Here is a 42,428-nt window from a genome sequence, read left to right as displayed (position 1 = left end):
GCACTCAGTGCCCTTGCGGCTTCTGAAGATAAACCACTGGTCAGCACGGCTGACTATATTCAGGGGCAGATAAAAGGAATGCCTTTCCGGGGTTGGGTAGGTATGACCGACCTGAAAGTCGGTGATGACGTCGAACTCGTAGCGGAGTGGCAGGTGGATCATTACGAGGTCTACGCTATTGCGTTGCCACAGGAAAGAATTATTTCCGTATGCCCCCGGTGTGATATGGGTTCTTATGCCTATGGCATGTTAAGAACAAAATATATGTTTATAATAATTGCCTTACTCGTGGGATTTACGCTTTTTACTATGCCTTTCTTCGCAGGCGAAAGTTACTGGGAAGGATTGATAAGTGTTGTCGATCCAAGGGATAAAAGTAATCTCATCATGTGGGGGATTGGGCTTACTGTTTATTGCGGCATCGCAATTTCACTCGCTATTTCAGCCTATAAAGCCTATGCCCATACCACTTGTAAATTAGCCGAAGATATATTCAGAGTAATGGGCTGGCAAAATGTAGAACAAATCGATTTAAATCAAGCTACCGGTAAACATGAACGAAAGCTTAAACGTCAGGGGAAATGGTATTCCCCCAAACGAAAAGATAAACCTCTCCGCCCGACCAGCAAGTGGGCAGGCTCCTATGAATACTGGTATTACTATTAATACTCCATGAGAAATACTTCAATTCAACCAAGGATATAGGGAGAATGCCTTGCGAAATATTTTATTCGACTACACTGAAGACGATATTCAAAAAAAATCTAAAACCATTAAAAATGAACTCCTCCATAACATAATTAATGAAAACGAAAATTGCCTTTTGCTGTTAGATCCGACCTTGCGAAACATTAATCCTGAAAATCCTCTCTGGGATGCCCTTAAAGGAAAGGAAGTACAGATTGTTAAGTTTTCACATACAGAACTTTATGATGTTTTCGAGCTATTTTTAATTCCACTCAATCTGAATAACAGTTCTGACATAGAACTTTTTAATTTAAGCATTGATGCGACACTGCATGAAATTTCACCTAAGCACCTTGATGCGGGGGCGGGGAGAAGTGTTTATGGCTGGCTTATCACACCTCATTCCTGCGATTACGTTGCCAGGCACCTGTCTTCGACTGCAATTCAAACTATTTCCGGAGAAGGTGAGTTTTTATTACGTTTCTTTGATCCCTCAATAATCAATATCACGTTAAGCGTTTTAGACAACTGGCAGCAATCTCGATTATTAGGTTCTGTACAACGCTGGTATTACATTGACGGAGATGCACAAATAATCAATCAAGAGGGATATTACAATCACCAACGGCAAATGGATTTTTCATTATCAATAGATAACAATACATGGAGAAAAATACAGCACCTCTCTGTAATAAACGACATAATGAGATGTTACCGAAATGAATATCAATTTGAAGAACGCGTGAATGAATTGCTAGCACACCGATGGTTACTGGTAGCTCTGGAATCGATGTCCTACGCAAAATTTTTAGAGAATAGAGATGACTGCCGATTATTCGGCATTCATATACTTACCAAACATCCTTTGATATATCAGAGTAGAAGACTGCAAGAGATGATTGATTCCTCCGTTCATATGAAAGATACGAGTTACCGATTGCTGGTTAAAAACTTCAGCATTCAAGACTGGGAACAAATTATAAAGGAATGCAAGAGATCAGTGCAATAATAACCATTAGTTCTCATTGGTAACTTTTGAACAAAGGAATAATAAAAATATGATGGACCCTCTGTCATGGCCTATTCAGAAAATTCAAAGCGATAAAAAAATTAGTCGTGTAAATATGAAGGTCTGGATTACTCTATTTATTTCATTAACTACTATTGTTTTTGTCTTTTTTTACATTGCCAAATTATTGAATTTTAAAAGCGAAACTTATCAAGCTGGAGCTGCCGTCTCATTAGCTATGGTAGTTGTGTTACTTTTTCTATTTGCGTTACATTGCTACAAAACTGGAATTGAACAGGTCAATCATGAAGCATGGTTAGAAGAATCACTCGCCATAAAAAATCACTGGCGCAACTGGTGTAGCCAGCAGCTTCACATCATCGGCCATCAATTGCTACTTCCAGTGCAAAATGATAAAAATAAAATCATCAGCAAGTCGTCTCTGCCAGTAGTAAAAAATCAGCGAAATTTATTTAAAGAAAGCGACTTTGGTCTGGTGACCTATCAGAGTATTTTACAGGAATTACTTTTTTCATTGCGAGGGAAAATACAACGAATCAGTCTGCATTCTAACTTTGATGTAATTTTTATTAAAGAACCAGACCTCACATTATGGGATGAATTTTCCAATATATGGACTGCGATGGGTTTATCACACAACCTTTTATCCGGCCATATATTTTCTGATGACACCTACGCCACAATCACATCAAGATTATTAAACGAAAAATCAAAAAATATTACTATTATTATAAGCATTCAGTTGTTTGCAGAGAAAAAAACAAAAGACATTATGACTGAAAGTGGTTGTATTTTTCTCTTTGCTAACCATACTAAAGAATTAAATAAAGACATGCCTTGCTGTGGTTATTTATATAGACCTATGCTGTCCAATAAAGTTTCTATAGAAGATAACCTTATCGATATGAGTGAGTATCAATTTGAGTTTAAAAACGCCACATCGATATACTTGAGCGGAGTTAGCGAAGAGGTAAAAACACAGGCAACCACGGCACTAACACTATTAACCATCTCAGAAAAACTAAACAATCAGTATGAGATAACGGATTTAGACCTATTCCTCACATCTCCGGGCCCATGGGTTGCATTATCTTTAGCCACACTCACAGCAGAAAAAAATAAAAATACCAATCTAATCGCTTGTTGCGAACAGAAAAATATTATTTTTAATACCGTTCGTCCATATGTAATGAGCAAAGGAGAAAGAATGTGATCGGGAAAGGCAACGGATGGAGAATCTTCGGGCTACTCTTTTTTCTCATTATAATAGCTTGCGTTTCGGCAGGGTTTTGTTATTTCTATGCCGAAGGCTTTGGCTGGATTAATACCAAAGAAAAGATATATCTTTGGTTATATATCATGTTGGCAGCATTGATATTTATAACCTTATTATTTGCTGGGATATCATTCCAGCGGGGAGGTATAAAATTACTCTCTGGGGGAAATAATGGAAACTTTCCTGAATCTACCTCAGATGAGGTAAAACCATCTCAGTTTCATACCCAGCTCAAAACCCGACTGCGCCGCCGCTACGGCTTGTTCTGGCGTTATAAAGTCCGCCTGCTGATGGTCGCCGGAGAACCGGAACACATTGCTGCGCTGGCACCGACTCTGGCAGCTCAGGGCTGGCTGGAAGGTCAGCGTACGGTGCTTATTCACGGTGGGAGTTTGCATGGATCTGCAGACAATGCGCGTCTGCCGGAATGGCGGAAACTGCGACGTACCCGCCCGCTGGATGGCATCATCTGGGCGATTACCGCGTCTCAAAGCAAAACCGCACAGTGGATGGACGACGGCCTGCGTTCGCTTGAGAAAACCGGTGAAGCCCTACGTTATCAGCCGCCGGTGTATCTGTGGCAGGTTTGCGAAAGTGACTGGTCTCAAGACGAGCGCATTGAGCAACCCGTCGGGGTTATTTTCCCGGCAAATGCCACTGCGCAATCAGTTGAAAATCAACTTAAATCGCTGATCCCCCTTCTGCGCCAGCAGGGAATGCAGCAGATATTTATCCACCCGTCACACGATTTTCTGCTGCGTCTGGCACAGTCGCTCGGCGAAACCGCTGCTGTCCGCTGGCGTCAGTCCCTGACACCGTGGTTTGCCGATTATGCCGCACGCATTCCGCTGCGCGGTTTGATGTTCAGTTTGCCGCAGACCGCACCGGTGGCTGACGCTGTACATCATAAAACCTGGACACCGCCTGCCAACTGGCAAAGCGTGCTGGACGACTGCAGCTCCGCGCGCGGTCGCCGCGTCGGTCTGCCGTGGGAGCAAACGCTCTGTAACGGTGTGCTCGCACTGATCGTCCTATGGGGCATTGGCAGCGTAGTCTCGTTTGCTGTGAACCGACATCAGATGGTGTCTGCCGCTGAACAGGCACAATACCTGGCCAAACCGAAGCCAGTTTCCGATGAGCAACTGATTGCCTTACAGGCCCTGCGTAATGACATTGGCCGCCTTCAAGCTCGCGTAAGTCAGGGTGCGCCGTGGTATCAGCGTTTTGGAATGGATCACAACGTGCAATTGCTCACGACGCTTTTGCCGTGGTACGGCAGCGCAAGTAACCGTCTGATCCGCGATGCCGCGGCTGAGAGTTTGCAGCGTAGACTCAACGAACTGGCCAACCTGCCTGCCAACAGCCCGAAACGCGCGGCACTGGCAAAATCAGGTTATGACCAGCTGAAGGCATATCTGATGATGGCCAGACCGGAGAAAGCTGACGCTATATTTTACGCACAAGTGATGAAAACGACCGAACCGCAGCGGCCTGGCGTATCACCGGGATTATGGCAGAGCCTGGCTCCCGACTTATGGCAGTTCTATGCTGCCAATCTGCATACGCAGCCGGAATGGAAAATCAAACCGGATACCTCGCTGGTTTCTCAGTCACGGCAGGTTTTGCTGGGTGAGATCGGTCAGCGCAACGCCGAAAGCACACTGTATGAAAACATGCTGCTTTCGGTGCGCCGTAATTATGCAGACATGACGCTGCTAGATATGACGGGTGATACCGATGCACAACGTCTGTTCAGAACTGATGAAGTCGTTCCGGGTATGTTCACCCGTAAGGCGTGGGATGAACAAATCCAGGAAGCTATCAACAAAGCAGTTTCTTCCCGTCGCGAGGAAATTGACTGGGTACTGAGCGATAACCGTCGTTCGGTCTCCGATGACATTTCACCGGAAGCATTAAAAAAACGCCTGACCGAGCGCTATTTCACTGATTTTGCGGGTAGCTGGCTCAATTTCCTCAACAGCCTGCGCTGGAATGAGGCGAAGAACCTGTCTGATGTGATTGATCAGCTTACGCTGATGAGCGATGTCCGTCAGTCCCCGCTGATTGCGCTGATGAATACGCTGGCATGGCAGGGACAAACCGGGCAAAAGAACGAAGCATTGTCAGATTCTCTGGTGAAATCCGCCAAAGCGCTCATCAATAAAGATGCTCAGCCCGCTATTGACCAGCACGCCAGCGGACCGGTCGGACCGCTAGATGAGACCTTTGGTCCGTTGCTGGCCCTGATGGGCAAAGGCAGCGCTCAGAATATGATGTCGTCAGACAGTTCTCTCAGTTTGCAAACGTTGCTGACCCGCATAACCCGTGTGCGACTGAAACTTCAGCAGGTGGCGAATGCCTCTGATCCGCAGGAAATGACGCAGGTACTGGCACAGACCGTGTTCCAGGGTAAAAGTGTAGACCTGACCGACAGTCAGGAGTATGGCAGCCTGATTGCCGCGAGTCTCGGCGAGGAATGGAGCGGCTTCGGTCAGACTATGTTTGTCCAGCCGCTGACCCAGGCATGGGAAGCCGTATTACAGCCCTCTTCTGCCAGCCTGAACGACCAGTGGAAAAACGCCATCGTTAACAACTGGAAATCCGCTTTTGACGGACGCTATCCGTTTGCCGTCAGCAAAAGTGATGCTTCCCTGCCGATGCTGGCAGAATTTATCCGCAAGGACAGTGGCCGTATCGACAGTTTTCTGACCCGCGAACTGAGCGGCGTTCTGCATAAAGAAGGGACCCGCTGGGTGCCGGATAAAGTGAACAGCCAGGGGCTCACGTTTAACCCCGCATTCCTGGCAGCCATTAACCAGCTTAGTCAGATCTCCGACATCCTGTTCACCGACGGCAGTCAGGGAATGCGCTTTGAACTGCTGGCCCGTCCGGTTCCTGACGTTGTAGAAACCAACCTGTCGATCGATGGGCAAAAACTACGTTACTTCAATCAGATGGAAAGCTGGCAAAGTTTCCGCTGGCCGGGTGATACCTATAAGCCTGGCACCATGCTGACGTGGACCGCGTCTTCCGCCGGTGCTCGTTTGTACGGTGATTATCAGGGTACCTGGGGGCTTATCCGCTGGCTTGAGCAGGCTAAGCAACAAAAGCTGGATGAAGGTCGTTATCAGCTGACTTTCACCACATCAGACAAACAACAACTTCAGTGGATATTGCGTACTGAGCTGGGCAAAGGTCCGCTCGGACTGTTGCAGCTGCGTAACTTCACGTTACCAGCACAGATTTTCCTGATTCAGGCAACACCGCTATCTGAAGAACAACCTTTTGACCCTGATGCAATCGCTGAGGAGCCGTAATGGCCACATTAACCACGCTGCTCAATGCCTGCGCAGCAGAGCCTGAATCTCTTTTACCTCAGGCAGAAAAGCAGGTCTCTCTTTGGGATAAATGGCTACAACCCATAACACCGGCTCAACCCGCAGGCGAAGACCCTGGTTATGACGACGACTTCCAGCAAATGCGCGAAGAGGTCAACAAACTTTCCGGTGCAGATACGACCCTGACCTGCGAACTGGCAGAAAAGTTGCTCGCCAGTCAGTGCAAAGACGTTCGCGTTGCCACTTACTACATCTGGGCGCGCTTGCATCGTGATGGCGAAACCGGGCTTGCTGACGGACTTTCCCTGGTGGCAGGGCTGATTAACCGCTTTGGCGAAACGCTGCATCCGCTGCGTGCAAACAGCCGCAAGACGTCACTGGAATGGCTCGCAGGTTCCCGCGTGCTGGACAGCCTGTCACTGTATCCTGAAGTCGATAAAACGGATTTTGCGCGCATCATTGGCGCACTGGCGCTTATCGAACAGGGCCTCAGCACCTGGAGTGAATCTTCACGGCCTGAACTGGGTGCGCTTTATGCTGCACTGGAAAATCGCCTCGCTCAGTCTGGCGGAATGAATGCCGTTGTCCCGCAAACCAGCGCAACATCTTCCCAGTCAGAAAGTACGGGCATATCCCCTTCCCTGCGCGCGGTGCAATCAGGCCGGGACCTGCTTGATCAGGCAAAGATGCTGGCGAAATATCTGCGCGATCAGCCACAAGGCTGGCTCTCGGGGCATCATCTGATTAAGAGTGTACGCTGGGACACTGTTCACGAATTGCCGCCGCTTGATGCCAGTGGCCGCACCCGTCTGCTGCCGCCCCGCCCTGAATATCGTGCGCAGCTTAAACGTTTGTACCTGCAACAGAGTTGGGTAGAGCTGCTGGAGCAAGCGGAATCCATGTTTGGTGAAGGTGTTAATCATTTTTGGCTCGACGTGCAGTGGTATTTACATCAGTCGCTGATCAAGGCAGGCGCGCCATATGAAGGCTGGGCGACCTGCATCACACAGGATCTTGCGCTGTTTCTGACCCGGTTGCCGGGACTGGAAAGTTTGTCATGGAGTGACGGCACCCCATTTGCCGATGAAGTAACACAAGGCTGGATTAATCAACAGGTGCTGGAATCAGTTTCAGGCTGGGGAAATGAACCTGCGGCCTCCGTGACCTCCGGTGAAGATGACATCCTCCTTCTGGAACCTGAGGCGCTGGCACAGGCAGACAGTGACGGCGTGGAATCCGCCCTGACCTGGCTACAAACCAGACCAGGCATCAACACCGCCCGCCACCAGTGGCTGTTGCGTTTGGTGATGGCCCGCGTGTCGGAACAGTACGGTAAAAATGATATGGCGCTGCATCTGCTTAGCAGCCTTGACAGTGACAGCCTCTCACTCACGTTGCCTCAGTGGGAACCGGGGTTGGTGTTTGAAGTCAAAGCGCGCCGGCTGAAATTATTGAGGATGAAATCGCAACGTGGCGACGGGGATAAAAACCGGATGCTGAGTGACATGGAGAATCTGCTGAGTGGCCTTATCGTGCTTGATCCGGCCCGCGCCGCTGTGTTGTGCGGTTAATAAAAGTAACTCCTTATTCGATACATTCTACTACCTATTCTTCTGTCATTTTTCAACTCTATTGGCAAAGCGAACAAAAATTTATGGACGACTTAACCCTGCGTTACTTCGACGCTGAAATGCGTTATTTACGCGAGGCGGGCGAAGAATTTGCCCGCGCGCACCCTGACCGCGCTGCCGGATTGAATCTGGACAAAGCCGGTGCCCGCGATCCTTATGTAGAACGTCTGTTCGAAGGTTTTGCCTTCCTGATGGGACGCCTACGTGAAAAACTTGACGATGATCTGCCGGAGCTGACTGAAGGATTAGTCAGCCTGCTGTGGCCGCACTATCTGCGCACCATCCCTTCCCTTTCGATCGTGGAGTTCGCGCCAGACTGGCAGGGGATGAAAGAGCGGATGGTGATGGCAAAAGGTTTTGAAGTCCTGTCGCGCCCCATCGGTGAGCGGGCTACGCGCTGCCGCTATACCACAACACAGAACATCGAATTACTGCCACTTTCGCTGCAACGCGCCGTGCTGAATACCGAACCGGATGGCCGTTCAGTGATCCGCCTGCGGTTTAACTGCAGTGCGCTGGCTGACTGGAGCAAAATAAACCTAAGCCATCTTCCGCTCTATTTTGATGCGGATGCGCCACTGGCCTGCGCCCTGCATGAAGCCCTGACGCTCCATACCGCCAAACTGTGGGTCCGTTTACCGGGTCAGGCCGATCGTCAACCACTGGAAGGCTTTTTTGCCCCGCAGGGATTTGGGGAGCACGACACATTGTGGCCGAAAGGCGAAAGTGCATTCAGCGGTTATCAGTTGCTGCTTGAATATTTCACTTTTCGTGAAAAATTCATGTTTGCGAGCCTTAAAGGGTTTAATACGGTTGAATTACCGGCTGAGCTTGGCTGGTTTGAAATCGATGTGGTGCTTGAGAAACGCTGGGAGCACGACTTCTCGTTCTCAGAGAAAAACCTGCGACTGAACTGCGTTCCGGTCATTAACCTGTTCCCGCTGGAATCCGACCCGCTGACGCTTTCGTCATTGCAGACAGAATATCTGCTGCGCCCGATGCGCGTTCAGGACGGTTATACCGAAATCTATTCTGTCGATTCGGTGATTTCATCCAAACATTCCGGCCATCAGGTGTATGTACCCTTCACCAGCTTTCGCCATAAGGGCGGGATGTTACGCCACGATGCACCTGAATATTATTACCATACCCGTGTGAGACGCGGCCCTTCAGGCCTGCACGATACATGGCTGGTTCTGGGAGGCGAAGCCTTTGATAATCATACGGTACCCGAGAATGAAAACCTGTCTCTTAGCCTGACCGGCACCAACGGCCAGTTACCGCGTAAATCACTGCAAAGCACCGTGCTGGATACCGCTGTCAAATCCACCAGCGCAAATGTCCGCGTGCGCAATCTGTCCGCACCGACCATGCCATGTTATCCGCCTAATCGTGACCGTTTCCACTGGCGCGTACTCAGCCATTTAGGCAGCAGTTTTCTGTGGATGATGGACAACGCCGAAGTCTTGCGCGGAACGTTGGCGCTGTACGACTGGACAGAAAGTGAGATGAACCGCCGTCGTCTCGAAGCTATTGCTGATGTCCGACACAGTGAAATTGAAAGGTTTGAACGCGGCTATCTGCTGCGCGGTGTGCACATTGAAATCACGCTCGACAGCAATGGATTTGCCGGCAGAGGCGACATCTGCCTGTTTGGCGAAATGCTCAGCCGCTTCTTCGCGCTGTATACCGATATCCATCTGTTTAACCGCCTTACCCTGATACTGCAACCGACAGGAGAACGTCTGGAATGGGAAGAGAATCACAAGCCCCGCATTCCCGGCTAACTGCCAGGCTTGAGCGGGATATCGGGCGGATTAACTTTTACCGCTTCTGTCAGCTTTTGGAAAAACATCAACCTGAAGCACCACCGCTGGGAAGCACTGCCGATCCCGCGGACGATCCGGTACGGTTTCGTCCACATCCGGGGATGGGTTTTCCGGTCAGTGAGTTGAAAGCGTTGGAAAAAGATGAGGAACATCCTGACGCACCGCTGACAGTGCGTACCACATTCATGGGTTTGTACGGTGTGGATGCGCCGCTACCGACGGCTTACATCGACGATATCACCCAGCGGCGTGAAGGACATGAAGCGCTCGAAGGGTTCCTCGACATTTTCAATCACCGCATCATGACGCAGTTTTATCGCATCTGGCGAAAGTACTCTTATCCGGCAACGTTTGAATCTGGTGGTAAAGACAGCACATCGCAAAGCCTGCTGGGCCTGATTGGTATGGGTATTCCAAGCACGCAGGAACATTTTGCGACACCGACCTCACGTTTTCTGGCTCTGCTCGGCGTAATGCGTCAGCCGGGACGAACAGCAGAAGGTGTACAGGCGCTGGTGCGTTTACTCGCACCGTTTACCCGGACAGAAGTGACCCCGCATTGCCTGCGCAAAGTGCGCATTACCTCTCCCATGAACTTCGCCGATGAAGGTGCTAACTGGCTGGATGGCGATACCGTCATGGGAGACGAAGGCACAGACGCCAACAGTCAGTTGCTGATTTTACTGTTTACTGACAATCCGGCGGAAGCGGAAGAATGGCTGCCAGACGGACCGCTTTACGCGGATTTTTTAGTGCTGCTGCGGGTCTATCTCGGCTGGCGTTATAAAGCCCGTATCCAGCTGACTGTGCCGGTGCAACTGTTACCTGCACCTGTTCTCGGAGATGTCCCTTTCAGATTGGGGCTGACGGGTGTGCTGGGTTTGGAAGAAGGCGACGCAGCGGATGATATCCCTGAATACTTTACCGTGGAGCTCGGCCACTACTGTGGAATGGCGCCCCAAACGCATCAAGAAGGAGCACGACGTGTTATTAAATACCGCCTGGAAAAATAAATTCTGCCTGTCAGCACTGGTTCTGTTACTGAGCGGCTGTGGTTTGACTCAGGCAGTGACAGACGGCACCGTCTCTGCAACAAAATCTATTTTCTATAAGCAAATTAAAACCCTGCATCTGGATTTCATTGCCCGCGAGGCACTCAACACCGATGCCACTGAGGCGAACTCTTCCTCACAACCAGTGTTAGTTCGGGTTTATCAGCTACGTGATGACAAAAACTTCCAGAAAACGGTATATCAGCAACTGGCGGAGGATGGCGATGATGTTCTCAAAGACGATCTTCTAGCCAGCCAGAATGTGGTCGTGAAACCTGGTAAAGCTGCGTCGCTGGATATGCCGATGGAAAAAGACGCCAAATTTGTGGTAGTCGTAGGGCTGTTCCGTAACCCGGATATGGCTAAGGGCCAGTGGCGTCTGGTGCTAAGCCGTGAAGAGCTGGATCCCGATAAAGCACGAGTTATCGAACTTGGGAATAACAGTCTGACACTGCAACCGGTGAAAGACTGATGCCAAACTCACGCTCACCCTCGCTCTACGAAATGCTGCTCGGCAACTTTGCCGGCGGCCTCGACTTGCATAACGTGAGCGAAGAGAATCAGGTGATCCTCTCCGTGCTCGATAACATGCAACGCATTCTCAACTGTCGCGCGGGCACCCTCACGCACTTGCCCGATTACGGCCTGCCGGATATGAGCAAAATCCTGCAAGGGATGCCCGGCACCGCGCATTCGCTGCTAAATACGCTTTCCGGCACCCTGCTGAAATATGAACCCCGCCTGAAAAAAATCAACGTGATATTGCTGCCTCAGTCCACGCCGGGGCATCTCGAATACGCCATTGACGCTGAGCTGAAAGATCTCGGGCTGGTGCGATTCGGGACTGAGTTTATGCCGGAAGGCCGCGTGCTGATGCGTCATATGAAACAACAGAATTACGTCAGTTAAGGAAAACCATTATGTCTATTGAACGCCAGTTACGCACCGGTGGTGATCCGCGTGCGCTGGCTGACTACGCCGCTTTGCGCGAAGAATTGAGTAAACTGGCGCATCCGGCGCGCCCGGACGTCGACTGGAAAAAAGTCGAGCAGCTGTGCCTAAATCTGTTTCAGCAAAACGGTATCGAGTTGCAAACTGCGTCGTGGTATACGCAGGCCAGAACTCAGCTTGTCGGGATGCCGGGCCTCAATGAAGGTCTGGCGATCCTCGAGGCGTTGCTCTCCCGTCAGTGGCCGGGACTGTGGCCGCTGCCGGTTCATGCGCGGATGGAAATTCTGACCGGCCTGAGTCAGCGGCTTCAGCAATCTTTGCGCACCATGACGCTGGAATATCGCGATCTACCGGCGATTTATCAGGCGGAAAAGCTGATCACTTCCTTGTGCGATGTGCTGCAACGTCTGGAACTGAAACACGCCAGCCAGTTCGATGGGTTAGGCACATTTATGCACGGCGCTGCTGTCCGGCTGGAGAATATGCACGCCACCAACGATGCTGCGGTGGTGCTACCCGCTGCGGCTGTTCAGACAGAAACGCAGAGGGAAAACGCGCCCCGTGAGCAATGGGTCTATGTCGCGCAGGCTGAACCGGTGAAGCCTCAGGTGGTGATCGTCCCGCCGCCACCGGCAAAACGTGCAGTTCAGGGGAAGGGTTTTATTGCGGGCGTGGTGATCACTGTGCTTGCAGGCTTTGGTCTTCAGGCGGGGATCAACGCATTTTATCGTCCGCAAGCCGCAATGCAGCTGACCGCCACGCTGCCTGTTCTCCCGAAACCGCTCAGCACCCAGTCGCTGGAAACGTTGAAATCTCAGCAGGCGGATATGCTCAGCCGTGAAGCCCCCGCGCTGATCTCCGCGATGCAAAAACAAGCTGATCAGCTGGCAAAACTCTCCCCGCGCTGGGCGCAGGACACCGGCACACAACTGGTAAAACAGGCACAAACATTGTGGCCGAATAATCCGGCGACCCGAGAGCTGGCAAAAAGCTGGACACAGCAACTGAACGCCAGCGCGGCTCCGCTGGAAAACCTCGAGGGCTGGAATCAGGCCAATACCCAGTTGCAGCAACTGGCGGATAAATTAAACGGGCTGGATGAACAGCGCGGTAAATACATGACCGTCTCGCAGCTGAAATCTTCCGTTTTTGCTATCCAGCAGGCGCTGAACAGCTCGCCGCCGGTGGAAGAATCGCTGCGTAAACTGGCGCTGGATAAACAGCAAAACAAGGATATCTCCCCTCAGCTGGTAATGCAGATAGATAGTCAGTTTACGCAGTTGCTAAATCGATATGCATTGCTTATCAAGACGCTACCGACTCCGTCTGAACAATAGTCCGGCTGATAAGTAAAGAATGCCCTAGGGGCAGCATCACAACATGAGGTGATTTTTGTCCCCTTTTAATTCACTAAGTAAGACAAGGGACGTATGTCAGCAAAGGAACGGTTTCTAAAAAAGCTGCAAGACAGCCAGCCCCGCAGCGGTTCGTTTGATAATAAAGGTCAGGCGGATATCGCCGAGTTCCGTCAACGCATGAGCACACTTCAGGAAAACATGGATGAATGGCTGACAGACACGGGTATCCGAGTGGAGAACACCAGCGTCGCGCTGGTTGAATGTCTGATCGGAGGGAAATCGTTCAGCGTGCCGGGGATCCAGCTGCAATACGAAGATCGAAAAGTGAAATTCACCCCGGTATTTTTGTACGGGCAAGGCGTCACAGGCTGCGTGGAAGCCAGCCTTTGCACGCAAAGTGGCGTGACTGTCTTGTGCCGGTTATTTATGCAGTCTGGTGAAAACAAACAATGGACCTGGCGTCCTGCTAATGCCTTCACCGGACCGGACGAGATGTTCGGTGAGGATGCCTTTTTTGAACTGGTAGAACGTTTATTGCCATGACGCCTTCGGGCGTCATTCCTTTTATTCCCTCAGGGTAACTGCAACATAAATGTAAACAAATGCTACAACCATTACCTGATCTGATAAGGTTTTCGCCAAATGCAATGACATAAATTTACATTGCATTAGAAATAAGAATGCGCTGATGCCCTGCCAAATTTAACTTTTTTGTTACCGATTTTGCACACAACAAGTCATTACCGGATGCAGGGTAATTACATTTGGAAAACATCAAAACTCTTTGATCCAGATCAATGCAACAACATATCCACCCTGTTTTTAGGGTTAATCCCTCCTGCGCACCTTCGTCCTGAAAATTGTTTTTTCGCCCCGCTCCATCCGCCCGCCCCGAAAGTGTTTCAGTCAGTAATTCCCCCCCGTGACCGTCCCTGTTAATGCCTTCTCCCGCTATGGTTAAATCCATTCCTCGCGAAAACCCAGCTGTACTGCCCTTTCATTCAAGACTTCACCTGCGAATGTCCGACATCGCCGGTTCCCGTACCGGTGCCAGCGTCTGGAAGGGTTATCTGACACACAAAAAGAGGTTGTTATGTTTGGTCTTGATGCGCTAGAACTGGCCCGTATCCAGTTTGCCTTCACCGTCTCTTTTCACATCATTTTTCCCGCAATCACCATCGGGCTGGCCAGTTTTCTGGCGGTTCTCGAAGGCATGTGGTTAAAAACAAAGAAAGAGGCTTACCGCGACCTGTACCATTTCTGGTCGAAAATCTTTGCCGTTAACTTCGGTATGGGCGTGGTCTCCGGTCTGGTGATGGCTTACCAGTTCGGTACCAACTGGAGCATGTTCTCCTCGTTTGCAGGCAGCATTACCGGCCCGCTGCTGACGTACGAAGTGTTAACCGCGTTCTTCCTCGAAGCCGGTTTCCTCGGCGTAATGCTGTTCGGCTGGAACCGCGTCGGCCCCGGCCTGCACTTCTTCTCCACCTGCATGGTGGCGCTCGGTACGCTGATGTCGACGTTCTGGATCCTCGCTTCTAACAGCTGGATGCAGACACCACAGGGCTACGAGATTGTTAACAATCTGGTGGTACCGGTCAGTTGGATGAAGATTATCTTCAACCCGTCCTTCCCGTTCCGCTTAATGCACATGACCACCGCCGCCTTCCTGGCGTCCGCTTTCTTCGTCGGTTCTGCTGCGGCATGGCATTTACTGCGCGGTCGCGATACACCGGCAATCCGCACCATGTTGTCGATGGCAATGTGGATGGCGCTGATCGTCTCGCCCATTCAGGCGTTTTTGGGCGATGCGCACGGTCTGAATACCCTAAAATATCAGCCTGCTAAAATCGCTGCCATCGAAGGCCACTGGGAAAATAAAGACAACAAACCGTCCCCGCTGGTACTGATTGGTTATCCGGACATGAACCGTGAAGAGACCCGTTATGCGGTTGAAATCCCGTATCTGGGCAGCTTGATCCTGACGCACAGCCTGACGCATCAGATCCCGGCGCTGAAATCCTTCCCGAAAGAAGACCGTCCTAACTCATCCGTCATCTTCTATACCTTCCGCATCATGGCGGGTCTGGGCATGCTAATGATTTTGCTGGGTGTGCTGAGCCTCATCCTGCGTCGTGGCGGCAAAATGTATACCTCTAAAGCGTTCCTGCGCTTTGCCTTCCTGATGGGGCCTTCCGGTCTGCTGGCGTTACTGGCGGGTTGGATCACCACCGAAATGGGGCGTCAGCCGTGGGTGGTTTATGGCCTGCTGCGCACCAAAGACGCGGTATCTAACCATAACGTGTTGCAGATGAGCGTCAGCCTGATCCTATTCATCGTCATTTACTGCTCGGTGTTTGGTGTCGGTTACGGCTACATGATGCGTCTGATCCGTAAAGGGCCGCAGGCACACGAAGGCGAAAGCGTTGACCACGGTGGTCCGGGCCAGCACCGCACACCTGCGCGTCCGCTGTCTGCGATTTCAGAATCACTGACCGACGAAACTAAGGGAGCTTGATAATGGGTATCGACTTACCGCTGATCTGGTTTTTGATCATCATCTTCGGTGTGATGATGTATGTGGTGATGGACGGCTTCGACCTGGGTATCGGTCTGCTGTTCCCGCTGGTGAAAAAAGAGCACGACCGTGACGTGATGATGAACACCGTTGCGCCGGTCTGGGACGGCAACGAAACCTGGCTGGTGCTCGGCGGCGCGGCGCTGTATGGCGCATTCCCGCTAGCGTATTCGGTGATTCTGGATGCGTTGACTATCCCGCTGACCCTGATGCTGTTCGGCCTGATTTTCCGTGGTGTCGCCTTTGAGTTTCGCTTTAAAGCCAGCCCGGCCAAACGCCACGTGTGGGACAAATCCTTTATCGGCGGTTCAGTGCTGGCGACCTTCTGTCAGGGCGTGGTGCTGGGTGCGGTGATCAACGGTATTCCGGTGGTAAACCGCACGTATGCCGGTGGCGCACTGGACTGGCTGACGCCTTTCACGCTGTTCTGTGGTTTTGCGCTGGTGGTGGCTTACGCCCTGCTCGGCTGCACCTGGCTGATTATGAAAACCGAAGGCGAATTGCAGGAAGCGATGCACAACATCGCCAAACCGCTGCTGATAGTCTTCCTGCTGGTGACACTGGCGGTCAGCCTGTGGACGCCGCTGACGCACAGCGATATCGCCCACCGCTGGTTCTCGCGCCCTAACCTTTACTGGTTCCTGCCGGTGCCGGTGCTGGTGGTGCTGGTCTCGGCGTGGATGTACCGCGCCATCAGTAAAAACGCGCATCACGCGCCGTTCCTGCTGACGCTGGCGCTGGTGTTCCTGGGCTATACCGGGCTCGGTATCAGCATCTGGCCGAACATCATCCCGCCGTCCATTTCCATCTGGGAAGCGGCTTCACCTCCGCAAAGCCAGGGCTTTATTCTGGTCGGCGCCCTGTTCATCATCCCTATCATTCTGGTGTACACCTTCTGGAGCTACTACGTGTTCCGCGGGAAAGTCACACCGGACCAGGGTTATCACTGAGGAATCGCATTATGAACCTCATTAGAAAAATGGACGACAGCAACATCACTAAAGCCCCGTTCTTAAAACGAGTCGGCTGGATGGCCGTCATCTGGGGCGGCAGCGTGCTGGCGTTATTTGTTGTGGCATCGGTGTTCCATCTGCTGATGTTCGCGGCGGGCATGAGAAGTCATTAAGTGAACAGAGTCCGGCACTATGCCGGACTCTTTTTTAGCATGGCGTTCTGCCGCCCGTTAAGACGCTGAACAATACCTAATCACCGGTTCACACAGTACCGGGAAGTTCAGTGAATTCGCGATAAAGCACAGTTCATGTGCGCGGTGATGCAGTTCCTTCGCGAGCTGAATATCATCCCCGGCACGGATCGCAATGTCGGGTTTGAGTGTGATACTCGTGAAACACCCTTTCTCACCTTCTGTCATTACCCCTTCAGCCTTATCGATATAAGAATCAACACCGATACCCGCCTCGGCGCATAAATGCAAATACCAGAGCTGATGGCAGGCTGAAGCTGAAGCTACCAGCAGGTCTTCAGGGTTCCAGCGCGTGGCATCACCCAGAAATGCAGGGTCTGATGAACCGGCAATGCTTTGTTTCTTCCCTTCTGAAATATCATAATCGCGGCTGTAAGCCTTATAGGATTCTGTTCCGCGACCCTTATTGCCTGTCCATTCAATTTTGACCTGATAATGATGCTCGCGATGTGCCATAGCCGGTGCTCCTGTCGTTGGTAAGAAGGGGAAACTGAGGGGTGGATAGGGATAGTTCTCCCTTTAACGTCAAAAATGGTATACCATTATTCCATAATGTACAGGAGAAAATGATGACGCTGAAACCTCAATCCACCGCCGAAATGCTTGCCGGATCACTCAGGAAGATGATTAACAATGGCTCGCTGCCTGATGGCTCGCGGCTGGTTGAAAGGGATCTGGCCAGCCAGTTTGCTGTCAGCCGTGTTCCGATGCGGGAAGCTATCCGGCTTCTGGAGCAGGAAGGCATGGTGGATATTTTCAGAAACCGCGGGGCGGTGGTCAGAACACTGTCTGTTGAGGATATCGCTGAGATTTATGAACTGCGGGCTTTACTTGAGGGGGAAGCAATATTTAACAGCGTGCAGAATATGGATGCCGAAACACTGGCCAGAGCTGAACTCACGCACACACTGCTGGGGAATGCCGAAGACGCCGACAGGCAAGGAGAGCACAACCGTGAGTTTCACGGTCTGCTGTACCGCGGATGTCAAAATAAGCGCCTGCTGGCGATGATCGACGAGTTACGTAATCAGATAGAAAGGTACGAACATTTTCAGCGCAGACTGCTTTCAGCAACTCAGGCATTTCAGCATGAACATGAATTGATTCTTAATGCGTGCCGGGAAGGCAACGCAGAGGCGGCACGGCAGGAAACCTTCCGGCATATTGAATCTGCCGGAAGAGTGCTAAAAGATTTCATCAGTAAGGGGATTTCGGCCCAGAAATGAGTGACTGCCCGCAGCCGATGTTCAGGGCCACTTCGGTGGAAAAAGCCGCCTGAGAATGGGATTATTTCTCCAGCACCAACGTCACAAAATCCAAAATATCATCCATCGCTTCCTGACGGGCTTCGGCAGAAGGCATGACGATCAGCTGGTCGGAATAGCCATTCATGATGGCGGATAACTGGCGGGTGACGCGTCCGGCATCGGTCGGGCGGAACACGCCGCTGTCGATCCCGGCGCGGATGATCTCAGCCAGCAGTGCCAGCCACTTATGCACCATCAGCCGCGCCAGTTCGGCGTAAGCCTCGTTATGCGCCGCCAGTTGCCACAGCGATCCGTACAACTGCCAGATATCACCCTGCGTATCGGGCAGATAATTGCACACCAGCGTGTGCAATTTTGCCTTGGGTTCGAGCGGAGCAATTTCAGCGGAAAACTCTTTCAGCTCCGCCATCATCACTACCGACAGCGCCTCGATACACAACGTTTGCCAGTCAGGAAAATAATGATAAATGTGGCTGCGGGAAATCCCGACGTACTCCGTCAGTTCGCGCGTCGTGACTTTCTCAATCCCTTTTTCGATAAAAAGACTGATGGCTCCGTCAAGGATCTTAGCCCTTAACGCTTCCCGGTTTTCTTTCATAATTCATCCTGTACTGGCCCTGGAATGACATTGAGCAGGTGCTCAGACCGGCATTTTATCAGGAAGCCCGGCGTGTGCCCACGGACTTACGCAGCACGATTTTCAGCACCACCACACTGGCAATCACCAGCGCAGCCGCAGAAATCAGCACCGCCAGAAACGCCTGATCAAACGCAGTTCTCGCCAGATTTGTCAGCAACGAAGCCTGTTCAGGGCTGAGATGACCAGCAAGCGTTAATGCTTCATCAAGACTGTCATACGCGGTTTCACCGCTGACCAGCCCGTGCGGAAGTGTCAGGCTGCGGCTGTAAACGGCGGTCATCAGGCCACCCAGCAACGTCACGCCGAGCACGCCGCCCATTTCCCACGATACATCCTCTATCGCCGCGACCATTCCGGCCTTATCTTCCGGGGCATTAAGCATGATCGAAGTGGAAGCCGCTGTTACTGCGCCACCAAGTCCAAAACCTAAAATAAACAGGCTCACTAACTGCATCACCACGCTGCCATCATAGACCAGCGCGTGAATGACGATGCCGAGGGCAGATATCGCGAAGCCGCCCAGCATCATTTTACGCACGCCGACACGCGGGATCAGCATACCCGCCAGCGGCGAGGCCAGTGCAGACGCCACCGGGATCGGCAGAATAAACATCGCCGCCATAAACGGCGTCAGTCCGAGCACCAGCTGTAACCGCTGGCTGAGCACCAGTTCGATACCGATCAGCGCAATCATAGAGGTGATCGCCACGCCCACGCCGCAGGCAAAGGCGCGGTTGCGGAACAGTGAAAAGTCGATCATCGGCTGAACAGCCTTCTTTTGTCTTCTGACGAATAAGCCGAGGAACAGCACACCGAAAGCGGCAGAACCCAAGATCACCAGCCATGACGAGTTAATCTGGCTCAGCTCTTTCAGTGCGTAAATCACCCCGACCAGCCCCGCCATCACCATCGCAGAACCGGCAAAATCACAAGGACGGTGTTTATTGCCTTCACCGCGCGGGATCAGCGCCTGTGCAAACGGGAATACGGCCAGCACGATCGGCACGTTGACCAGAAACACCGATCCCCACCAGAAATATTCCAGCAGCACACCGCCGATGACTGGCCCGAGCGCCGCCGCGCCGGACGCCACCGCCGACCAGATGCCTATCGCCAGCGCACGTTCACGTTCGTTGGTGAAGACATGGCGCACAATCGCCAGCGTCGCAGGCATCATCATCGCTGCGCCAATCGCCAGAAACACGCGGGAGGCGATCAGCATTTCGGCGCTGGCAGAAAACGCCGCGCACAGGGAAGCGAGCGCAAACACCGGCAGCCCGCTCATAAAGAGATTTTTGTGCCCGATACGGTCACTGAGCATTCCCGCGCCAGGTAACAGACCGGCGACCACCAGCGGATAGGCGTTCACTATCCATAATTTTTCCGATGCCGTGGCACCCAGCGCCTGCGTCAGGCGCGGTAACGCGGTGTACAACACGGTCATATCAATGATGATTAAAAAGAGTGTACTGGTGACAATCGCAAGTATCAGCCAGCGGTTATTGACGAACATAAAAAGTGCCTCAGATAGATTTTGAGCAAGCGCTCAAGGCCAGCAAGATACTTGAGCAACCGCTCAAACTCAAGCGGCATCTGCCTGACAGTTGATGAAGCGTTGAAGATTCGAAGGGAGGGAGTTTTTGGTTTTGTAGTGAGCCGCTGCAAATGACAGCCTTTAAACCTTGGGTTACCACCCGAACAGGCCTTTAAGGTCAACTCGATGGACGTCGGTCCACAATTTTGCCAACCAGTTCACACTTACAGTTGTCTTTCAGATGATTACGTTGACTTCCGGACGTAATTAATCAGAAATGGTTTACAGGCGTGTTACTACCCAGCGTAGGCAAGACCTGAAGCCCCATCCTCTTCTTTGTAAGGTGATGGGGCTTCAGGTCTTTTTTTTTGTTTCGGCTCCGGGAATGGTGGCTATGAATCATCTGCAAGTTGCTCAGGAAATTGTGGCGCGGGTCGGCGGCGTAGAGAATATTGAACACGTTGAACACTGTTCAACGCGGCTGCGGCTTAGCCTTTATAACAATGAAAAGGCCGATCAGGCCGCGCTGGAAAAAATTTCCGGCGTGCTGGGGGTCAGGCTCAATGTTCAGTGCCAGGTGGTGATTGGCAGCGAAGTGATCCGGGTATATGACGCCGTCAAAGAACTGGTCAGCGGCCAGACGTCGCCGGTTCAGACTCAGCCGAAGCCAAATAACACCCGCGTGCTCTCCGTCGTGGTGGATTTCATTATCAGCGTCTTCCAGCCGCTGGTTCCGGCCATTGCCGGAGGCGGCGTCCTGAAATCCTTGTTATTGCTGCTCGATGCGCTCGGCTGGCTGAGTCGCAGCAGTTCGACCTGGAAAGTACTGGATAATATTGGTTCAGCGCCGATCTATTTTCTGCCGATACTGGTGGCGATCACCACGGCGACCAAACTTAGGGCGAACATTCTTGTGGCGGTTTCAGCTGTATCGGTCATGGTGTTGCCGGGCATGGCAAAACATCTGGCTGACGGCGCGCAGTTTCTTTCGCTGGATCTGAAGAACGTCCCCTATGCCTCGCAGGTTTTTCCGGCCATTTTATGTGTCCTTTTTTATGCGCAGACAGAGAAACTTTTCAACCGGTATACGCCGTCATCCGTGCGCGTTTTCCTTTCGCCCATGCTTTCCCTGATGATCACCGTGCCCCTGACCTTGCTGGTGCTCGGTCCGTTAGGATATGAACTTGGCGCGGGTCTCGCCAAAGTCATCCTGTGGTTATACGGTCACTTAGGCTTCGTCGCGACGGCGCTGCTGGCAGCAGGTTTGCCCTTCATGGTCGCCGCCGGGATGCATAAACCGATGCTGCCGTATGCCATCTCTTCCATGAGCCAGCTCGGGCGCGAGTTCATCTACTTACCGGCGTCGCTGGCGCACAACATTGCCGAATCAGGCACCTGCTTCGCCATCGCCCTGAAAAGTAAAGATAAGGCGTTGAAGTCCACAGCGTTTTCTGCCGGTATTTCCGCTTTGTTCGGCATTACCGAGCCTGCGATTTATGGGGTCACACTGTTGCACAAGCAGGCGCTTTACAGCGTGCTGGCGGGCAGTTTTGTCGGCGGTGCTTTTGTCGGCTGGATGGGCATTCAGGCTTTCGCGCTGGTCGGGCCGGGTTTAGCCACCATCTCAATATTTGTCTCCCCTGAAAACAGCATGAATATCGTCTATGCCCTCGCCGGCGTGGTGATTGCTTTTGGCGTCTCTTTTGTCAGTGCGCTTATGCTGTGGAAAGAGAAAAGTATGCAGCTTCCTGCTGAGGCCGTGGTCAGTTCACTGGATTTGGTGCAGCCGGTAGAGGGGAAAGTCATCCCGCTTGAGCAGGTGAATGACGATGTATTTTCCAAACGCATCATGGGTGAGGGTATTGCCATCATTCCTCAGGCAGGTGTGCTCAGCGCGCCTGCCAGTGGCGTGATCGTGAATGTTTTCGAGACCGGCCACGCGGTCAGTATGCTCAGCGACACTGGCATAGAGCTGATTTTCCACATCGGTATCGACACCATCAAGCTGAACGGCGAGGGATTTATCCCCCACGTTGAAACCGGACAAAGGGTGTCCGTCGGCGACATCCTGGTGGAATTTGATGTGGATGCCCTGACCCGTGCCGGGTTTGACCCGGTGGTCATTATGGTGATCACCAACAGCGAGCGGTTCACGTTAGAACCGGCACCCGCCGCCTTACAGATTAATCATCGCCCCGTTGTTATGACTTTAAAGGAGTCCGTGTAATGACCAGTAAACCATCGTTTCCGAAAAACTTTTTATGGGGAGGCGCTATCGCCGCCAATCAGGCGGAGGGCGCATGGAATATCGACGGCAAAGGCCCTTCCGTGGCGGATGCCATCACCTGGAAACCCAATGTCTCGCTCAAAGATTACAGCGCACACATGGCGCTGACCGATGAAAATATCGCGGATGCACTTAAGGGGAAAAACGACGAGCTGTACCCAAAACGCCGCGGGATAGATTTCTACCATCGCTATAAAGAGGATCTGGCGTTATTCGCCGAAATGGGCTGTAAGGTTTTGCGCGTGTCCATCGCCTGGTCGCGAATTTTTCCGACCGGAGAAGACAGTGAGCCGAATGAGGCCGGACTGGCGTTTTATCACGATTTATTCAGCGAGATGAGAAGGCTCAACATCGAGCCGCTGGTCACACTGTCGCATTACGAAATGCCGCTGGTGCTGAGCGAAAAATACAATGGCTGGGTACATCGTAACGTGGTGGATGCCTTTGTGCGTTTCTGTCGCATGTGTTTTGAGCGTTACAAAGACCTGGTGGTTTACTGGCTGACGTTTAACGAAATCGACAGCATTCGCCGTCATCCCTTTACCACCGCCGGGATCAGGGAGGAAAAAAGTGCGGAAGGCTGCGCGGAACAGGATATCTATCAGGGTTTGCATCATCAGTTTGTGGCATCGGCTTTGGTCACCCGCGACTGCCACGCGATCATTCCCGGCAGCCAGGTCGGATGCATGCTGACCAAACTGACCACCTACCCGCGCACCTGTAAACCCGAAGACGTAGAAGCCACGCTGAAAAAAAATCTCGAAAACCTGTTCTACGCGGACGTGCAGGTGTTTGGTGCCTACCCGCCACTTGTCACGCGTGACCTCGAACGCCGCGGGATCCACATTGAAATGCAACCCGGTGATGCTGAAACACTCCGCGCTAACACCGTAGATTTCGTTTCTTTTAGCTATTACATGTCGCTGACGGAATCCACGCAGCCGGATGCAGAACGTATTCCCGGCAACACCATTCTTGGCGTCAAAAACCCTTACCTTCCGGCCTCAGAGTGGGGTTGGCAGATTGATCCGGTCGGGTTGAAAATCTCGTTGCTTGAGCTGTATGACCGCTACCAGAAACCGCTGTTTATCGTCGAATGTGGCCTCGGGGCGAAAGACGAGGTCGTCGCTGGAAAAATTCATGACGATTACCGTATCGACTATTTCCGCGCCCACTTCGAACAGGTAAAAAACGCCATCGATGAGGGCGTTGAGGTCATGGGCTTTACGACCTGGGGGGCGATCGACATCATCAGCGCAGGAACCTCGCAAATGTCCAAGCGTTATGGTTTTATCTATGTCGATCAGGATGATGAAGGTGCAGGCTCTCTGGCACGTCTGCGCAAAGACTCGTTTTACTGGTACCAGAAAGTCATCGCGACAAATGGCGCGGACATGGTGTAATCGTGACAATCAGCCGCAGGAAGAGACCGTGATTACAGTGAAGAAATCGCTCAATAACAGCATGCTTCTGGTTGAAAATGAGCAGGAGGAAATGGTGCTGTTTGGCAAAGGGCTGGGGTTCAACGCAAAGCCCGGCATTCAGATTGATATTGCGCTCGTCGAGAAGGTTTTTATCCCGATACAGGATTTGAAATCGCGCCATTTTCTGTCACTGACGGCCACCATTCCTGTGGCCTTTTTTGATGTCACCCATGACATTATTCAGCTGGCGCAACAACGTTATGTCAAAAAACTCCATTCCGCGCTGTTTTTCACGCTCACGGAGCATCTGTTTTTTGCGGTTGAACGCTGCCGAAAGGAACAGAGCTTTGTGAATAAACTGAGCTGGGAGATAAAACGCTATTATCAGAAAGAATACGAAATCGCCCGCCAGGCCAGCGCACTGGTCAGTGCGCGTTTCGATATCTCCCTGCCTGCCGACGAAGCGGTGAATATTGCTTTTCATCTGATTAATGCGTCAGGTGACAACGACACCACCACAGCCCATCAGCAGGTAGAACTGGTAAACCGAATCGCCGAAATCGTCCGTTATAAACTGAACAAAACCCTCGATATTGACTCAGTGAACTACAACCGTTTCATCACCCATGTGCGGTATTTTGCAGAACGGATCCTCAGCGGCAAAATCGCAGCCAGTGAAACAGAGGATTTTTATCAGGAGCTGCTTCGCCATCGCCCTGCCGCGATGGCGGTCTCCCTGTCTATACGCGATTATGTGCAGGAAAAATACGCCATCATCTTACCTAAAGATGAACTGACCTGGCTCAGCCTGCACATCAGCAGGCTGGAGGATGGCGGGGCGTGACTGCTCCCCGCCGTAAACGGCGAGGCTTCCCACTTCTTAGGCTGCAACCGCCTTTATGACGGACTTACACTGGCCTCGATGGGCAGTAACGACGAGTCCCGCCGCCATAAGTTCTGTTATGCCTTTATTCTGTATGTTCATCGCCGCGTTTATGTCTCGGTCATGTTCAGTATTACAGGTAGGGCATTGCCATATGCGTTTATGTAGCGGCATAACAGCCATTTTGTGACCGCAACAATGACAGGTTTTCGAACTGGCAAACCATTGATTTAGCTTGACCAGATGAACACCTTCGGCTGCGGCTTTATATTCCACTTTCATAATGAAACCCTGCCAGGCTGCGTCACCAATAGCACGAGCGAGACAGTGGTGCTTCATCATATTTGCTGATTTTCGCATCAATTATTCTGCGAGGCCATCCTCGCCCGTGAATTCATTGTCGTTGCATTCGCTGCCTGGCATCTGCTTCGCGGCATCGACACGGCTGCGGTTTGGAAACTGTTTTCATGGCATTGTGGATGGCGTTGATCATCGCTCCGATTTAGGCCATGGTTGGCGTCGCTCACGGCCTGAATACTCCGGAATATCAGCCGTCCAAATGTGCAGCCATTGAAGGCGACTGGGAGAATCCGCACGAAATACACGCCGAGATCCCTTCTCGGGGAACCCTGTTCCTGATACGCAGCCTGCAAAAAAAGTGCCTGCGCTGATAGAAACGATGCTGACAGCCGCCGGTATGAAATCGCATTAAAAAATAAGTGGTCAGATGCAGTGGTCTTTATTACCCCTGCCCAAAAATCTTAATAACGGCATCAAGATGATCTTTCATCGCTTTCTTCGCTGCGCGACTGTCCCTTGCTTCCAACGCTGTAAGGATCTCCAGATGCTCAATCTCGGAGCGGTGCGGCATATCCTGCGGGGTGTAGTGGAGTTGCAGACTGCGGAACATGGTGCCGTAACGGTGACCGAGCAGGTGCGCGATGATAAACGCATACGCCGGATTTCCGCTGGCCTGAGCGATACGGATATGAAATAACCGGTCACCGGGATGCGTCGCGGAACCATTGCGGTTATCGCGACAGTTCTGCTCATAGGCTGCTCTGATCGCCGCAAGTTCTTCGTCTGTCGCATTTCTTGCCGCCATCGCAGCGGTTTCAGGCTCTATCAGACGTCGGGTTTGTAACAGTGAAAATGGTGGCAATTCTGCGGTGAAATCCAGCTCGATATTCAGCTCATCATCCACGTCCGCCCATTGATTGCGCCCGGCCAGCGACATCACCGGTTCCTGCGAAGGCGCGGCAGGCTTCGACGGTTGCTGACGCACAATCACGCCGTTACCGACCCGTACATCCACCAATCCGATCACTTCCAGCGCAATCAGCGCCTCCCGCACTGACGCCCGGCTGACCTGCAACTGACTGGCCAGTTCACGCTCGGCGGGAAGACGGCTGCCGGGCGGAAATTCTTTGTTATCAATTAACGTTTTTAGCTGGTCAGCTATCTGCCTGTAAATCCTGGGATTTTCTAATTTTTTTATCGGCATCGGACACCTGAGGTCAATTCTCATTAAGTGATTCAGCTAGCATTTTCCGGACAAAAATCTTGCTGATTTGTTTTATGCATGTAAAAACTTGGTTAAACGAAATAGCGTTTTAAGTAGAAGCTTGCCGAACATCTTAGCAAAAAGCACTGCTTATCACGCGTTTTTTTCACCTCCAATGGCCTGACCATTAGGCCTTTAAAATGATTATTTATGGGGAATTGTTATGAATCTGGCAGGGAAAAAAGTTCTGATCACCGCAGCCGGACAGGGCATCGGTTTTAACACCGCAACGCTGTTTGCCCGCGAAGGAGCAGAAGTGATTGCCACCGATATCAACATCGATGCACTGCACGATATTCCGGGGATCACCCCGCGCCTGCTCGATGTGACCGACCCGCAGGCGATTGCCGTGCTGGCGCAAGAAACCGGTGCGCTCGATGTGCTGTTCAACTGCGCGGGCGTGGTCCACAGTGGCGACATCCTGTCGTGTACCGAACGCGAATGGCAGTTTGCGCTCGATCTCAACGTGACAGCGATGTTCCACATGATCCGCGCCTTTTTGCCCGCCATGCTCGGTAACAACCGTGGCTCGATTATCAATATGTCTTCGGTCGCCTCTAGCATCAAAGGCGTACCGAACCGCTTTGCTTACAGCGCCTCAAAGGCCTCCGTTATCGGCCTGACACGCTCGGTCGCGGCGGATTACGTGACCCGCGGCATTCGCTGCAACGCGATTTGTCCGGGCACGGTGGAATCTCCTTCCCTGCGCCAGCGCATTGCCGCTCAGGCGCAGGCCGAAGGGCGCAGCGAAGAAGAAGTGTATGCGGCGTTTGTTTCCCGCCAGCCCATCGGGCGCATCGGCAAAACCGAAGAAATCGCGCAACTGGCGCTGTATCTGGCCTCCGACGCCAGCTCTTACACCACCGGCACCGTGCAAATTATTGACGGTGGCTGGAGCAACTGAATTTTAACATTCTGACTTCTAAACCTCTGACTTTCACAGAAGGACACTGACCATGAAATTACTCCGTTACGGCAATGCAGGCTCTGAGCTTCCCGGCCTGCTCGACAGCACCGGCAAATTGCGCGACCTCAGTGCGCATGTCGCTGACATCAGCGGCGAATTTTTACAGCCGGAAACGCTGGATAAATTGCGCCAGCTCGATCCGCAAAGCCTGCCGCTGGTCAGCGGTGAACCGCGACTCGGTGCCTGTGTCGGCAAAGTCGGCAAATTCATCTGTATCGGTCTGAATTACGCCGATCACGCTGCGGAAACTGGCGCGGAAATCCCCAAAGAACCGGTGATTTTCAGCAAATGGACCAGTGCGATTGTCGGGCCGAATGACGACGTGGAAATCCCGCGCGATTCAGTCAAAACCGACTGGGAAGTGGAACTCGGCGTGGTGATCGGCACCGGCGGGCGTTACATCAGCGAAGCGGATGCCCTGTCGCACGTCGCCGGTTACTGCGTGATTAACGATGTGTCCGAGCGCGAATTCCAGATCGAACGCGGCGGCACCTGGGACAAAGGCAAAGGCTGCGACACCTTTGGCCCGACCGGCCCGTGGCTGGTGACGGCGGATGAAATTCACGATCCGCATCAGCTGAATCTGTGGCTGGAAGTGGACGGCAAGCGATATCAGAACGGCAATACGCGCACCATGATTTTCCAGATCCCCGAAATTATCAGTTATCTCAGCCGTTTCATGAGCCTGCAACCGGGCGACATTATTTCCACCGGCACCCCGCCGGGCGTCGGGCTGGGGCAAAAACCGCCAGTGTATCTGAAGGCCGGACAGGTAATGCGTCTCGGGATTGAAGGTTTGGGTGAGCAACGTCAGAAGACGGTGCAGGCATAACGTCTTATAGCTAAAGGATTTTTGCGATGACAACGATTACCGCTTTACGTGTTGAAGATGTGCGCTTCCCCACCTCGCTGGCGCTGGACGGCTCGGATGCCATGAACCCGGATCCGGACTATTCCGCCGCGTATGTGATCCTCGAAACTGACAATCCGACGCTTAAAGGTCACGGCCTGACGTTCACTATCGGGCGCGGCAATGAAATCTGCTGTGCAGCCATTAAAGCGCTGGAACATCTGATTGTCGGACGTGAACTGGCGGGTATCACCGCCGATATGGGCAAATTCTGGCGCGATTTCACCAGTGACAGTCAGCTGCGCTGGATTGGCCCGGACAAGGGCGCGATCCATCTGGCGACCGGTGCGGTAGTCAATGCCGTGTGGGATTTATGGAGCAAAGCCGCCGGTAAACCGCTGTGGAAACTGGTGGCGGATATGTCGCCGGAAGAACTGGTGCGCTGCATCGATTTTCGTTACATCACCGACTGCATCACGCCGCAGGAAGCGCTGACACTATTGCAGCAGCGTTCTGACAACAAGGCGCAACGCACAGAGAAACTGCTGGCAGAAGGGTATCCGTGTTACACGACGTCCGCAGGCTGGCTGGGTTATCCCGACGATAAACTGCGCCGTTTGTGTCAGGAAGCGGTCGATGCCGGTTTTGATTATCTGAAACTGAAAGTCGGGCGTGACCTGGAAGATGACATCCGCCGCGTACGCATTGCCCGCGAAGTCATCGGGCCGGATCGCAAACTGATGATCGACGCCAATCAGGTGTGGGAAACCAACGACGCCATTCCGTGGGTGAATGCCCTCGCCTTTGCCAAACCGTGGTTTATCGAAGAACCGACCAGCCCGGACGATATCGAAGGCCACCGCAAAATCCGCCAGGCCGTTGCGCCGGTTAAAGTCGCCACCGGTGAAATGTGCCAGAACCGCATCATGTTCAAGCAGTTCATCATGCGCGAAGCCATTGACGTGGTGCAGATTGATGCCTGCCGCATGGGCGGCGTGAATGAAGTGCTGGCCGTGATGCTGATGGCCGCCAAATACAATCTGCCGGTGTGTCCGCATGCAGGCGGCGTCGGGTTATGCGAGTACGTTCAGCATCTGTCGATGATTGATTATCTGTGCATCGCCGGAACGCACGAAGGCCGCGTCATCGAATACGTTGACCATCTTCACGAGCATTTTGTGCATCCGTGTGACATCCGTGGCGCGGCGTATATGCCACCGCAGGCTCCGGGGTTCTCCATCGAAATGCATCAGGCGTCGATTGAAAAATACCGCCATCACGCCTGAAACCCATGCGAGAGAAAGCACGAGGAGAACGCCGATGATGCGAATCGACAGCCACCAGCATTTCTGGCGCTACACGCCGCAGGATTACCGCTGGATAAGCGATGAGATGGCGGTGCTGAAGCAGGATTTATTGCCACAGACGTTGCAGCTCGCGTTACAACGTCACGGTATTCAGGGCACGGTTCTGGTTCAGGCGTGTTCTTCTGTGCAGGAAACGCGCTGGCTGCTGGAACTCGCCGGACAACATGACTTTGTGCGCGCCGTCACGGGCTGGGTGGATCTGTCTTCGCCCGCACTGCAACAGGCGCTGGACGTGATTTCGCATCCGCTGCTGCGCGGTTTTCGTCATCAGGTACAGGACGAACCTGCGCCCGCGCAATGGCTGGCAGATCCGGCCATTAATGCCGGCCTCCGGCAGCTTCAGAAGCAGGAATATGTCTATGAAATTCTGGTGACGCACCGGCATCTGCGGGATGCCGTGCAGTTTGCCGAACGCCATGACAACTATTTTCTGGTGCTTGATCATTTCGGCAAACCGGATCTGAGTCTGGGTGCGGCGCACTGGAAGCAGCAAGTTGCGCCGCTGGCAGCGTTAAAACACGTCAGCTGCAAACTCTCCGGCCTGCTGACCGAGCCGCGGCCTGCGGGCATGTCGGCACGCGACCTGCTGCCGTATTTCGAGGCCGCACTGGAGGTTTTTGGTGCTGAACGGCTGATGTTTGGCTCCGACTGGCCGGTGTGTCTGCTGGCTGATACGGATGAAAATCCGTGGGATTTATGCCAGCAGGCCACGACGACATTGAGTAGTGACGAGCAGGCAGCCATTTACGGCGGCAACGCCTGCACGGTTTATCAATTACAGCCTTTACCGATTACAGGAAATGACTGATGGATCTGCATCTGCAAAATAAAGTGGTGATGGTCACCGGCGGCGGTTCCGGCATCGGCGCAGCGATTTCGCTGACGCTGGCGGAAGAAGGCGCCATTCCGGTGATTATCAGTAATACCGAACCGGCCAACGAACTGATGCATAAGCTTCAACAGCTTTCACCGCAGGCCAGTTTTGTACTGACCGAACTGCGCGACGAAGCCAGCTGTAAGGTGGCGGTGGACGACGTTCTTACCCGTTATGGCAGCATCGACGGGCTGGTGAATAATGCCGGTGCCAATGACAGTGTCGGGCTGGAAGCGGGTCGCGAAGCCTTTGTGAAGTCGCTCGAACAAAATCTGGTTCACTATTATCTGATGGCGCACCTGAGCCTGAACGCCCTGCGCGCCAGCCGGGGTTCCATCGTCAATATCAGCTCGAAAACCGCGTTAACCGGACAGGGTAATACCAGCGGTTATGCCTCTGCCAAAGGCGGCATTTTGGCGCTGACCCGCGAATGGGCGGCGGCGTTGCTCAGCGACGGTATCCGCGTGAACGCCGTGATACCGGCAGAAGTGATGACGCCGTTGTATGAACGCTGGATAAAAAGCTTCGACCATCCCGAGGAGAAGCTGCAACAAATCACCTCGCATATTCCGCTGGGTCAGCGCATGACCACGCCGCAGGAAATCGCCAATACCGTGGTGTTTTTGCTCTCTTCCCGCGCCTCGCACACCACCGGCCAGTGGCTGACCGTGGACGGCGGCTATATGCATCTCGACCGGGCGCTGACATGACGCGCCGCTATTGTCAGGCGCTGGATCTGGCGAACGATCCGGCGCTTATCGAAGAATATCAGCGTTATCACCGCGAAATCTGGCCGGAAATTACCGTGCATCTGCGTCGTTATGGCATCGCAGAGATGGAAATTTACCGGCTGGGCAACCGGCTGATGATGGTGATGGAAACCACGGAAGATTTTGACAGCGGGCTGTTCGAACGCCGCAGTCTGGAGGATCCAAAGGTCTGCGAATGGGAAGCCCTGATGTGGAAATATCAGCGCCCCACGCCGTGGACGCCTGCCGGTGAAAAATGGGTAGAAATGGAGAAGATTTTTTCGCTGGCTGAACAGAAATAGCAAAAACCTCCCTGCTATGAGGGAGTTAATCACGTTTTTCACGATATCTGACATAAAAAAATCAGCCACCTGAGCTGAACCCCTACATGCGTTACCAGATACTGAGGAATACACTATGCTCGCCGATAAAACTGCCGCGCCTGCTTATGCGCAGCGCAAAACGACGTCCGGTTTCCGACTGGCGTTCATCCTGGTCACCACGCTGTTTTTCCTGTGGGGTTTATCCTACGGGCTGCTGGATGTCCTGAATAAGCATTTCCAGGAAGTGTTACACGTCAACAAGGCCCAGTCCGGCCTGTTACAGGCCGCGTATTTCGGGGCGTATTTCATCATCGCCCTGCCCGCGGGTTTCTTCATGGACCGATTCGGCTATAAAGCCGGGATCCTGGTCGGATTATGCCTGTATGCGCTGGGCGCGCTGCTGTTCGTCCCCGCCGCCTCCGCAGGCAGTTTCGGCATGTTCCTGTTCGCGCTGTTCGTGATTGCCCTGGGTCTGGGTTGCCTCGAAACTGCCGCGAACCCGTTCGCCACCGTACTGGGTGATCCTGCCGGTGCGGAACGCCGCCTGAACCTTTCTCAGTCATTCAACGGCTTAGGTCAGTTTATCGGCCCGATCATCGGCGGTTCGCTGTTCTTCTCCGCCACGCAGGGCACCACGGCGGATGGCCTGTCCTCGGTCAAAACCACTTACGTCGCCATTGCCGTATTAGTTTTGCTGATCGCCTTCCTGTTCGGGCGCACCAAACTGCCGGACATCCGCGAACAAAGCACGTCTGAAGACCACGGCATCGCTAAAAGTTTGTGGCAGCACGGCCATTTCACCGGCGGCGTGATCGCACAATTTTTCTATGTGGCGGCACAGGTTGGCGTCGGCGCGTTCTTCATTAACTACACCACCGAACACTGGCACACGCTGTCGAATCAGAACGCCTCATACCTGTTGTCAGTCGGCATGATCAGCTTCATGGTCGGGCGTTTCTTCAGCACCTGGCTGATGGGATTTGTGCGCCCTGCCACGCTGCTGGTGGTGTATGCCATCATCAATATTGTGCTGTGCGGTGTGGTCGTTGCGGGGATTGATAACGTCTCGGTGATTGCGCTTGTGGCGATATTCTTCTTCATGTCGATCATGTTCCCGACCATTTTTGCGATGGGCGTGAAGAACATGGGTAAACAAACCAAACGCGCCAGCTCAGTGATGATCATGGCGATTGTTGGCGGCGCGGTGATGCCGTATCTGATGGGTGCGATTGCTGACCACTACAACACGGCGGTGTCCTACGCGCTGCCGATGGTGTGCTTCGCGGTAGTACTGATTTATGCCGTGAAACAGCGGGCGAAAGCCGTAATTTAAGCCAATTTTAGCAGGTCACAACAGGCCATCCTTAACATCCAGACGGGTGTTAAGGATGAGATCAACTCAAATTCAAACTGAACAGGCGACTCAGCGCAATTCTGCCGCTGTCCGTGACACTCACTTCGCGATAGCCCGGCGTGCGGGTGATCCACTCTTTTTGCAGCAACAGCGTCATCAATGCTTGTCCCGCATCCCCGCCCAGATGGAATCGTCTTTCACTCCAGTCCAGACACCCACAGCAAGGTTTACGGCGCGAACGCGGATCAAGCACTGCGCCAATACGTTGAAAATGGGCTTTTCCTTCGGGTGTCAGCGCATTGCCATCAGACTCAATCCATTTTTCATTCAGCATGAAATCATAGATTTTTACCGCCAGTTCTCCGGCCAGATGGTCATAACAGGTACGTGCGTAACGCAGAACGACCGGCGTCCGTGACACAAACGCCGCGTGATTATGCATGGAAACGCCCATCAGGTTTTCCAGCAATCCGGCGATATGATGCCCGGCCAGACTGTAATACCGGTGGCGTCCCTGCGTCAGGCAAATTACCAGCCCGTTGCTGAGCAGCCGCGTAAGATGCCCGCTGGTCGTCGAAGCCGCAATGCATGCCACCGCGCTGAGTTCGGTCGCCGTCCACGCGCGTCCGTCCATCAGCGCGCACAGAATACTGACCCTGGAAGGGTCAGATATCGCAGAAGCCACCAGTGACATGGATTTCTCAAGAGAATCATCCGGCTCACTGTCGTATTCGGTTTTAAGAAAATTCATTCAGATTGTACTGCCCATTGATGGGTGACTTCTGCTGCACGGATGTCGTCATCGGTCAGCAGAATAAGCCGGTTATCGTGGTCACTGTACTGTACCAGAATGTTAATGAGCTGGTTTCTTTTGCAGGAGCGCATTCAGGAGATAAACGAGTGGGTTGGAGAAGAGGTGGTGCGGTTTACTGATTATGCGCTTTAAGCATTGTTGATGCTGAATAAATCGCCATATTTTTGGCGGTTTTGATGCATGCATTTACTTCACTAACTAAATGTTATTTAGGCATATAAATACAATAATTTCGGTTAAGTCAAAAAAGTAATATGATGAAAATCTGATCAACCAAAACTGCAAGGATTAGCAGGTGCATCATGTTTACACTCTACAAAGGCCGTGAAATTGAATGGGAACTCCGCCCAGAGGACTTCGCCTTTATCTGCTCACCCGAGCACGCTTTAGAACAATCTAAAACTCACTATGATCTGGATGAGCGAAATTACCGCAGCAGATTCAGTCCCTTTAGTGTTCCTGAGCGCCTTTACTCACGACAGCCCACATGGCGACGCGCACAGGCCGGGTATGTGGATCCCATTTACGACTCAATAAAAGAGCATCTTCAGTTAGGCTGGCTGATTGGTGTGGATACCACTGAGCAATGGAATTGGGTCGAAAACCCATTTTACGTTGATGAAAATGGTGACCTGATTTGTGACAGAACCTACCTGTACCACGAATGGTTTATTCGACAGGCTATGGATGCTTATGAATTCGCCGTAGCTGAAAGACAAGGTGTAAAAGCCCTTCCAACTCAGAAATATGATTACGGGGGTTGGGGTTCAGCACCTGTTCAACACGCCCAGTCAACTAAGACAATCAATAGTAAAGCTGCCGGGCGGTTATTAGCTGCTGGCGGAGTTTACAATGGCAACATTGCAGATTATGCCAAAACTGCGCAACAGCTCGGCGGTGAAGCTCCGGCAGGTTATGATCAGATGCTGAATGAGACAACCGCAGGTTCGGCTATTGCTATTGTCTCTGCGGCAGCGGGATTAGGTCTTGGTCGAATGGGTGCCGCGGGTGAGATTAGTCAGTTAGAGAAATTGACGCAGCCGCAGAACATTAATGGCTTTACACTCGAGCAGTTATCCGATGGTGCAAAACTATTAGATAAGGGAGATTTAACTCAAGCAGGACGTGCCCTGCAAAAACATGGGGGACGTAGTGGAAGTGCATTTCCACCCGTTAAGGGAAATACTGCCGCAATAAATGAACAGGGGCAAAGTATCGTTGATGGCATTTTAAACGACGAAAGCAAAAAAGTCCTATTCAGCAACACTGGTCGGTTTGGTCAAGTAACTGATATTATTGCAACAGACGGTCGGGGTCTGAGGTATGACCCCCAAGGGAAGTTAATAGGATTTCTGGAGCCACCAAAATGAGTAAATTAACCGCACAACTGGCCAGTTTGCCAGACAGAGAAAACGTTGTTTATGAAATCTACTCTGATTCCGATCAGGTGGCTGAAGTGTCCAACGAGCCTGATAATGGCATCCGAATTGAAATTTTCCCATGTCCCCATACAGGGAAAATTTGGAATTTTGATTTCAATGAATTCTATACACTCATAGAACAAGCAAAGCAGAACATTGACGCTTAGGATATAGGTCATTGATTTTATGAAACTAAATATGGGCAGGATCACTTACTGTTTGCTCATCACGTGGGACATTCGCCCCACCCTGCGCAGAAATATATGCGGCTAAATCACCACCGTCTGCCGCTGCTCTTGCAGCTTCGACAAGGGGCAACTCGCTAGCGATGCCTGCCACCGCGCTGAGTTCGGTCGCCGTCCACGCCGCGTCCGTCCCTCAGCGCACACAGAATACTGACCCTGGAAGGGTCAGATATTGCAGAAGCCACCAGTGACATGGATTTCTCAAGAGAATCATCCGGCTCACTGTCGTATTCGGTTTTAAGAAAATTCATTCAGAAGGTACTGCCCATTGATGGGTGACTTCTGCCGCACGGATGTCGTCATCGGTGAGCAGAATAAGTCGGTTATCGTGGTCACTGTACTGTACCAGAATGTTAATGCCATTGAGGGCGAGTGTCTGGGCGATTTCACCGAGTTCGCCCGGCTGTTTCTGGGGTAATTTCCTGATCAGCGGACGGGACACATTTCTGACCTCAAACCCGGCATCTGTCAGAACCTGACAAGCTTTCTCGCCTTCTTCAATCAGGAAATGCGCGTGCCCGACTTCCGGTGTCGTAAATACACCGCCGCCCTCCAGACCCACTCCGTTGATACCCAGAACACGTCCCAGTGTGGCCAGCGAACCCGGAGTGTTGTCGAGGATCACGTGAATGTCATACATGCTGATGCGCTCCTTTACCGGAAGGCTGATTCGGAGATTTGTCGGAAGAATAGTCACGAAATACGCGGACAACACGAATCCTGTAGTATGAAAAAATCGACTGTTTCCCCTCTTTCTGCGCGGCTAGATGCATCACATTCTGTTTCCATCCGGCTACCGACTCTTCATCTTCCCACCACGACAAAGAAAGAATTTTTCCGGATGTGCTCAGGCTCTCGAATCGCTCAATCGAAATAAATCCCAGCGTGTCCGACAATAAAGGTTTCAGTTCAGCCGCCAGCTCAAGGTAACGCTCGCGGGCTTCGGGTACTGCGTTTGCCTCAAAAAGTACTGCGATCATCTTTGTTCTCCCTCATGAATTTCACGCAGCTTAATACCGGTAAAAAGAGGACGCTTCGGTCAGCGCCGAAGTATGCGGGTTGAGGGGAAAACAGTGGGAATGAGGTCTTTGGGAGGTTGGCGGAGGAGGAGTTAGTGGAAGTCATCAAAAAAGCCTTCCCGTCAGGAAGGCCTGATTTTCTTACCAGCGCTGATGTACCCACGGGGCGATTTTGCTCTGATAAATATTTTTTAGCGCAGACATCGTTTCATCAGAAAGGGCAGCGACATCGCTTGCCTGCGCATTGGTTTCTGACTGCGCTTTATTTTTAGAACCGGGGATGATGACGGAGACATTTTCATTCATCAGGATCCAGCGCAGGGCAAATTTAGCCATCGTCATATCACCGGGCAACAGACGACGGATATCTTCCACCGCATCAAGCGCAACATCGAAAGGCACGCCTGCAAACGTCTCTCCTTTATCGAACTGTTCCCCATTACGGTTAAACGCGCGATGGTCATCGGCCGAGAACGCGGTATCTGCTGTCATTTTTCCTGTCAGCAGGCCGGAAGCCAGCGGCACGCGGGCAATGATGCCGACATCCCGACGTTTCGCCTCGCGCATTAAAAGCTCAGCTGGCCGCTGTCTGAAAATGTTGTAAATCAGCTGAATGGAAGACACATTCGGAAATTCGAGCGCTTTCAGCCCCTCTTCCACTTTTTCAACAGAAACCCCGTAGCTGCGAATTTTAGCGTTTTTGATCATGTCATCCATCACGGCGAAAACTTCAGGGGTGTAATAGATTTCGGTTGGCGGACAATGCAGCTGCACCAGGTCAAGCGTATCCATTTGCAAATTTTCGCGGGAGCGATCGACATATTCATTGAGGTTTTTATCGGTGTAACCCGCCGCCACATGCGGGGAAAGACGACGACCCAGTTTAGTTGCGACGAATGGACGCTCGCCTCCACGTTCTTTTAACACATCAGCAATGATCTTTTCTGAACGTCCGTCGCCGTAAACATCTGCGGTGTCGATAAACGTCATTCCTGCGTCCAGCGCCGCATTCAACGCGCCTTTCGCATCTTCCATGCTGACTTCACCCCAGGTACCGCCGATAGCCCAGGCACCAAAACCGATTTCAGAAACGCTCTGGCCCGTTTTGCCAAGAATTCTGTTCTTCATGAAATACTCCTTGTGACGTTGCATCAAAAGTTACGCCCCGCACAGCAGCTGCGTATTAAAACGATGATAGAGGGGTTAACGTTTACCATAGTGGTGGAAGACAGGCCATCCGCAAAAATAACGGGTTGTCAGGGCTGCCTGACTGAGTCACCAGAAACAGAACAGTGAAAAATTCATTGCCCCTCCCCCAACATGAACTTTGTTCATGTTCAGTGAATTTATATCACTTTTTTTCACTCAGTGACTCAGGCATAAAAGAGTCATCGCGATTCACTCTTAAAATATAAAGACTACTGAAATAACGTAGATTTTTCAGCAGCCGGGGCACCTGACTAAAATGAATAATAAATTTAACTTTACTCTTAAGAGCATTCGTTTCGACGAAAATTATAACCCTTCGGAAAATACGCGTATTACGACAAACTTCGCTAATCTGGCAAGGGGTGAGAAACGTCAGGAAAACCTGCATAACACTCTGGTGATGATCGACAATCGTTTCAATTCTCTGGCGCACTGGGACAACCCAAAGGGTGATCGTTACTCTGTCGAACTGGACATTATTACCGCGCAGTTAAATATTAATATAGAGGGTAGGTCCGACGCCTTCCCGGTGATTGAAATATTAAAAACCAATATTGTTGATAAAATAACCAACGAACGTTTTGAAGGCATTTTAGGCAATAACTTTTCCTCTTATGTTCGTGATTATGACTTCAGCGTGGTACTGCCTGAGCATAATAAGAACAAGTCCGGATTCAGTCTGCCGGAAAATTTTGGCGTCTTACACGGTGATATCTTTAAACGCTTCGTTAATTCAGCGACTTACAAAGAGTACTTTAAGAAATCACCGGTTATCTGCCTGAGCGTCTCCAGTAAAAACACTTATTACCGTACCGGAAATCAACATCCTGTATTAGGCATCGAATATCAGCAGGATGCACCTTCCCTGACTGATGAATATTTCTCCAAAATGGGATTGCGCGCCCGCTACTTCATGCCTGAACACAGCGTTGCGCCTTTGGCGTTTTATTTCAGCGGCGATTTACTCAGCGATTACACAGATCTTGAGTTGATTGGCACGATCAGCACGATGGAGACTTTCCAGAAGATTTATCGCCCTGAAATTTATAATGCAAATTCCGTGGCAGGAAAAGAATATCAACCTAGCCTGAATTTCCAGGATTACTCATTAACCCGGATTGTTTATGACCGGGAAGAACGTAGCCAGCTGGCTGTTGAGCAGGGTAAATTTACTGAAGAGCAATTTATTAAACCTTACCAGGCTGTTCTCAAACAATGGTCCGCTGAACCCGTTCTCTGATTTACCAAAAAAAATATAAGGTCACCTGTGATGAAAAAATTATTACCGACATCGACTGCGGGCAGCTTACCGAAGCCGTCCTGGATTGCGCAGCCAGAGACACTCTGGTCACCCTGGAAACTGGAAGGTCAGGAATTAGTTGACGGCAAACTCGACGCACTGCGTTTATGTCTGGAAGATCAGCAACAGGCCGGTATTGATATCGTCAGCGATGGCGAGCAAACGCGTCAGCATTTTGTCACCACATTTATCGAGCATCTCGAAGGCGTTGATTTCGAGAAGCGTGAGATCGTTAAGATCCGCAACCGCTATGAAGCAAGTGTGCCAACCGTTGTCGGGCCGGTGAGTCGTAAGAAGTCCGTTTTTGTCGAAGATGCGAAGTTTTTACGTAAGCAAACCACGCAGCCGATCAAATGGGCCCTTCCGGGACCGATGACCATGATCGACACACTGTATGACAATCACTATAAAAGTCGCGAAAAACTCGCCTGGGAATTCGCTAAAATTCTCAACGAAGAAGCCAAAGAGTTAGAGGCGGCGGGCGTCGATATCATCCAGTTTGATGAGCCAGCCTTTAATGTGTTCTTCGATGAAGTGAACGACTGGGGTATCGCCACCTTAGAAAGAGCCATTGAAGGGCTGAAATGCGAAACGGCTGTCCACATCTGCTACGGCTACGGCATCAAAGCCAACACCGACTGGAAGAAAACGCTGGGCACGGAGTGGAGACAATACGAAGAGATCTTCCCGAAACTGCAAAAATCTAATATCGATATTATCTCGCTGGAATGCCATCACTCACATGTTCCGATGGAACTGATGGAGCTGATCCGCGGTAAAAAAGTGATGGTCGGCGCTATCGACGTGGCCACCAATACCATTGAAACACCGGAAGAAGTTGCCGCAACGCTGCGTAAAGCACTCCAATTTGTCGATGCGGACAAACTCTATCCGTGCACCAACTGCGGCATGATCCCTCTGCCACGCGGCGTTGCACGCGGTAAGCTGGATGCATTAAGCGCCGGTGCAGAAATCGTGCGTAAAGAACTGCTGGCGAAATAACCTGGGCAGATAGCACAAAGCTGAAGAGAAAATAGTCTGAGTTGAGCGATCAAAACGGTCGCCAACTCATTAGCACGCTATCGCTCCCCTCCGTTTAACTTTCTTTAAATTCAGGCCACCGGCAATTTGTCCAGAATCGCCTGGGCGGTATTCACATCTGTGACCAGCGAATTGATCATGCCTGAGCGCACTGCGCCAATAATCCCCGCGGCTTTTTCGGGGGTGGCGGCCACACCAATGGTTAGCGGCGTTTTGCGCAGCTGTTCTGCCGAGGCGGCAATCATTCTTTCTTCCCCTTCCCAATGCAGTAAATCGCCAGATTCGGTGAAGTAATGACGCAGCACATCCCCCGCTGCATCACTCAGCGCCTGCTCACCCGGTGTTGCCGTGGTGGATTCACTCGGTTTAGGGGTATGCGTCAGGCCTACACCGACAATCGCCGCATCGAGCCGATCCCAGAGTGAAATAATTTCCTGCACACTCGGGTCTGCGAGAAACGCATCACGCAATTCCGCCGATGAAAGATAAGGGGCGTGCAGAAAATACGGCGTGCCTTCCATCTGTTCTGCCGCACGGCGCACGAACTCGGTTATCTGGAAATGCGGGGCCGATTGTTGCATACCCCCGTTGAGCGCGACGGTCATAATGCCCGGCAGACGCGGCATACCCGCCAGCGTCACTTCCCGCACGGCCCTTCCCCAGCCGATACCGAGCACTGATCCAGCACCTAAACCGGCTTCCTGTAACAAAGAAGCCAGCGGTGTCGCCAACGCGCCCAGCACGTTGCCCGGTGGCGCATCCACCACATACGCGTGTCTGAGTCCGAGGCGTTTCATCAGGTCAGTTGTCATGTCTTCCGGCGACGATAAACCCACCACTTCGATGCGCACAATCCCTGCCGCACGGGCTTTATTCAGCAACCGGGAAATGGTTGCCGTCGACACATCCAGCTTGCGTGCAATCTCCACCTGAGACATATCAGACTCGTAATGCAGCTTCGCCACCAGATGCATCATGGCACGCGTTGCTGCAATATCTTGCAAAATTGGCTCTTTCAGCTTGAAATTCCTTTCAGTAATGAATTACACTCAAATCGTCGATTGAGGGATTATTGCGCAACACCTGTAAAAATGCAATGTGCCGGTTCGGGCTTCAACCCTTGTAAAACGGCGTGTTACGCGATTTTCCGCCCCTTTTCGTCAGGGGGCAAAGACAGAACGTCCAGTGTAATCGAGATTTTTTCATCTGTAATAAATTTCACGCAAAGGAGAGTTCCATGTCAAAAATGTCTACTTCAGAATTACGCAGTTATCAGCAGATTTGCGGCAAGAACGGTGCGATGCTGGTGATCGCCTGTGACCAGCGTGGCGCCATGCGCAGCCTGCTCGCCAGCGACCCGCAGCAACAATCTGCCATTTCAGAACATGAACTCGGGCTTATCAAAGCCGACATCACCCAATATCTCGCCAGTAAAGCCTCCTGTGTGCTGGTCGATCCGGTTTGCGCCGTCCCGCAACTGGTGGATAACGGGATTATTGCCCGCGACACCGCGCTGCTCATTGGCCTTGATGCTTCTGGCTGGGATAATTCGCCGGAAGGTTATCGTCTGTCACGCCTTGTCGCTAACGTAGATGCACGCCGCGTACGTGAACTGGGGGCGACCGGTGGTAAAATCATGGTCTATCTGCGCTCCGATCAGGAAGCCGCTAACCGACATAACATTGATATTCTGCGTCAGTGTATTGAGGACTTCGCCCGCGAAGACCTGCTGCTGGTGGTGGAGTTTTTGACCTATAAACTCGACAACGAAACCGAGGAAGAATATAAAGAAAAAGTCCCGTCACTGATTTATGGCGGCACGAAGATTTGCCTGGAATGCGGCGCGAAAGTGCTAAAACTGCCTTATCCGGGCTCCAAACAAGCCTGTGCTGACATCACCAAACTTGCAGGGGTCGTGCCCTGGGCGGTGCTTTCAGCGGGCGTTGACCATTCCACTTTCCTCAAACAAGTCGCAGATGCCATGAGTGAGGGCGCGTCAGGCGTTATCGCAGGCCGTTCATTGTGGAAAGACTGCATTTCGCTGGATCGCAACGCAACGAAATCCCGTCTGGAATCGCTGGCGGTACCGCGTCTGAACGAGTTGCAGGCTGTCATTCAACAGTATTTCCATGCACCGGCACATAACCAAACACAACAGGTGGAACATGTCTGATAACAGAAGCGCCTCACGAAATGGCTTTACCAGCAAACGCGTTATCCTGGTGAACGGGATCCCGGCGTCAGGTAAAAGCCGGCTCGCTGTTGAGCTTTCTGCACACAGCGGCTGGCTGCAACTGTCGCTTGATGGCATTAAAAATCCTTTTCTTCAGCGATTAGAGAACGTTGACCGCCCTTTTAACC

At 52.0% G+C, this 42,428-nt stretch carries 42 protein-coding genes and 4 pseudogenes (1 of these 46 only partly in view); 32 read left to right on the top strand and 14 right to left on the bottom strand.

The window, feature by feature from the left end; all coding sequences use genetic code 11:
* From D5398_RS22195 to D5398_RS22145, 11 genes are all read left to right on the top strand, one after another.
* Window positions 1-666: putative type VI secretion system effector (locus D5398_RS22195; protein WP_279635015.1), on the top strand; the 666-nt coding region annotated here is incomplete at its 5' end.
* Window positions 667-715: 49 nt separating this feature from the next.
* Window positions 716-1,696 carry a DUF4123 domain-containing protein gene (locus D5398_RS22190; protein WP_162940815.1) on the top strand — a complete coding sequence of 327 codons (981 nt, stop codon included), beginning with the start codon at window positions 716-718 and terminating at the stop codon, window positions 1,694-1,696.
* Window positions 1,697-1,745: 49 nt separating this feature from the next.
* Window positions 1,746-2,930, top strand: a complete 1,185-nt coding sequence (locus D5398_RS22185; protein ID WP_120509555.1) for a hypothetical protein — start codon at window positions 1,746-1,748, stop codon at window positions 2,928-2,930.
* Window positions 2,931-3,076: 146 nt separating this feature from the next.
* On the top strand, window positions 3,077-6,310 hold the full coding sequence (locus D5398_RS22180; RefSeq protein WP_208646049.1) for an ImcF-related family protein: 3,234 nt from the start codon (window positions 3,077-3,079) through the stop codon (window positions 6,308-6,310).
* Window positions 6,310-7,902: a type VI secretion system protein TssA gene (gene tssA, locus D5398_RS22175; RefSeq protein ID WP_120509554.1), complete on the top strand. Its 1,593-nt coding sequence runs from the start codon at window positions 6,310-6,312 to the stop codon at window positions 7,900-7,902. The genes D5398_RS22180 and tssA overlap by 1 nt, the downstream gene beginning before the upstream one ends.
* 83 nt (window positions 7,903-7,985) lie before the next feature.
* Window positions 7,986-9,749 (top strand): type VI secretion system baseplate subunit TssF, encoded by a 1,764-nt coding sequence (gene tssF / locus D5398_RS22170; protein ID WP_120509553.1) that lies wholly within the window; start codon window positions 7,986-7,988, stop codon window positions 9,747-9,749.
* Window positions 9,713-10,804, top strand: a complete 1,092-nt coding sequence (gene tssG / locus D5398_RS22165) for a type VI secretion system baseplate subunit TssG (RefSeq protein WP_120509552.1) — start codon at window positions 9,713-9,715, stop codon at window positions 10,802-10,804. Before tssF ends, tssG begins: the two co-directional genes overlap by 37 nt.
* Complete coding sequence (tssJ, locus tag D5398_RS22160; protein WP_244216814.1) at window positions 10,776-11,315, top strand: type VI secretion system lipoprotein TssJ; 540 nt, start codon at window positions 10,776-10,778, stop codon at window positions 11,313-11,315. The genes tssG and tssJ overlap by 29 nt, the downstream gene beginning before the upstream one ends.
* Window positions 11,315-11,752 (top strand): type VI secretion system baseplate subunit TssE, encoded by a 438-nt coding sequence (gene tssE, locus D5398_RS22155; RefSeq protein ID WP_120509550.1) that lies wholly within the window; start codon window positions 11,315-11,317, stop codon window positions 11,750-11,752. The genes tssJ and tssE overlap by 1 nt, the downstream gene beginning before the upstream one ends.
* 11 nt (window positions 11,753-11,763) lie before the next feature.
* Window positions 11,764-13,131: a VasL domain-containing protein gene (locus D5398_RS22150; RefSeq protein WP_120509549.1), complete on the top strand. Its 1,368-nt coding sequence runs from the start codon at window positions 11,764-11,766 to the stop codon at window positions 13,129-13,131.
* Window positions 13,132-13,224: 93 nt separating this feature from the next.
* Window positions 13,225-13,695: a hypothetical protein gene (locus D5398_RS22145; protein ID WP_120509548.1), complete on the top strand. Its 471-nt coding sequence runs from the start codon at window positions 13,225-13,227 to the stop codon at window positions 13,693-13,695.
* 115 nt (window positions 13,696-13,810) lie between these two features.
* On the opposite strand, the gene D5398_RS22140 is transcribed toward D5398_RS22145, so the two are convergent.
* Complete coding sequence (locus D5398_RS22140; protein WP_120509547.1) at window positions 13,811-14,119, bottom strand: hypothetical protein; 309 nt, start codon at window positions 14,117-14,119, stop codon at window positions 13,811-13,813.
* A 126-nt stretch (window positions 14,120-14,245) separates the two neighbouring features.
* Here D5398_RS22140 and D5398_RS22135 point away from each other — a divergent pair, with 126 nt between their 5' ends.
* Genes D5398_RS22135 through D5398_RS22125 form a run of 3 tightly spaced genes read left to right on the top strand, consistent with a single transcriptional unit; the run spans window position 14,246 to window position 16,856 of the window.
* Window positions 14,246-15,670, top strand: a complete 1,425-nt coding sequence (locus tag D5398_RS22135) for a cytochrome ubiquinol oxidase subunit I (protein WP_120509546.1) — start codon at window positions 14,246-14,248, stop codon at window positions 15,668-15,670.
* Between the two features lie 2 nt (window positions 15,671-15,672).
* Entirely contained in the window at window positions 15,673-16,680 is a 1,008-nt protein-coding gene (gene cydB / locus D5398_RS22130; RefSeq protein ID WP_119824225.1) for a cytochrome d ubiquinol oxidase subunit II, read from the top strand.
* An 11-nt stretch (window positions 16,681-16,691) separates the two neighbouring features.
* Window positions 16,692-16,856 (top strand): DUF2474 domain-containing protein, encoded by a 165-nt coding sequence (locus D5398_RS22125; protein ID WP_013577857.1) that lies wholly within the window; start codon window positions 16,692-16,694, stop codon window positions 16,854-16,856.
* Between the two features lie 57 nt (window positions 16,857-16,913).
* Here the strand turns inward: D5398_RS22125 and D5398_RS22120 are convergent, their stop codons facing one another.
* Window positions 16,914-17,390, bottom strand: a complete 477-nt coding sequence (locus D5398_RS22120) for an OsmC family protein (RefSeq protein WP_119824223.1) — start codon at window positions 17,388-17,390, stop codon at window positions 16,914-16,916.
* A gap of 113 nt (window positions 17,391-17,503) precedes the next feature.
* On the opposite strand from D5398_RS22120, the gene D5398_RS22115 reads away from it, so the two are divergent.
* A complete protein-coding gene (locus D5398_RS22115) occupies window positions 17,504-18,160 on the top strand; it encodes a GntR family transcriptional regulator (protein WP_120509545.1) in 657 nt (218 codons plus the stop codon).
* 61 nt (window positions 18,161-18,221) lie between these two features.
* Here the strand turns inward: D5398_RS22115 and D5398_RS22110 are convergent, their stop codons facing one another.
* Window positions 18,222-18,800, bottom strand: a complete 579-nt coding sequence (locus D5398_RS22110; RefSeq protein ID WP_120132325.1) for a TetR/AcrR family transcriptional regulator — start codon at window positions 18,798-18,800, stop codon at window positions 18,222-18,224.
* Window positions 18,801-18,858: 58 nt separating this feature from the next.
* Window positions 18,859-20,355, bottom strand: a complete 1,497-nt coding sequence (locus tag D5398_RS22105; protein ID WP_120509544.1) for an MFS transporter — start codon at window positions 20,353-20,355, stop codon at window positions 18,859-18,861.
* A 415-nt stretch (window positions 20,356-20,770) separates the two neighbouring features.
* On the opposite strand from D5398_RS22105, the gene D5398_RS22100 reads away from it, so the two are divergent.
* The 3 genes from D5398_RS22100 to D5398_RS22090 are packed head-to-tail and all read left to right on the top strand — an operon-like array spanning window position 20,771 to window position 24,931.
* A complete protein-coding gene (locus D5398_RS22100; RefSeq protein WP_120509560.1) occupies window positions 20,771-22,603 on the top strand; it encodes a beta-glucoside-specific PTS transporter subunit IIABC in 1,833 nt (610 codons plus the stop codon).
* Entirely contained in the window at window positions 22,603-24,066 is a 1,464-nt protein-coding gene (locus D5398_RS22095; protein ID WP_120509543.1) for a glycoside hydrolase family 1 protein, read from the top strand. The genes D5398_RS22100 and D5398_RS22095 overlap by 1 nt, the downstream gene beginning before the upstream one ends.
* A gap of 28 nt (window positions 24,067-24,094) precedes the next feature.
* A complete protein-coding gene (locus D5398_RS22090; protein WP_120509559.1) occupies window positions 24,095-24,931 on the top strand; it encodes a PRD domain-containing protein in 837 nt (278 codons plus the stop codon).
* 36 nt (window positions 24,932-24,967) lie between these two features.
* On the opposite strand, the pseudogene D5398_RS22085 reads toward D5398_RS22090, so the two are convergent.
* Window positions 24,968-25,324 (bottom strand): annotated as a pseudogene (locus tag D5398_RS22085) (RNA-guided endonuclease InsQ/TnpB family protein); the annotation flags it as partial.
* 21 nt (window positions 25,325-25,345) lie between these two features.
* On the opposite strand from D5398_RS22085, the pseudogene D5398_RS25695 reads away from it, so the two are divergent.
* Window positions 25,346-25,560: pseudogene (locus tag D5398_RS25695) on the top strand (cytochrome ubiquinol oxidase subunit I); the annotation flags it as partial.
* A gap of 152 nt (window positions 25,561-25,712) precedes the next feature.
* Here the strand turns inward: D5398_RS25695 and D5398_RS22080 are convergent.
* Window positions 25,713-26,474 carry a FadR/GntR family transcriptional regulator gene (locus D5398_RS22080; protein ID WP_120509541.1) on the bottom strand — a complete coding sequence of 254 codons (762 nt, stop codon included), beginning with the start codon at window positions 26,472-26,474 and terminating at the stop codon, window positions 25,713-25,715.
* Window positions 26,475-26,697: 223 nt separating this feature from the next.
* Between D5398_RS22080 and D5398_RS22075 the strand changes: the two genes are divergently transcribed.
* The 7 genes from D5398_RS22075 (at window position 26,698) to fucP (ending at window position 32,997) form a co-directional block, all read left to right on the top strand.
* A complete protein-coding gene (locus D5398_RS22075) occupies window positions 26,698-27,438 on the top strand; it encodes an SDR family oxidoreductase (protein WP_120509540.1) in 741 nt (246 codons plus the stop codon).
* Window positions 27,439-27,490: 52 nt separating this feature from the next.
* Window positions 27,491-28,333, top strand: coding sequence for a fumarylacetoacetate hydrolase family protein (locus D5398_RS22070; protein ID WP_120509539.1), 843 nt, complete (start codon window positions 27,491-27,493; stop codon window positions 28,331-28,333).
* Window positions 28,334-28,359: 26 nt separating this feature from the next.
* Complete coding sequence (locus tag D5398_RS22065; RefSeq protein ID WP_120509538.1) at window positions 28,360-29,637, top strand: L-fuconate dehydratase; 1,278 nt, start codon at window positions 28,360-28,362, stop codon at window positions 29,635-29,637.
* 34 nt (window positions 29,638-29,671) lie between these two features.
* Complete coding sequence (locus tag D5398_RS22060) at window positions 29,672-30,526, top strand: amidohydrolase family protein (RefSeq protein WP_120509537.1); 855 nt, start codon at window positions 29,672-29,674, stop codon at window positions 30,524-30,526.
* Window positions 30,526-31,302, top strand: coding sequence for an L-fucose dehydrogenase (locus D5398_RS22055; RefSeq protein ID WP_120509536.1), 777 nt, complete (start codon window positions 30,526-30,528; stop codon window positions 31,300-31,302). Before D5398_RS22060 ends, D5398_RS22055 begins: the two co-directional genes overlap by 1 nt.
* The gene (locus D5398_RS22050) at window positions 31,299-31,643 is read left to right on the top strand and encodes an L-rhamnose mutarotase (protein ID WP_119824157.1); all 345 of its coding nucleotides are present in this window, start codon (window positions 31,299-31,301) and stop codon (window positions 31,641-31,643) included. The genes D5398_RS22055 and D5398_RS22050 overlap by 4 nt, the downstream gene beginning before the upstream one ends.
* A gap of 115 nt (window positions 31,644-31,758) precedes the next feature.
* Entirely contained in the window at window positions 31,759-32,997 is a 1,239-nt protein-coding gene (gene fucP / locus D5398_RS22045) for an L-fucose:H+ symporter permease (RefSeq protein WP_120509535.1), read from the top strand.
* A gap of 61 nt (window positions 32,998-33,058) precedes the next feature.
* On the opposite strand, the gene D5398_RS22040 is transcribed toward fucP, so the two are convergent.
* Window positions 33,059-33,769 (bottom strand): ArsR/SmtB family transcription factor, encoded by a 711-nt coding sequence (locus D5398_RS22040; RefSeq protein WP_120509534.1) that lies wholly within the window; start codon window positions 33,767-33,769, stop codon window positions 33,059-33,061.
* Window positions 33,766-33,876, bottom strand: a pseudogene (locus D5398_RS22035) (amino acid-binding protein); the annotation flags it as partial. The gene D5398_RS22040 and the pseudogene D5398_RS22035, both read right to left, overlap by 4 nt.
* Window positions 33,877-34,134: 258 nt before the next feature.
* Between D5398_RS22035 and D5398_RS25540 the strand changes: the two are divergent.
* On the top strand, window positions 34,135-35,202 hold the full coding sequence (locus D5398_RS25540; RefSeq protein WP_208646047.1) for a DUF8093 domain-containing protein: 1,068 nt from the start codon (window positions 34,135-34,137) through the stop codon (window positions 35,200-35,202).
* Window positions 35,199-35,420 (top strand): hypothetical protein, encoded by a 222-nt coding sequence (locus tag D5398_RS22025; protein ID WP_120509533.1) that lies wholly within the window; start codon window positions 35,199-35,201, stop codon window positions 35,418-35,420. The genes D5398_RS25540 and D5398_RS22025 overlap by 4 nt, the downstream gene beginning before the upstream one ends.
* Window positions 35,421-35,466: 46 nt before the next feature.
* Here the strand turns inward: D5398_RS22025 and D5398_RS25690 are convergent.
* The 5 genes and pseudogenes from D5398_RS25690 to D5398_RS22000 form a co-directional block, all read right to left on the bottom strand.
* Window positions 35,467-35,562: pseudogene (locus D5398_RS25690) on the bottom strand (replication A protein); the annotation flags it as partial.
* A 13-nt stretch (window positions 35,563-35,575) separates the two neighbouring features.
* The gene (locus D5398_RS22015) at window positions 35,576-35,749 is read right to left on the bottom strand and encodes a hypothetical protein (protein ID WP_415838491.1); all 174 of its coding nucleotides are present in this window, start codon (window positions 35,747-35,749) and stop codon (window positions 35,576-35,578) included.
* Complete coding sequence (locus D5398_RS22010) at window positions 35,746-36,138, bottom strand: amino acid-binding protein (RefSeq protein WP_120509532.1); 393 nt, start codon at window positions 36,136-36,138, stop codon at window positions 35,746-35,748. The genes D5398_RS22015 and D5398_RS22010 overlap by 4 nt, the downstream gene beginning before the upstream one ends.
* Window positions 36,131-36,478 carry an antibiotic biosynthesis monooxygenase family protein gene (locus D5398_RS22005; RefSeq protein WP_120509531.1) on the bottom strand — a complete coding sequence of 116 codons (348 nt, stop codon included), beginning with the start codon at window positions 36,476-36,478 and terminating at the stop codon, window positions 36,131-36,133. Before D5398_RS22005 ends, D5398_RS22010 begins: the two co-directional genes overlap by 8 nt.
* A gap of 180 nt (window positions 36,479-36,658) precedes the next feature.
* Window positions 36,659-37,645 (bottom strand): aldo/keto reductase, encoded by a 987-nt coding sequence (locus D5398_RS22000; RefSeq protein WP_120509530.1) that lies wholly within the window; start codon window positions 37,643-37,645, stop codon window positions 36,659-36,661.
* A gap of 337 nt (window positions 37,646-37,982) precedes the next feature.
* On the opposite strand from D5398_RS22000, the gene D5398_RS21995 reads away from it, so the two are divergent.
* Together D5398_RS21995 and D5398_RS21990 are read left to right on the top strand one after the other, a co-directional pair.
* Window positions 37,983-38,966 carry a DUF1852 domain-containing protein gene (locus D5398_RS21995; protein WP_120509529.1) on the top strand — a complete coding sequence of 328 codons (984 nt, stop codon included), beginning with the start codon at window positions 37,983-37,985 and terminating at the stop codon, window positions 38,964-38,966.
* A gap of 30 nt (window positions 38,967-38,996) precedes the next feature.
* Window positions 38,997-40,028: a methionine synthase gene (locus D5398_RS21990; RefSeq protein ID WP_113876461.1), complete on the top strand. Its 1,032-nt coding sequence runs from the start codon at window positions 38,997-38,999 to the stop codon at window positions 40,026-40,028.
* 110 nt (window positions 40,029-40,138) lie between these two features.
* Here D5398_RS21990 and D5398_RS21985 read toward each other — a convergent pair whose 3' ends face one another.
* Window positions 40,139-41,071, bottom strand: a complete 933-nt coding sequence (locus tag D5398_RS21985; protein ID WP_119824139.1) for a sugar-binding transcriptional regulator — start codon at window positions 41,069-41,071, stop codon at window positions 40,139-40,141.
* Between the two features lie 233 nt (window positions 41,072-41,304).
* On the opposite strand from D5398_RS21985, the gene D5398_RS21980 reads away from it, so the two are divergent.
* Complete coding sequence (locus D5398_RS21980; RefSeq protein WP_119824137.1) at window positions 41,305-42,240, top strand: tagatose-bisphosphate aldolase; 936 nt, start codon at window positions 41,305-41,307, stop codon at window positions 42,238-42,240.
* Window positions 42,233-42,428 carry the 5' portion of a P-loop nucleotide/nucleoside kinase family protein gene (locus D5398_RS21975; RefSeq protein WP_120509528.1) on the top strand. It continues 401 nt past the right edge of the window, so 196 of the gene's 597 nt are visible here — the first part of the coding sequence; it begins with the start codon at window positions 42,233-42,235; its stop codon lies off the right edge, out of view. Before D5398_RS21980 ends, D5398_RS21975 begins: the two co-directional genes overlap by 8 nt.

It is taken from the genome of Rahnella bruchi (assembly GCF_003614975.1).
Classification (GTDB): Bacteria; Pseudomonadota; Gammaproteobacteria; order Enterobacterales; family Enterobacteriaceae; genus Rahnella; species Rahnella bruchi.
Note: the sequence above shows the minus strand (reverse complement) of the source record. Positions and strands in the feature narration are given on the sequence as shown.

What these genes read in the sequence shown, in the direction of transcription:
- D5398_RS22000 (WP_120509530.1), bottom strand. Translation starts at nt 37,645, where the DNA reads ATGAAGAACAGAATTCTTGGCAAAACGGGCCAGAGCGTTTCTGAAATC.
- D5398_RS22150 (WP_120509549.1), top strand. Translation starts at nt 11,764, where the DNA reads ATGTCTATTGAACGCCAGTTACGCACCGGTGGTGATCCGCGTGCGCTG.
- D5398_RS25540 (WP_208646047.1), top strand. Translation starts at nt 34,135, where the DNA reads ATGTTTACACTCTACAAAGGCCGTGAAATTGAATGGGAACTCCGCCCA.
- D5398_RS22080 (WP_120509541.1), bottom strand. Translation starts at nt 26,474, where the DNA reads ATGCCGATAAAAAAATTAGAAAATCCCAGGATTTACAGGCAGATAGCT.
- tssE (WP_120509550.1), top strand. Translation starts at nt 11,315, where the DNA reads ATGCCAAACTCACGCTCACCCTCGCTCTACGAAATGCTGCTCGGCAAC.
- fucP (WP_120509535.1), top strand. Translation starts at nt 31,759, where the DNA reads ATGCTCGCCGATAAAACTGCCGCGCCTGCTTATGCGCAGCGCAAAACG.
- D5398_RS22185 (WP_120509555.1), top strand. Translation starts at nt 1,746, where the DNA reads ATGATGGACCCTCTGTCATGGCCTATTCAGAAAATTCAAAGCGATAAA.
- cydB (WP_119824225.1), top strand. Translation starts at nt 15,673, where the DNA reads ATGGGTATCGACTTACCGCTGATCTGGTTTTTGATCATCATCTTCGGT.
- D5398_RS22125 (WP_013577857.1), top strand. Translation starts at nt 16,692, where the DNA reads ATGAACCTCATTAGAAAAATGGACGACAGCAACATCACTAAAGCCCCG.
- D5398_RS22120 (WP_119824223.1), bottom strand. Translation starts at nt 17,390, where the DNA reads ATGGCACATCGCGAGCATCATTATCAGGTCAAAATTGAATGGACAGGC.
- D5398_RS22140 (WP_120509547.1), bottom strand. Translation starts at nt 14,119, where the DNA reads ATGGATTTAACCATAGCGGGAGAAGGCATTAACAGGGACGGTCACGGG.
- D5398_RS22110 (WP_120132325.1), bottom strand. Translation starts at nt 18,800, where the DNA reads ATGAAAGAAAACCGGGAAGCGTTAAGGGCTAAGATCCTTGACGGAGCC.
- D5398_RS22180 (WP_208646049.1), top strand. Translation starts at nt 3,077, where the DNA reads ATGTTGGCAGCATTGATATTTATAACCTTATTATTTGCTGGGATATCA.
- D5398_RS21980 (WP_119824137.1), top strand. Translation starts at nt 41,305, where the DNA reads ATGTCAAAAATGTCTACTTCAGAATTACGCAGTTATCAGCAGATTTGC.
- D5398_RS22065 (WP_120509538.1), top strand. Translation starts at nt 28,360, where the DNA reads ATGACAACGATTACCGCTTTACGTGTTGAAGATGTGCGCTTCCCCACC.
- D5398_RS22115 (WP_120509545.1), top strand. Translation starts at nt 17,504, where the DNA reads ATGACGCTGAAACCTCAATCCACCGCCGAAATGCTTGCCGGATCACTC.
- D5398_RS22095 (WP_120509543.1), top strand. Translation starts at nt 22,603, where the DNA reads ATGACCAGTAAACCATCGTTTCCGAAAAACTTTTTATGGGGAGGCGCT.
- D5398_RS22040 (WP_120509534.1), bottom strand. Translation starts at nt 33,769, where the DNA reads ATGAATTTTCTTAAAACCGAATACGACAGTGAGCCGGATGATTCTCTT.
- D5398_RS22075 (WP_120509540.1), top strand. Translation starts at nt 26,698, where the DNA reads ATGAATCTGGCAGGGAAAAAAGTTCTGATCACCGCAGCCGGACAGGGC.
- D5398_RS22055 (WP_120509536.1), top strand. Translation starts at nt 30,526, where the DNA reads ATGGATCTGCATCTGCAAAATAAAGTGGTGATGGTCACCGGCGGCGGT.
- D5398_RS22005 (WP_120509531.1), bottom strand. Translation starts at nt 36,478, where the DNA reads ATGATCGCAGTACTTTTTGAGGCAAACGCAGTACCCGAAGCCCGCGAG.
- D5398_RS22135 (WP_120509546.1), top strand. Translation starts at nt 14,246, where the DNA reads ATGTTTGGTCTTGATGCGCTAGAACTGGCCCGTATCCAGTTTGCCTTC.
- D5398_RS21990 (WP_113876461.1), top strand. Translation starts at nt 38,997, where the DNA reads ATGAAAAAATTATTACCGACATCGACTGCGGGCAGCTTACCGAAGCCG.
- D5398_RS22015 (WP_415838491.1), bottom strand. Translation starts at nt 35,749, where the DNA reads ATGAATTTTCTTAAAACCGAATACGACAGTGAGCCGGATGATTCTCTT.
- D5398_RS22145 (WP_120509548.1), top strand. Translation starts at nt 13,225, where the DNA reads ATGTCAGCAAAGGAACGGTTTCTAAAAAAGCTGCAAGACAGCCAGCCC.
- D5398_RS21995 (WP_120509529.1), top strand. Translation starts at nt 37,983, where the DNA reads ATGAATAATAAATTTAACTTTACTCTTAAGAGCATTCGTTTCGACGAA.
- D5398_RS22100 (WP_120509560.1), top strand. Translation starts at nt 20,771, where the DNA reads ATGAATCATCTGCAAGTTGCTCAGGAAATTGTGGCGCGGGTCGGCGGC.
- tssA (WP_120509554.1), top strand. Translation starts at nt 6,310, where the DNA reads ATGGCCACATTAACCACGCTGCTCAATGCCTGCGCAGCAGAGCCTGAA.
- D5398_RS22060 (WP_120509537.1), top strand. Translation starts at nt 29,672, where the DNA reads ATGATGCGAATCGACAGCCACCAGCATTTCTGGCGCTACACGCCGCAG.
- tssF (WP_120509553.1), top strand. Translation starts at nt 7,986, where the DNA reads ATGGACGACTTAACCCTGCGTTACTTCGACGCTGAAATGCGTTATTTA.
- D5398_RS22070 (WP_120509539.1), top strand. Translation starts at nt 27,491, where the DNA reads ATGAAATTACTCCGTTACGGCAATGCAGGCTCTGAGCTTCCCGGCCTG.
- D5398_RS22105 (WP_120509544.1), bottom strand. Translation starts at nt 20,355, where the DNA reads ATGTTCGTCAATAACCGCTGGCTGATACTTGCGATTGTCACCAGTACA.
- tssG (WP_120509552.1), top strand. Translation starts at nt 9,713, where the DNA reads ATGGGAAGAGAATCACAAGCCCCGCATTCCCGGCTAACTGCCAGGCTT.
- D5398_RS22025 (WP_120509533.1), top strand. Translation starts at nt 35,199, where the DNA reads ATGAGTAAATTAACCGCACAACTGGCCAGTTTGCCAGACAGAGAAAAC.
- D5398_RS22050 (WP_119824157.1), top strand. Translation starts at nt 31,299, where the DNA reads ATGACGCGCCGCTATTGTCAGGCGCTGGATCTGGCGAACGATCCGGCG.
- D5398_RS22010 (WP_120509532.1), bottom strand. Translation starts at nt 36,138, where the DNA reads ATGTATGACATTCACGTGATCCTCGACAACACTCCGGGTTCGCTGGCC.